The organism is Terrisporobacter petrolearius, from assembly GCF_020748185.1.
GTDB classification, from domain to species: Bacteria; Bacillota; Clostridia; order Peptostreptococcales; family Peptostreptococcaceae; genus Terrisporobacter; species Terrisporobacter petrolearius.
Map to the genome: position 1 here is coordinate 57,672 of NZ_JAHZMO010000011.1, position 57,671 is coordinate 115,342.

Annotated in this window: 56 protein-coding genes and 2 riboswitches (2 of these 58 cut by a window edge); of the genes, 13 read left to right on the forward strand and 43 right to left on the reverse strand. The window is 28.3% G+C overall.

Features of this window, described 5'->3' with window-relative positions; all coding sequences use genetic code 11:
* A riboswitch (cobalamin riboswitch) is annotated at window positions 1-70 on the reverse strand (it extends 108 nt beyond the left edge of the window).
* 281 nt (window positions 71-351) lie between these two features.
* The 11 genes from K0040_RS08790 to K0040_RS08840 form a co-directional block, all read right to left on the reverse strand.
* Window positions 352-1,281: a hypothetical protein gene (locus K0040_RS08790; protein ID WP_228108527.1), complete on the reverse strand. Its 930-nt coding sequence runs from the start codon at window positions 1,279-1,281 to the stop codon at window positions 352-354.
* 338 nt (window positions 1,282-1,619) lie between these two features.
* On the reverse strand, window positions 1,620-2,570 hold the full coding sequence (locus tag K0040_RS08795; RefSeq protein ID WP_228108528.1) for a DUF4097 family beta strand repeat-containing protein: 951 nt from the start codon (window positions 2,568-2,570) through the stop codon (window positions 1,620-1,622).
* Window positions 2,570-3,226 (reverse strand): permease prefix domain 1-containing protein, encoded by a 657-nt coding sequence (locus tag K0040_RS08800; protein WP_228108529.1) that lies wholly within the window; start codon window positions 3,224-3,226, stop codon window positions 2,570-2,572. Before K0040_RS08800 ends, K0040_RS08795 begins: the two co-directional genes overlap by 1 nt.
* Before the next feature lie 15 nt (window positions 3,227-3,241).
* The gene (locus tag K0040_RS08805) at window positions 3,242-3,562 is read right to left on the reverse strand and encodes a PadR family transcriptional regulator (protein ID WP_228108530.1); all 321 of its coding nucleotides are present in this window, start codon (window positions 3,560-3,562) and stop codon (window positions 3,242-3,244) included.
* A gap of 385 nt (window positions 3,563-3,947) precedes the next feature.
* Complete coding sequence (locus K0040_RS08810; RefSeq protein ID WP_228108531.1) at window positions 3,948-4,334, reverse strand: desulfoferrodoxin family protein; 387 nt, start codon at window positions 4,332-4,334, stop codon at window positions 3,948-3,950.
* Between the two features lie 379 nt (window positions 4,335-4,713).
* Window positions 4,714-5,292 (reverse strand): HD domain-containing protein, encoded by a 579-nt coding sequence (locus K0040_RS08815; RefSeq protein ID WP_228108532.1) that lies wholly within the window; start codon window positions 5,290-5,292, stop codon window positions 4,714-4,716.
* A gap of 200 nt (window positions 5,293-5,492) precedes the next feature.
* On the reverse strand, window positions 5,493-5,777 hold the full coding sequence (locus K0040_RS08820; protein WP_228108533.1) for a MerR family transcriptional regulator: 285 nt from the start codon (window positions 5,775-5,777) through the stop codon (window positions 5,493-5,495).
* Window positions 5,778-5,948: 171 nt separating this feature from the next.
* Complete coding sequence (locus K0040_RS08825) at window positions 5,949-7,367, reverse strand: carbon starvation CstA family protein (protein WP_228108534.1); 1,419 nt, start codon at window positions 7,365-7,367, stop codon at window positions 5,949-5,951.
* Between the two features lie 140 nt (window positions 7,368-7,507).
* A complete protein-coding gene (locus K0040_RS08830; protein ID WP_228108535.1) occupies window positions 7,508-8,236 on the reverse strand; it encodes a LytR/AlgR family response regulator transcription factor in 729 nt (242 codons plus the stop codon).
* Between the two features lie 3 nt (window positions 8,237-8,239).
* Window positions 8,240-9,436 carry a sensor histidine kinase gene (locus K0040_RS08835; RefSeq protein ID WP_228108536.1) on the reverse strand — a complete coding sequence of 399 codons (1,197 nt, stop codon included), beginning with the start codon at window positions 9,434-9,436 and terminating at the stop codon, window positions 8,240-8,242.
* A 140-nt stretch (window positions 9,437-9,576) separates the two neighbouring features.
* Window positions 9,577-10,086 carry a transcription repressor NadR gene (locus tag K0040_RS08840; RefSeq protein ID WP_228108537.1) on the reverse strand — a complete coding sequence of 170 codons (510 nt, stop codon included), beginning with the start codon at window positions 10,084-10,086 and terminating at the stop codon, window positions 9,577-9,579.
* Window positions 10,087-10,310: 224 nt separating this feature from the next.
* Between K0040_RS08840 and nadA the strand changes: the two genes are divergently transcribed.
* The 5 genes from nadA (at window position 10,311) to K0040_RS08865 (ending at window position 14,404) form a co-directional block, all read left to right on the forward strand.
* Window positions 10,311-11,237, forward strand: a complete 927-nt coding sequence (gene nadA, locus K0040_RS08845; RefSeq protein ID WP_228108538.1) for a quinolinate synthase NadA — start codon at window positions 10,311-10,313, stop codon at window positions 11,235-11,237.
* Window positions 11,227-12,519 (forward strand): L-aspartate oxidase, encoded by a 1,293-nt coding sequence (locus tag K0040_RS08850; RefSeq protein WP_228108539.1) that lies wholly within the window; start codon window positions 11,227-11,229, stop codon window positions 12,517-12,519. Before nadA ends, K0040_RS08850 begins: the two co-directional genes overlap by 11 nt.
* Entirely contained in the window at window positions 12,512-13,351 is an 840-nt protein-coding gene (gene nadC / locus K0040_RS08855) for a carboxylating nicotinate-nucleotide diphosphorylase (RefSeq protein WP_228108540.1), read from the forward strand. The genes K0040_RS08850 and nadC overlap by 8 nt, the downstream gene beginning before the upstream one ends.
* A 185-nt stretch (window positions 13,352-13,536) precedes the next feature.
* Window positions 13,537-13,752: a helix-turn-helix transcriptional regulator gene (locus K0040_RS08860; protein ID WP_228108541.1), complete on the forward strand. Its 216-nt coding sequence runs from the start codon at window positions 13,537-13,539 to the stop codon at window positions 13,750-13,752.
* Window positions 13,742-14,404 (forward strand): YdcF family protein, encoded by a 663-nt coding sequence (locus tag K0040_RS08865; RefSeq protein ID WP_228108542.1) that lies wholly within the window; start codon window positions 13,742-13,744, stop codon window positions 14,402-14,404. Before K0040_RS08860 ends, K0040_RS08865 begins: the two co-directional genes overlap by 11 nt.
* A 44-nt stretch (window positions 14,405-14,448) precedes the next feature.
* Here the strand turns inward: K0040_RS08865 and K0040_RS20690 are convergent, their stop codons facing one another.
* The 8 genes from K0040_RS20690 to K0040_RS08900 all read right to left on the reverse strand — a co-directional run bounded on the left by K0040_RS20690 (window position 14,449) and on the right by K0040_RS08900 (window position 22,827).
* Window positions 14,449-14,580: a hypothetical protein gene (locus K0040_RS20690; protein ID WP_265588841.1), complete on the reverse strand. Its 132-nt coding sequence runs from the start codon at window positions 14,578-14,580 to the stop codon at window positions 14,449-14,451.
* Between the two features lie 181 nt (window positions 14,581-14,761).
* Entirely contained in the window at window positions 14,762-15,475 is a 714-nt protein-coding gene (locus K0040_RS08870; protein WP_228108543.1) for an MIP/aquaporin family protein, read from the reverse strand.
* Window positions 15,476-15,505: 30 nt separating this feature from the next.
* Window positions 15,506-17,035 carry a glycerol kinase GlpK gene (glpK, locus tag K0040_RS08875; protein ID WP_228108544.1) on the reverse strand — a complete coding sequence of 510 codons (1,530 nt, stop codon included), beginning with the start codon at window positions 17,033-17,035 and terminating at the stop codon, window positions 15,506-15,508.
* A 344-nt stretch (window positions 17,036-17,379) separates the two neighbouring features.
* Window positions 17,380-19,221, reverse strand: coding sequence for an asparagine synthase (glutamine-hydrolyzing) (gene asnB, locus K0040_RS08880; RefSeq protein ID WP_228108545.1), 1,842 nt, complete (start codon window positions 19,219-19,221; stop codon window positions 17,380-17,382).
* Between the two features lie 154 nt (window positions 19,222-19,375).
* Complete coding sequence (locus K0040_RS08885; RefSeq protein ID WP_228108546.1) at window positions 19,376-20,290, reverse strand: sensor histidine kinase; 915 nt, start codon at window positions 20,288-20,290, stop codon at window positions 19,376-19,378.
* Window positions 20,291-20,312: 22 nt separating this feature from the next.
* Window positions 20,313-21,092 (reverse strand): ABC transporter permease, encoded by a 780-nt coding sequence (locus tag K0040_RS08890; protein ID WP_228108547.1) that lies wholly within the window; start codon window positions 21,090-21,092, stop codon window positions 20,313-20,315.
* Window positions 21,085-22,005, reverse strand: coding sequence for an ABC transporter ATP-binding protein (locus K0040_RS08895; protein ID WP_228108548.1), 921 nt, complete (start codon window positions 22,003-22,005; stop codon window positions 21,085-21,087). The genes K0040_RS08890 and K0040_RS08895 overlap by 8 nt, the downstream gene beginning before the upstream one ends.
* A gap of 114 nt (window positions 22,006-22,119) precedes the next feature.
* Window positions 22,120-22,827 carry a response regulator transcription factor gene (locus K0040_RS08900; RefSeq protein ID WP_228108549.1) on the reverse strand — a complete coding sequence of 236 codons (708 nt, stop codon included), beginning with the start codon at window positions 22,825-22,827 and terminating at the stop codon, window positions 22,120-22,122.
* A gap of 439 nt (window positions 22,828-23,266) precedes the next feature.
* Between K0040_RS08900 and K0040_RS08905 the strand changes: the two genes are divergently transcribed.
* On the forward strand, window positions 23,267-24,214 hold the full coding sequence (locus K0040_RS08905) for a calcium/sodium antiporter (RefSeq protein WP_228108550.1): 948 nt from the start codon (window positions 23,267-23,269) through the stop codon (window positions 24,212-24,214).
* Window positions 24,215-24,428: 214 nt separating this feature from the next.
* On the opposite strand, the gene gcvPB is transcribed toward K0040_RS08905, so the two are convergent.
* The 8 genes from gcvPB to K0040_RS08950 all read right to left on the reverse strand — a co-directional run bounded on the left by gcvPB (window position 24,429) and on the right by K0040_RS08950 (window position 34,980).
* Window positions 24,429-25,877: an aminomethyl-transferring glycine dehydrogenase subunit GcvPB gene (gcvPB, locus tag K0040_RS08910; protein ID WP_228108551.1), complete on the reverse strand. Its 1,449-nt coding sequence runs from the start codon at window positions 25,875-25,877 to the stop codon at window positions 24,429-24,431.
* 1 nt (window position 25,878) lies between these two features.
* Window positions 25,879-28,362: an aminomethyl-transferring glycine dehydrogenase subunit GcvPA gene (gene gcvPA / locus K0040_RS21070; RefSeq protein ID WP_331476291.1), complete on the reverse strand. Its 2,484-nt coding sequence runs from the start codon at window positions 28,360-28,362 to the stop codon at window positions 25,879-25,881.
* A 171-nt stretch (window positions 28,363-28,533) separates the two neighbouring features.
* A riboswitch (glycine riboswitch) is annotated at window positions 28,534-28,644 on the reverse strand.
* Window positions 28,645-28,938: 294 nt separating this feature from the next.
* Window positions 28,939-29,457: a folate family ECF transporter S component gene (locus K0040_RS08925; RefSeq protein ID WP_083399399.1), complete on the reverse strand. Its 519-nt coding sequence runs from the start codon at window positions 29,455-29,457 to the stop codon at window positions 28,939-28,941.
* A gap of 273 nt (window positions 29,458-29,730) precedes the next feature.
* Window positions 29,731-30,408 carry a DUF2628 domain-containing protein gene (locus K0040_RS08930; RefSeq protein WP_228108552.1) on the reverse strand — a complete coding sequence of 226 codons (678 nt, stop codon included), beginning with the start codon at window positions 30,406-30,408 and terminating at the stop codon, window positions 29,731-29,733.
* Between the two features lie 144 nt (window positions 30,409-30,552).
* Window positions 30,553-32,451: an FtsX-like permease family protein gene (locus K0040_RS08935; protein WP_228108553.1), complete on the reverse strand. Its 1,899-nt coding sequence runs from the start codon at window positions 32,449-32,451 to the stop codon at window positions 30,553-30,555.
* A complete protein-coding gene (locus K0040_RS08940; RefSeq protein WP_228108554.1) occupies window positions 32,438-33,193 on the reverse strand; it encodes an ABC transporter ATP-binding protein in 756 nt (251 codons plus the stop codon). The genes K0040_RS08935 and K0040_RS08940 overlap by 14 nt, the downstream gene beginning before the upstream one ends.
* A gap of 102 nt (window positions 33,194-33,295) precedes the next feature.
* Window positions 33,296-34,306 carry a sensor histidine kinase gene (locus K0040_RS08945; protein ID WP_228108555.1) on the reverse strand — a complete coding sequence of 337 codons (1,011 nt, stop codon included), beginning with the start codon at window positions 34,304-34,306 and terminating at the stop codon, window positions 33,296-33,298.
* Window positions 34,303-34,980 (reverse strand): response regulator transcription factor, encoded by a 678-nt coding sequence (locus K0040_RS08950; protein WP_228108556.1) that lies wholly within the window; start codon window positions 34,978-34,980, stop codon window positions 34,303-34,305. Before K0040_RS08950 ends, K0040_RS08945 begins: the two co-directional genes overlap by 4 nt.
* 180 nt (window positions 34,981-35,160) lie before the next feature.
* Between K0040_RS08950 and K0040_RS08955 the strand changes: the two genes are divergently transcribed.
* On the forward strand, window positions 35,161-35,418 hold the full coding sequence (locus tag K0040_RS08955; RefSeq protein WP_228108557.1) for a hypothetical protein: 258 nt from the start codon (window positions 35,161-35,163) through the stop codon (window positions 35,416-35,418).
* A 133-nt stretch (window positions 35,419-35,551) separates the two neighbouring features.
* Here the strand turns inward: K0040_RS08955 and K0040_RS08960 are convergent, their stop codons facing one another.
* The 13 genes from K0040_RS08960 to K0040_RS09020 all read right to left on the reverse strand — a co-directional run bounded on the left by K0040_RS08960 (window position 35,552) and on the right by K0040_RS09020 (window position 49,521).
* Window positions 35,552-36,679, reverse strand: a complete 1,128-nt coding sequence (locus K0040_RS08960) for a DUF3810 domain-containing protein (RefSeq protein WP_331476292.1) — start codon at window positions 36,677-36,679, stop codon at window positions 35,552-35,554.
* 119 nt (window positions 36,680-36,798) lie between these two features.
* Window positions 36,799-38,424: an ABC transporter permease gene (locus tag K0040_RS08965; protein WP_228108558.1), complete on the reverse strand. Its 1,626-nt coding sequence runs from the start codon at window positions 38,422-38,424 to the stop codon at window positions 36,799-36,801.
* A gap of 9 nt (window positions 38,425-38,433) precedes the next feature.
* The gene (locus tag K0040_RS08970; RefSeq protein WP_228108559.1) at window positions 38,434-39,207 is read right to left on the reverse strand and encodes an ABC transporter ATP-binding protein; all 774 of its coding nucleotides are present in this window, start codon (window positions 39,205-39,207) and stop codon (window positions 38,434-38,436) included.
* 185 nt (window positions 39,208-39,392) lie between these two features.
* Complete coding sequence (locus K0040_RS08975) at window positions 39,393-40,559, reverse strand: sodium ion-translocating decarboxylase subunit beta (protein WP_265588844.1); 1,167 nt, start codon at window positions 40,557-40,559, stop codon at window positions 39,393-39,395.
* A 63-nt stretch (window positions 40,560-40,622) separates the two neighbouring features.
* Complete coding sequence (locus K0040_RS08980) at window positions 40,623-41,006, reverse strand: biotin/lipoyl-containing protein (RefSeq protein WP_265588842.1); 384 nt, start codon at window positions 41,004-41,006, stop codon at window positions 40,623-40,625.
* Window positions 41,007-41,024: 18 nt separating this feature from the next.
* Window positions 41,025-41,399, reverse strand: coding sequence for an OadG family transporter subunit (locus K0040_RS08985; protein ID WP_228108561.1), 375 nt, complete (start codon window positions 41,397-41,399; stop codon window positions 41,025-41,027).
* Between the two features lie 14 nt (window positions 41,400-41,413).
* The gene (gene mmdA / locus K0040_RS08990) at window positions 41,414-42,961 is read right to left on the reverse strand and encodes a methylmalonyl-CoA decarboxylase subunit alpha (RefSeq protein WP_228108562.1); all 1,548 of its coding nucleotides are present in this window, start codon (window positions 42,959-42,961) and stop codon (window positions 41,414-41,416) included.
* Between the two features lie 17 nt (window positions 42,962-42,978).
* Window positions 42,979-43,389 carry a methylmalonyl-CoA epimerase gene (gene mce / locus K0040_RS08995; RefSeq protein ID WP_228108563.1) on the reverse strand — a complete coding sequence of 137 codons (411 nt, stop codon included), beginning with the start codon at window positions 43,387-43,389 and terminating at the stop codon, window positions 42,979-42,981.
* 13 nt (window positions 43,390-43,402) lie between these two features.
* Window positions 43,403-44,338, reverse strand: a complete 936-nt coding sequence (gene meaB / locus K0040_RS09000) for a methylmalonyl Co-A mutase-associated GTPase MeaB (RefSeq protein WP_228108564.1) — start codon at window positions 44,336-44,338, stop codon at window positions 43,403-43,405.
* Between the two features lie 11 nt (window positions 44,339-44,349).
* Window positions 44,350-44,760 (reverse strand): cobalamin B12-binding domain-containing protein, encoded by a 411-nt coding sequence (locus K0040_RS09005; RefSeq protein WP_074919361.1) that lies wholly within the window; start codon window positions 44,758-44,760, stop codon window positions 44,350-44,352.
* 42 nt (window positions 44,761-44,802) lie between these two features.
* A complete protein-coding gene (locus K0040_RS09010; protein WP_228108565.1) occupies window positions 44,803-46,467 on the reverse strand; it encodes an acyl-CoA mutase large subunit family protein in 1,665 nt (554 codons plus the stop codon).
* A gap of 131 nt (window positions 46,468-46,598) precedes the next feature.
* Entirely contained in the window at window positions 46,599-48,110 is a 1,512-nt protein-coding gene (scpC, locus tag K0040_RS09015) for a succinyl-CoA:acetate CoA-transferase ScpC (protein ID WP_228108566.1), read from the reverse strand.
* A gap of 34 nt (window positions 48,111-48,144) precedes the next feature.
* A complete protein-coding gene (locus K0040_RS09020) occupies window positions 48,145-49,521 on the reverse strand; it encodes an aspartate-alanine antiporter-like transporter (protein WP_228108567.1) in 1,377 nt (458 codons plus the stop codon).
* A gap of 157 nt (window positions 49,522-49,678) precedes the next feature.
* Between K0040_RS09020 and K0040_RS09025 the strand changes: the two genes are divergently transcribed.
* Both K0040_RS09025 and K0040_RS09035 read left to right on the forward strand, forming a co-directional pair.
* The gene (locus K0040_RS09025) at window positions 49,679-50,557 is read left to right on the forward strand and encodes a LysR family transcriptional regulator (RefSeq protein ID WP_228108568.1); all 879 of its coding nucleotides are present in this window, start codon (window positions 49,679-49,681) and stop codon (window positions 50,555-50,557) included.
* Window positions 50,558-51,439: 882 nt separating this feature from the next.
* Window positions 51,440-52,351 carry a LysR family transcriptional regulator gene (locus tag K0040_RS09035; protein WP_228108569.1) on the forward strand — a complete coding sequence of 304 codons (912 nt, stop codon included), beginning with the start codon at window positions 51,440-51,442 and terminating at the stop codon, window positions 52,349-52,351.
* A 44-nt stretch (window positions 52,352-52,395) separates the two neighbouring features.
* Here K0040_RS09035 and K0040_RS09040 read toward each other — a convergent pair whose 3' ends face one another.
* Window positions 52,396-53,466 (reverse strand): YkvI family membrane protein, encoded by a 1,071-nt coding sequence (locus K0040_RS09040; protein ID WP_228108570.1) that lies wholly within the window; start codon window positions 53,464-53,466, stop codon window positions 52,396-52,398.
* A 256-nt stretch (window positions 53,467-53,722) separates the two neighbouring features.
* Here K0040_RS09040 and K0040_RS09045 point away from each other — a divergent pair, with 256 nt between their 5' ends.
* Complete coding sequence (locus K0040_RS09045; RefSeq protein WP_228108571.1) at window positions 53,723-54,691, forward strand: aromatic acid exporter family protein; 969 nt, start codon at window positions 53,723-53,725, stop codon at window positions 54,689-54,691.
* Between the two features lie 185 nt (window positions 54,692-54,876).
* Window positions 54,877-55,101: a hypothetical protein gene (locus tag K0040_RS09050; protein WP_500301598.1), complete on the forward strand. Its 225-nt coding sequence runs from the start codon at window positions 54,877-54,879 to the stop codon at window positions 55,099-55,101.
* 35 nt (window positions 55,102-55,136) lie between these two features.
* Here K0040_RS09050 and K0040_RS09055 read toward each other — a convergent pair whose 3' ends face one another.
* Window positions 55,137-55,706 carry a hypothetical protein gene (locus K0040_RS09055; protein ID WP_228108572.1) on the reverse strand — a complete coding sequence of 190 codons (570 nt, stop codon included), beginning with the start codon at window positions 55,704-55,706 and terminating at the stop codon, window positions 55,137-55,139.
* 183 nt (window positions 55,707-55,889) lie between these two features.
* On the opposite strand from K0040_RS09055, the gene K0040_RS09060 reads away from it, so the two are divergent.
* Window positions 55,890-56,678: a threonine/serine exporter family protein gene (locus tag K0040_RS09060; protein ID WP_228108573.1), complete on the forward strand. Its 789-nt coding sequence runs from the start codon at window positions 55,890-55,892 to the stop codon at window positions 56,676-56,678.
* Window positions 56,678-57,133: a threonine/serine exporter family protein gene (locus K0040_RS09065; RefSeq protein ID WP_228108574.1), complete on the forward strand. Its 456-nt coding sequence runs from the start codon at window positions 56,678-56,680 to the stop codon at window positions 57,131-57,133. Before K0040_RS09060 ends, K0040_RS09065 begins: the two co-directional genes overlap by 1 nt.
* Window positions 57,134-57,142: 9 nt before the next feature.
* Here the strand turns inward: K0040_RS09065 and K0040_RS09070 are convergent, their stop codons facing one another.
* Window positions 57,143-57,671: the final stretch of a ligand-binding sensor domain-containing protein gene (locus tag K0040_RS09070; RefSeq protein ID WP_228108575.1), read on the reverse strand. The gene runs 2,654 nt beyond the window's last position; the window shows 529 of its 3,183 coding nt (coding positions 2,655-3,183); its start codon lies off the right edge, out of view — the gene reads right to left on this strand; it ends in the stop codon at window positions 57,143-57,145.

A 57,671-nucleotide genomic window follows, 5' to 3' on the forward strand; every position in this document is an offset into this window, starting at 1 on the left:
ACGGGGGCTGTAGAGGCATTTCACCTCTTTCCCTATTAATCGTTAAAGAACCTAAAATATTTTTTATTATTCTTACAATTTAATTCTATACCAAATTATGTATATAATCTATAAAAAAAATTTCTTTTCATAAAAATATGTTAAAAATTTATCTTTAAGATTGTTTTAATGTTACATTATTATACTCATACTATAAAATAAATTGCTAAAGAGGTGATAAATTTTGCTAAAATAATAATACTTATAGCATATATAACATCTATTTTTAATTGGCTATTTTGTATAAATATATTATAAAAGACTGTATGTAATTTAATTTTCATACAGCCTTTCTTCATTGTAAATCTATTCTTACTGTTCTTCGTCTATTTCATATCTTATTAAATAAGTATCCGTTTTTACACTTTCCCATGAACCTTCACTAAGTTGTCTCATAGGCATGTGACTTATATCAACAGCATTACAAATTGGGTATTTTGTATTTAGTTTTTTCGTTGAATAATTACCCAAATCTACGTCATATAAATCTTCATTATCTTCGTAATACTCTTCTTCATTTTTATAAACTACAGTATAATAAGCGCTATTTTTATATTGCTTAAATTTTGTGTTACTTATAACATCTAAAAGTGCCTCAATATCCATATTATAATAACCCACTGAGCCAAACATAAAAGTTTCATTCTCATTTTCATAAGTCTTGCTTGTTTTTATACTATAATTATTTCTGTTAGCTGATATAAAATAAGTCTTATTATTTAAATCTCGTATAGTATATTGTAAACTTCTTATTTTATCATCTTTATTATATTGCAAATCAAGAGATTCTACACTAGCCATATCCTCTATGCCTAGTTCTTTTTTTATAATTTCATAATCATTTTTTAAACCTTTAATATTTATATTTTTTATAGAAATTTCTCTATCTCTATATTCCACTTTATTATATATTATTGAATTTAATATTCCTAAGCAAAGTATAACGAGACCTAGAATACTTGCCTTTTTCTTTATTATACTATTTGCTCTTTCTTTATTTTTCATAAAAGCTAAATATATAGCAAAACCTACAGGAATAGTTAAAGTAAAACTATCAAGATTGAAATCAAATGTAAATACCCCTAATAAATAGAATCCTACTAATTTTAATCCCAGATAATTTTCAGCTTCTTCTTTATTGTTGTATAAGTAAACTAAAAAAAATATTGCAAAAACCAATAAAACAATGCTTAATAAATCGTTTTCATATATATATTCAATGAATTTATATATATACTCCATACCTAATTCCCCCTCAAAATACTGTACTTATATAGATATTATCATATTACTATTTACTTATATAATTACAATATATTACAATGCCTTGCTAGTTTAATATAAGTACAAAAATAAACTCCCTAAATAGTTTATTTAGAAAATCTCTTTTTTAAAACATTCTTTATATATTTTCCATGCTACTATTATTTTCACTATCATCAGCTAAGGCAAATACAGTTTTTTCAGAGTTTTACATTTACTAAATGAGTTGATATAACTTAATTTCAGAGTTTATCAACAGCGTAAATTTAACTATAGTTTCCTAAAATGTAAAAAAGAAGGAACACAGTCCTTCTTTTCTAATCATCTATACTTATATCTCCTGTTTTTACATTTACTACAATCTTATTTACTGGATCATTTCCATATTGTCCAGTGAAAGAATCTGATGATTGTGATACATTGCTAAACTTTAAGCCTGTATCTAAATCCCCGAAACTCTTATTTCCTTCAAAAATAAAACTTAAATTTTTATTTGTATATAACTCCACATCTCCAACTTTTGATTTAATTCTAAAGTCCCCATTCAAATTTTCTATATTACAAGTTATATCTCCAACTTGAGATTCTATGCTACCTTTTCCACTAAATTTGTCTATATCAATATCTCCAGTTTTTCCTTTAATATTTACTTCTTTTCCATATAGGTAATTAAAGTTCACATCTCCAACTTTGTTGTTTATAGTAATTTTATTAGAATTTATTTTTTGATTTCCAGCAATATCCCCAGTTACAACGTCAATTGATAGATTATTCAATTTTAAATCTGAATCAAATGTTATATCTCCTACTCTGTTGTTAATAGTTATATTTTCCCTATAAGATTTTGGAATCTTTATTTCCACTTGTAAAGAATATCCATTAAATATTCCAAATATATTTCTACTTGATTTATTATTGAAATCCTCAATTTTTAATGTATCTGATTTAATGTCCCCATTGATATACTTATTATTTTTTAACGTTTTATTACATTTCACAATTACTTTTATATTATCTTCATTATTTTCAGTAACAATTAAATCACTGGCGTTAAAATCAGTTTTTATATTCTTTATCTTATTTATATCGTCAAATTTTAATTCTTTTACTACTTTCATATTTGAAGCTGTAAAACTTCTATTAAAAATATTACCTGAAAATACATTTCCACCCCATCCTTTTATGCCTACTGCTAATACTAATGCTAATAAAATTGCAACAATAGACCAAAGAATCATTCTAAGTTTAACCCAATTTTTATCATTCATTAATCTATCTCCTTATATTCAAAATAAGCTCTTATTACTTTTTCTATGGCCCCACCTATTACAAACATTATCCATGTTATATGCCATGCACCTGTTGTAAAACTTATTAGTAAATATATTGCTGTAATTATTGCCCACATAGCACTTTCAATAGATTTTCTCACTCTTCTACTTTTATTAGTGGTACTTTTCCATTCTTTAAAATCTTCTACTAAGGTGTCATCCTGCTTCATATATTGTGGCTTTGTCATATTGTTATAAATTAAAAGGCCTGTAGCACCTGCTATTAATAAGAACATTATAACTACCCCTAAAGTTTCAAATCCAAAGCCTTCAAAAACTATTACACTTACAGGGCATAATATATACATCATTACTGATATTGCAGTAATTTTTGCACTTTTCTTCTTATCCCAGCTTTCCTTTGTTATTTCTAAAGGATCCTTTTCAAATAAATTATCAATATTTCCTATACTTGATATAACCTTATTATATGCCATTTCATCATCCATATTATTTTGTAATAAGTCATAATATTTATCTAGTAAATTTGCTAATAATTCTTCTTTAAACTCTTCTGTTCTTCGATTTTTTGGTGCATTTTCAAATAATTCTTGTACATAATCCTTTATTTTTACTTCATTGTTCCCTATCATAATATACCTTCCTCCTTAAATCAAACTATCAATTATATTTTTAGCTTCTTCCCAATCCAACTTATTTTGTTCATAAATTTGTATTCCCATTTTAGTAATTGAATAATATCTTCTTCTAGCTCCACTTCCTTCATTTCCCCAATATGAGGTAATTAGTTCAGCTTTTTCTAGCCTTCTAAATGCTGAGTATAATGTAGCTTCTTTTAGTTCATAAAGATTATTTGTTTTTTCTTTTATTACTTTATTAATGGCGTATCCATAACTATCGCCTTTTATAAGTTCATTTAATATTATGGTGTCTGTGTGTCCCCTTAGTAAATCTGATGTAATTGACAAGAATAGCATCTCCTTTTTCCTTATTTTACTATTATAATAACTTTATATACTTCGCCTGTCAAGGTATATATAAAAATATAATATGTTTTTTCTTAGAATATGTTAACAATAAAAAAATAGTAACTATATTAAATATATATAATATAGTTACTATTAACATCTGTTTATATTACTCTTGTAGTTTGATGTCGTGCTCAAGCGCAAAATTCCTTATATGCCAATTTTTCTTATTTTTTTATATTTAATTAAATGTAAATCCTTATAGAAACAATAAATACACAGTAAGCTTACAACATACTTTCGTGCAAGCAAAAAAGAACTCTAATTGCTAGAGTTCTTCATGTACAATTATCTTATATTTTAGATAACTTACTTAGGTTTTTATCTATAATTCTACTTTCCATAATCCATGAAGATTACAATAAGCATATGCTTCTAATACTTTATCATCTTCAGTTAAAGTAAATTCTATAATTGGATCACTATCTATTTCTAACTGTTTACGTTGCACACCTTGTGTAGTTAGAATATATATCCAACTTATATGATGCTCTTGTATCATAGGATGTAATGTGCTTCCAACTTGTACTTTTACTTTGTTTTCATTTATATTTAATACTGGTATATGTTTTTCTACTGAGGCTTCTGTTGTATTTGCCACTAGCTCATTCATTGTTTTACCACAGCATACTACTTTAGGTCCTTTATGGTCTATCATTTCTATTAAGTTTCCACAAACACTGCATATAAAAAATTTTTTTGAATTGTTCATTCTATAACCTCCTCCATATTAAATCCTCAACTATTAATAATTGTGATTATTTTATAACCTCCAGGTTGTAGCCTCCTAGATAATAATACAAGTATAATTTATCATATACTCTTATACTCTTAATTTTATCTTATATATAATTATAACTACTGTCAATATCAATCATTCTATCTGCCTACTTTCCAAATAATCATTTAAAAGTTTATTGCTTATAGTAAGCATACCAATGCACTGTTTCTATTAAGTTAAAAATCAAATGAAATAAATAAAACCTTTTCATAATACCTGTTGTTATATTTTTTTAATTTTACTCATAAGACTTTACATTACCATAAAAACAAAAAAGTTGCTATGATTATTTAGCAACTTTTAAATAATTTTAATATTTATTTAATATTTTTGACTCCATACTAAGTTTTGTATCTTCATCAATTATATTCCTCATTAATTTAAGCTTCCCATTATCTTCAAAATACTGTGATCCATATTTCAAATTAAATTCATAATCAAAATCATCAGTATTTTTCCCTTGATTGTGTTGAACTATAGTTTCAAGTTTATCCATAGCTTTTACAAGCTTAGCTTCTTTTGTAGAACATTCATTATATTCTTTCCACAAATCATATATTTTTTCACTTAAACTTTCTGGTAATGTTGTTAACATTCTTTTCATAGCCCTCTCTTCCATATGGGATTTATTATCATCTGCACCTTGTAGTTTTGCTGATATATCGCCATCATAAAGCTCCCCTAAATCATGAACCAAACTCATCTTTATGGCTTTATTAATATCAACATCTTTAAAGTCCTCTTCTAAGACCATTAACAACATTGCCAGCCTCCAAGAATGCTCTGCTGTAGATTCTCTTCGACCAGTTTTTGTCCAAGCAGTTCTTGTAACTGATTTTAAATTTTCTATTTCTTTTATAAATTCAATAACTTGATTAGTATTATTCATAGCAACTCTCCTGTACATATATGTTAACTATACTTTATCATAGACATATTATTAATTTACATGACATATGTCATTTGTAATTTCTAAAAAGAAGTAGCTTTCTCTTTCATCTTTTACTAGCTCTACTTTTTAGAGTCATAAATACACTCTTCTACAGATATTTTCATCATTTCTAGTCTTCGTTGAACCTTCTTTAATTTTTAGATTTCTTTATGTATGTATATTTCTTTATCTTTAATAAGACTTAAAATTTGTTCTAGAGAAGAGTCTTTCATTACCTCATCAATATCATTTAAAGAAAGATTTAATGTTTTATAAAAAATTATATCTGTTAAGCAATTTAAATCTTCAATTTTATAATATCTATATCCATTATTTTCATCTTTATTAGGTCCTAATAAACCTATATTATCATATTGCACCAAGGTGTACTGGGAAATATTAAACAGCTTACTTACCTCTCCAATTAAATATTTATCTTTCATATATACTATCCTTTTTTAATCTCATTTCTATACTTATATATTAAAAAAGTGTTTGATATAATGCAATAAATAAGCAAATTCATAATTTTTCAACATAAAAATAAACTACTTAGCACAGGCCAAGTAGTTTATTTTTTTAATGGGGTTTTTATATATTAATGTTATCATCTATTAAGCTATATTTTGTTTATTACCCTCAGCTTTTACTTTTCTTACTTTATTAAAGAATATAACTGTGAAAATTAAACCTGCAGCTAAACCTACTCCATTACCTATTGCTGGTGATAATCTAAACCCTTCTGGAGCTTGCATTATATAACTAAATGTTACTACTGTCATAAATATTGCTGGTATAACAGTTATAAAATAGTTTTTATTAGACTTAAGTAAGAACATTGTTCCTGTCCATAACATTATCATAGCTAATGTTTGGTTTGACCATGCAAAGTATCTCCATATTACGTTGAAATCTATAAATGTTAAAGCTACACCTACTGCAAATAAAGGTATTGCTATCATAAATCTATTTTTAATTGCATCTTGCTTTATATTAAATGTGTCAGCTATTGTAAGTCTAGCACTTCTAAATGCTGTATCACCTGAAGTTATTGGACATGCTACAACTCCTAGTATTGCTAATCCTGCTCCTACTGTTCCAAGTAAAGCAACTGACATTTCTTGAACACCTACTGCTGGATTTGTTCCATAAAGTGCTTGTAATTGTGGTTCACCATGGAAGAACGCCATTGCTGCTGCTGCCCATATTAAAGCTATAATTCCTTCTGCTACCATTGATCCATAAAATACTGGTCTTATTTCTCTTTCATGCTCAACACATCTAGCCATTAAAGGTGATTGCGTAGCATGGAATCCTGATATGGCACCACAAGCTATTGTTATAAATAAATATGGGAAAATTGATTTTCCTCCTGGATGTAAGTTAGTTAATGATAATTCTGGTATATTGTAACCTTTTACTATTAGCCCACCTGCTATACCAAGAGCCATTATTATAAGTGCCGCCCCAAATAGAGGATATATTTTTCCTATAACTTTGTCTATTGGAAGTATAGTTGCTAATATATAATAAGCAAATATTACTACTACCCATATTGATGTATCGATTTTAGTTAAATTGTTTAAAAGTCCTGCTGGTCCAGTTACAAATACTACACCTACTAAAACTAACAATACTACACTGAATACCACCATTACTTTTCTTGCACTTTCTCCTAAGTAAATACCAACAAGTTCTGATGCTGATACTCCTTTGTTTTTAAGTGATAAATAACCTGATAAAAAGTCATGTACACCACCTGCAAATATTGTTCCAAACACTATCCATAAAAATGCTGATGGCCCAAATAATGCCCCTTGAATTGCCCCAAATATTGGTCCAAGTCCTGCGATGTTTAAAAATTGGATAAGGAATATTTTCTTCCAATCCATTGGTACATAGTCAACTCCATCTTCTAAAGTTATTGCTGGAGTCTTTAATGAATCATCAATTCCAAATGTTCTTTCTACAAATCGTCCGTATATGAAATAACCTAAAATTAAAATAACAATTGCACTAAAAAAAGTAATCATAATTTCTACTCCCTCTATAGTTTTTTATAGAGACTTGTATTTCTTATCATTTTTCCATCTCTATACCAATATAGTACTCCTTATATTTAGGAAAACTATTTCTTATGTACGAATTGTCATAAATTATACATGAATTGCATTTATATATTCATAAGTTGCCTAAATAACTTCACCCTACCCCTACTTACTGTTATTTCATATTTACCTTTGTTCAGTTTTAAAATATAGGTATTATTAAACCAAGGTATAATTTCTTCTATTTTTTCTAGATTTACTAAGTAAGATCTATGAGTCCTAAAAAAGCTATCATTATTAATTGTTTTTTCTACTTCTGATATACATTCTCTTATTTCATATTCTTCATCTTTAGTAAAAATATGTGTATATCTTTCTCTTGCTTCACAGTAGTAAATATCATTTACATCAACTATGTGAATTTTATCATTTTTCCAAAGGCTTATTTTATTACTAACCTTTTGATACTCAACTTTATCTTTACAATTATCATCAAGGATAGCAGTTTTCAACTTATCTAACATGGAAATTATTCTTTCATCTGAATATGGTTTTAAAATATAATCAAAAATATCTAAATTGAATGCTTCCACTGCATAATTATCATAAGCAGTTATAAAAACTATTTTTGGTTTTCTCTCAAATTTATTTATAGTTTTGGCTAAAAGCATTCCATCTAACTTTGGAATATTAATGTCTAGAAATATGGCATTTAATGTATTTTCTTGTATAAAATTAAGTACGTCTAATCCGTTATCAAACTCATCCACAATTTCCATTTTTGTATATTTCTCAATAAAATACCTTAACTCTTTTCTTGCTGGAAATTCATCATCCACTATAATAACTTTCATTTTTTACCTCCCAACGTAAAACTCTATTAAAGTTCCACTATCTAGTTTTTTTATGTCTAATCCTCTATGATAATATAATTTTAGCCTTAAATGTACATTATAAAGACCTATTTTATTTTCAGGCATATTACCTGAATATAAATTTTCTATAACTTTATCGTCTATTCCCACTCCATCATCCTCAACAGATACTTTAACCTTTTCTCCTAAATCCTTAACTGAAACAATCACTTGTCCACTTTTATTTTTCTCCTTGCTTAAAATTCCATGAATAATTGCATTTTCAACTAGTGGCTGAATAATTAAACTTGGTATTTTGACATCCACGTCATCTATGTCATAAATAACTTTTAGTTTTTCACCAAATCTTGCTTTTTCTATTTCTACAAATGACTTTACTTGATCTATTTCTTTTTTTATACTTATGGGTTTATCATTAAACTCTAAATTGTGTCTAAGGTAAGTAGATAAATTTATTATAAGCTCTCTTGCTTTTTGAGGGTCAAAGCGTATAAATGATGCTATTGTATTCAAAGCATTGAATATAAAATGTGGATTAATTTGTCTTTGAAGAGATGTTATTTCTGCTTTTTTCCTTTCTTCTATCTCTTTTTTATCTTTTTCTATTACTTGTACAATAGACACCATAAATCCTATCCCCAATTGTCCAACAATAAGAGGTAAATATATGGACCTTATAATATCAATAGCTAAATTTGTAGGTTTTGAAATAAAATATATTAAAAATATTGTTATATTTTCTGAAATCATACCAATTAAAATTCCCCAAATAGCCCTTGATGATTTTGGTATCTTTTTGTGTGCGATACCAGATAATATTCCAGCAATAACACTAGATATAAAACAAGGTATAGATGTCATTCCCCCTGGATCAATAAAATATCTATGCGCTCCTGCAATAAATCCTGCCGGAATACTAACAACAGGTCCAAATAATACACCACCAGACACTATAGAAATTATTCTAGTATTTACAATAGATCCTTTGTAATGGATTCCGTTATATGTTGCCATTATTGCCAAAGAAGTAAATATTATAGATATAACAGCTAAATCTTTTTTACTGTATTTTTCTTTTTCAAAAATTTTTTTAAATGTATTTAATCTACTAATTAATAAAAATAGCATCACTAACAAACTTGTCTTTTCCATCAATGCTATTAAATAATCTGTCTTCATATGACTCCTCCTTTGCCCTTCACATTAAGTATATATTACCACTTTATTTTATTTCAAATAAACAATCAATTAATATATATAGTTTATTTCATCAAAAAAGGGCGTATCAAAAATGATACTACCCTTAATAAACTTAAATTTTATAATAATATATTTACTTCTTTTAGTTCCTTTTTTATCTCTTCCAAAGTATTTTCATCTGGTACTTCTATTGTATGAACATGATAATCTTGTGTTAAACTAGATAATTGTTTAAATCCATTCTTTTTACTATTTTTCATAAATATTTTAAGATCTCTATTTGATGCAAGGTTTAATTCAGCTTTTATTGTTCCATAAGTCGGATGATCTACTATAACATCCTTTACTTTGCCACCTAAATCAATAATTGTTTGCAATTCTAATAGAATCTGATCCTCATTATAATGATTTTTACATTTTATTTTAAATTCTTGATTCCTTATAGCATATATAATATATCCAGTAGATGTAGCTAATATATCAATTCCAGAAGCTCTTAATAGTGCAATATCCTTTACAACAATCTGTCTTGTTACATTAAGTTCTTTTGCTAAGTCTACACCTTTAACTGGTTTATTAGATGTTTTTAATATATGTAATAATTTTTCTCTTCTTTCATTGCTATTCATAACACACCTTCTTTTCAAATAATTAGTTTATCTATCTTTTTACTATTCTATATAGATTTTTACCATAAATCAATAGGTCATTTATTATACTTAATTGCAACATTATATATTATTAAGTTTTTAACTATCCTATTTTTTGTTGTGTAGTAATAACTACGGTGTTATAATGTTTTTACAAGTGTATATACACTTGTAAAAACATTATAACAGAAAAGGGTGTAAATATGAGGAATATTTTAAAAGAAAATATTTTACAGTTAAAAAAAGAAAAAAACGCTATAATACTTGCTCATCTATATGAGCCTGATGAAATACAAGAAATTGCTGATTATGTTGGAGATTCATATTATTTAAGCAAAATTGCTCGTGATTGTGAGGAAGAATTAATTATATTCTGTGGAGTAAAATTTATGGGGGAAAGTGCTAAAATTTTATCTCCACACAAAAAAATCATCTTGCCAGCTACTAATGCGGGATGTCCAATGGCTGATATGGCTAATGCCTCTGATTTAGAAGAAATAATAGCAAAATATCCAAATGCTTTTAAGGTATGTTATATAAATTCATCTTATGAAGTTAAAGCCCTTTGTGATGTTTCTGTTACTTCATCTAGCGCTTTAGACATTTTAAAAAATGTTCCTAATAAAGAAATTTTATTTTTACCAGATAGAAATTTAGGTAGTTACATATCTGAATTTTTCCCTGAGAAAGAATTTATTCTATGGGAGGGCTTCTGTCCTACTCATGAAAGACTTACTTCTGAGGAAGTATTAAGAGCTAAGAAAGATCATCCAAATGCAAAAATTTTAGCTCACCCAGAATGTAACAAACCAGTTAGAGACTTAGCTGATTATATAGGAAGCACAAGTGGAATCATAAACTATGCTACAAAATGTGAAGATGAAGAATTTATAATTTGTACAGAGGAGGGTATTTTGTATGAATTAAATAAAAGAAACCCTAATAAGAAGTTTTATTTCCCAGAAAAAATGATTTGTCCTAATATGAAAAAAACTTCTTTAGAGAAAGTTTATGACGCTTTATGCGGAAAAGTAGATGAAGTTGTTCTAGATAAAGATATATCAGAAAAAGCTTTAACATCTCTAGAAAACATGCATAAATTAGGGGAGATGGTTCTTTGTGGAAAATAAATATGTAGATGTTTTAGTAGTTGGATCTGGTGTAGCTGGACTATATTGCGCACTAAATCTTCGTCAAGATTTAGATGTAATTGTGGTTTCAAAGGACAAAATAGATTGTACTAATACATCTTTAGCTCAGGGTGGTATATCTGTGGCTAGGGATTTAGATGATGTTCCATTTTTTACTGAAGATACTTTAAAAGCTGGTAAATATAAAAATAATATTCAAGCTGTAAATGTTCTAACAAAAGAATCTATTGAAAACGTAGATTACCTAGTTTCTTTGGGACTTGATGTTGATAAAGATGAGGATGGTAATTGGGATTATACAAAAGAAGGTGCTCACTGTGTAAATAGAATTATACACACGCAAGATAATACTGGAGAAAATGTTGAAAAAATTCTTGTAAAAAATTCTTTTCAACATAAAAATATAAGAATCTCAGAGGATACATTCCTTGTTGATATAATTGAAAGAAACAACAAATGTATTGGCGCTATATTATTAAAAGATAAAGAACAAATTAATGTATTTGCTAAATTTGTAGTTCTTGCTTGTGGCGGAATTGGTGGTTTGTATAAAAATTCTACTAGCCAAAGAATTTTAAGAGGAGATGGTTTAGCTGTAGCTCTTAGACATGAAATAGAACTTAAAGATATTAATTATATTCAAATCCACCCTACTGCTTTTTATGATGAGTCTGGTGATGAAAGAAGATTTTTAATATCTGAATCTGTAAGAGGTGAAGGTGGAAAACTTTACAATATCAATGGAGAAAGATTTGTGGACGAACTTCAGCCTAGAGACGTAGTATCTGATGCAATCTTCAATGAAATGAAAAAAACTAATACACCTTATGTACATCTTGATATTAGTTTCTTAAATGAAGAATATCTTAAAAACCGTTTTTCTACTATTTATAATAAATGTTTAGAAAAAGGTACTGATATTACAAAAGGTCCTATAAAAGTTTCTCCTGCTCAACATTATTTTATGGGTGGTATCAAGGTGGATTTAAATAGTAAAACCTCCATGAAAAACCTATATGCCGTTGGTGAAACTGCTTGCACAGGAATTCATGGTGCCAATAGACTGGCTAGTAACTCTTTACTTGAAGGCCTTGTTTTCTCTAAAAGAGCTGCCAAAGATATTAATGAAAACATAGATCAATTTAATCTAACAAAAGTGTATATTGATGAAATGTATACTAGCAGAGAAGAAATTGAAGAAGAAAATAAACGTATAGTAGTAAATGCTATTAAAGATAAGGGTGGAGTTATAGATGATTAACTTTTTAGTAGTAGATAAAATAATTAAAAATGCTCTTGTGGAAGATATCCCTGGAGAAGATATAAGTACAAATTCTGTAATTAGTGAAGATAGTAATTCTACTGTAGATTTAATTTGCAAAGAAGAAGGAATCGTGGCTGGACTTAAAGTTTTTGAAAGAGTTTTTAAAATTCTTGGCCATGTGGAAGTTACTTTTTTTAAAAATGATGGGGATAAAATTTATCCTGGCGATAAAATAGCTCTTATAAAAGGAAATACTAGATTCATTCTTCAAGGTGAGCGTGTTGCTCTAAATTTATTACAAAGAATGAGTGGTATAGCTACACTTACTAATAAATATGTTAGAGAAATTGAACATACAAACGCTAAATTATTGGACACAAGAAAAACCACACCTAACTTAAAAATACTTGAAAAATATGCAGTTAAAGTTGGCGGTGGTCATAATCATAGATTCAATTTATCTGATGGTGTTATGCTAAAAGACAATCATATTTCAGCCGCTGGCGGCATTGCTAATGCTGTTAAGCTATGTAGAGAAAATTCTTCTTTTGTTAGAAAAATTGAAGTTGAAACTGAAACATTAGATATGGTTAAAGACGCTCTACAAGCTAGTGCTGACATTATTATGCTAGATAACATGAATTTAGAAGTAGCAAAAGAAGCCATAAATATGATTGGTGACAAAGCAATTATAGAGTTTTCTGGTAATGTGGGATTGGAAAATATTAAACATATTGCTGAGATTGGTGTTGATTGTATATCCGTTGGTGCTCTTACTCATTCTGTAAAAAATCTTGATCTTAGTATGAAAAACTTAAAAAATATATAACTTATGAAAATAAAGAGTAATAATTTTAGATGATTTTAGTCTAAAACTATTACTCTTTTTATTTATGAAATAATTTTATATATTAAATTAAATTTCTTCTTTGACAATCATAGTTGTCAAAGCTAATATGTAATTATGACAATTATAGTTGTCATTTTTACAATGTGATTAGTTAGGAGAATTATATGCCATTAAATAATCGTTTAAAAGAATATCGAACTAAGATTAATGTAAATCAAACGCAGATGGGAAACCTAGTTGGAGTATCTAGGCAGACAATTAGTCAAATTGAGCGTGGAGATTATTCTCCTTCAGTTACTTTAGCATTAAAAATAGCAAAGATTTTCAATGTAAGCGTGGAAAATCTTTTTAGTTATGAGGAGGATGAAGTTGTCAAATAATATAGATTATTACGGAAAAATATTATGGGATTATCATAAATTAAATCAAAAAACTGAAAAGGTTGAAATTATTTTAGGACTTGGAAGTCATGACTTATTTGTTGCTAGAAGATGTGCTGAACTTTTCCTAAAAGGATATGGCGATAATATAATTTTTACTGGTGGTTTTGGCAGAATTACTAAAAATATCTGGAATATGACTGAAGGGGAAAAATTCACAGAAGTGGCTATAGATATGGGTGTTCCCAAAAACAAAATTATTATTGAAAATAAAGCTTCAAATACTGGCGAAAATATAAGTAAAACAAAAAAAATGTTGAAAAACTTAGACTTATACCCTTCATCTTTTTTAATTGTAGATAAGCCTTATAGGGAAAGAAGGACTTTTGCCACCATAAAAAAACAGTGGCCTGAAATTAATTTTCTTATTACATCTCCTCAACATAGCTATGAGGAGTACTGTTCTTTTTATTCTGATGGTGAAATTTCTAAAGATGAATTTATAAGCATTATGGTTGGTGATTTACAGCGAATTGATTTATATGGGAAAAATGGATTTCAAATTAAACAAGATATCCCTGTTGAAGTTATTGATGCTTATGACAAGTTAATTAGTTTCGGATACGTTAAACAATTATTATTAACAAAATAACAAGGAGAACCCTCTTAAGGAGTTCTCTTCATCTTAAACTTATATTATTGTGTCCGATTGTAGTAAAATCCTTTAATACAATCTAAATCTTTATTTATTGGTGTAAGTTTTTGATCTAATGATTTATTTATGTTATTAAATAATTCTTTATCTATAGCTATACCTCCAAAGTTCATTCTATAAATACTATTAGCTTTTTTTAGTTTATAATAATAAAAAATGTCAACATTATGCTGACATTTTTATATTTGAATACTTCTATACTCTTTTATACTTTACTTATATTACAAGTAACTGTTCTTTATTCAATAGTACCTCTTCCATATCTATATTAATATATTTTTTATGATAAGTTCACTACCATGGTATAATCATAAATAGCCACGCTGCTAGAGCACCACCTATAATTGGTCCTACAATTGGTACTATAGCATAATCCCATCTAGAACTTCCTTTTCCTTTAATTGGTAGTATTGCATGAGCTATTCTTGGTCCTAAGTCTCTAGCTGGGTTTATAGCATATCCAGTTAATCCACCTAAAGACATACCTATTGATACTATTATTCCAAATACAAATAGATAATTTAATCCCATGTCTCCAACACCTGCAACATTGCCAATTCCTTTTATTGCAAATACCAAAACAAAAGTTCCTATTATTTCACTTAAAAAATTATATGGTTTATTTTCTATTGATGGAGCAGTACAAAATACACCTTTTAATGTATTTGGATCATCTGTTTCATCAAATTGACATTTAAATAAAATATATACTAAACATGCACCTACAAATCCGCCCAACATTTGTGCCATTATATACCCTGGTACCATTGACCAAGCAAATGATCCATCAATTGCTAATGCTATAGTTAAAGCTGGATTAAAATGAGCTCCTGATGCTGCTCCAAATATAAATGCTGGTAATAATACTGCAAGACCCCAAGCTATTGTAATCTGTATTGATCCTGCACCTTTCATTCCAGATTTATTTAGATTTACATTAGCAACTACACCGTCTCCCAATAAAATTAGAATCATCGTACCTAAAAATTCACTTATGTATGGTAACATTTAGATTCACTCCCTTATTTAATTTAATTATTAGCTTAAGCTAGTTGCCTCTTTTACATCTTCTTTATCTTCTTTTGCCCATCCATATGAACGTTTTACTGCCTTGTTCCATCCTTCAATTTTTTCTTTTCTTTCTTCACATGATATAGCTGGTTCAAATATTTCGTCTATGCCCCAGTTTCTGATTACATCTTCTTTACTTTTCCAATATCCAACAGCAAGTCCTGCTAAGTATGCTGCCCCCATTGCTGTAGTTTCTACACAAACTGGGCGTTTAACTGGTGCGTCAATCATATCACTTTGCATTTGCATTAATAAATTATTAGCACTTGCTCCACCATCAACTTTTAATGCTTCTAGCTCTATTCCTGAATCAGCTTTCATAGCTTGTAATACATCATTTACTTGGAATGCTAGTGATTCTAATGTAGCTCTTATTATGTGGTATTTATTTACACCACGTGTAAGACCTACTATTGTACCTCTTGCATATTGATCCCAGTGTGGAGCCCCAAGTCCTGTAAATGCAGGTACCACATAACATCCATTAGTATCATCTACCTTTTTAGCCATATATTCAGAATCAGCTGCTGAATCTAATATTCTGAGTTCATCTCTTAGCCATTGTATAGATGCCCCAGCAACAAATATAGACCCTTCAAGTGCATAATTTACTTTTCCATCAAGTCCCCAAGCTATAGTAGTAACTAACCCATTTTTAGAATATACTGGAGTTTCTCCTGTATTCATCAACATAAAGCACCCTGTACCATATGTATTTTTTGCTTCTCCAGCCGTAAAACAAGTTTGACCAAATAAAGCAGCTTGTTGATCACCTGCAGCTCCTGATATTGCTATTTCTTTACCAAAATATGATGAATCTGTATATCCATATACAGCACTCGACGGCATAGCCTTAGGTAACATAGATTCTGGAATATTCAATTCTTCTAATATTTCTTTGTCCCAAGTTAAATCTTTTATGTTAAATAATAATGTGCGAGATGCATTTGAATAGTCTGTCACATGAACTTTACCCTTAGTTAATTTCCATATTAGCCAAGTTTCTACTGTACCAAATAACAGTTCTCCTTTTTCAGCTCTTTCTCTTACTCCTTCTACGTTATCTAATATCCATTTTAATTTTGTCCCGGAGAAATACGCATCTATTATAAGACCAGTTTTTTCTCTAAACTTATCTGTAAGGCCTTTTTCTTTTAGTGTATCGCAATACTCTGATGTTCTTCTACATTGCCAAACTATAGCATTATGTACTGGTTCTCCAGTGTTTTTGTCCCATACAATAGTTGTTTCTCTTTGATTAGTAATACCTATTGCAGCTACATCTTCTGCACCTATTCCTAATTTTGCCATAGCTTCAACTGCAACACCTAACTGAGATGACCAGATTTCATTTGCATCATGCTCAACCCATCCTGGTTTAGGAAAATATTGTGTAAATTCTTTTTGTGCTACACTACACATTTCTCCTTTCTCATTGAACAATATACATCTGTTACTAGTAGTTCCTGCATCAAGCGCCATTACATATTTTGGCATATACCTTTCCTCCTTATTTTATAATTAAATTTTAATTAATAGGCTTAAATAATTTACTTGTGTATATAACCGTCTTTAAATCGTTTTCCTGGGTTATATAATTATTTTTTAAAATGAATTTACATAAAAAAAGTAATATTAAATAAAGGCTTACGCCAATTTAATATTACTCTCCAATTCTCATGTATTTTTATTCAATTTTATATTTAATATGTTAACATACTATTTTTTCAGTAGCAACTATTGATATTTTATTAACAGAATAATTTTTATTTACAAAAAATTCACCCTAAAGTAATTTTTAAAAGCCATTAATAAACTCTATATTAATGGCTTTTTCATATCTATATATCTAATTTAACATCATAAAACTTCATCCAATTATTAAACTGAATTAAATAAGCAATAACTTGTGGACCAGTCATCAATTGGCCATACCAGGGTTGCTCAAAAGATGCACCTCCAGTATCAATCAATCTAGAAACAAAATCATAATCCATAATTTGATGAATTGGAGAGGTTTTGTCTTCTAAAATCAATCTTAACATTTGGCTAACTTCTTTAGTATACTCAGGATTGTGAGTTTTTGGATAAGGACTTTTCTTTCTGTCTATAATATCATCTGGTACTAAACCTCTTACAGCTTCACGGAGTAGTCCTTTTTCTCTGCCATGTAGTAACTTTATATCTTTTGGTAAATTAAAAGCATATTGCACTAATCTCTTGTCACCAAAAGGCACTCTTCCTTCCAGGCTATTAGACATTGTCATTCTATCTTTTCTATTAATTAAAGTAAGCATAAAATGCTTAATGTTGATATAAGATAATTCTCTTATTATTCTATCCTCATGACTTTCCCCTGGTAATTTTTCTACTCTATTTATACTATCTCTACAAGTTTGTTTTGCATAATCTTCAATAGGAAGTGATTTTAAATCATCTTTTAAAATGTTTTTTCTGTAACCTATGGAGTTTGACCAAGGAAATATTTCAATAGAATTGTACTCTTTTGTAAACCAAGGATATCCTCCAAATACTTCGTCAGCACATTCTCCTGACAAAGCTACTGTAGCATATTTTCTTACTTCTTTTGCAAATAAATATAGTGATGAGTCTATATCTGCCATACCTGGCAAATCAGCAGCTATAGTTGCATCATCTAAAGCATGTGCTAAGTCAACATTATCTAAAACAATGCTATGATGATTGCTTCCTAAGAAATCTACCATTCTCTTTGCAAATTTTGAGTCAGAATTTGGTTGATATAGACTTTTCTTAAAGTATTTATCATTATCTTCATAATCTATAGAAAAAGTATTTAGGGTACCAAATCCCTCTTCTTTAAATTTATCAAAGGCTACCTTTGAAATTATACTTGAGTCAAGTCCTCCAGATAAAAAAGTGCATACAGGAACATCACTGACAAGTTGATTTTCTATAACTTCTACTAACAAATCTCTAACAGTATTTTTTGTTTTTTCTAAATCATCCTCATGTTCTCGTACTTCTAGTTTCCAGTACTCATTTAAAGTTATACCTTTCTCATTAAATATTAAATAAAATGCTGGTGGAACTTCTTTTATATCTTTAAATATTCCACTACCTATGTTTCGGCCTGGCCCTAAAGATATAAGTTCAAGTAAACCATCTTTATCTACTACTGAATCTACATTTGGATGTCGTAATAAAGTTTTTATTTCCGATGCAAAAACTAAATTACCATCTTTATAAGAGTAAAAAAGTGGTTTAATTCCAAGTGGATCTCTACACAAAAATAGCTCTTGATTATATTCGTCCCAAATTCCAAATGCAAAAATACCATTAAGATGTTCTACACAGTTTTTACCGTATTCAATATATGATGTTAAAATAACCTCTGTATCACCATAGGAATCAAAAGAGTATCCTTTTGCAAGCAAATCAGACCTTACCTCTTCTGTGTTATAAAGTTCGCCATTGTAACAAATAGTGTATTCTTTATCACCTATTTTTTTTGTCATAGGTTGAAGACCACCAGTTGGATCAACTATAGCAAGTCTTCTATGACCAATTAATGCATGATCATAAACTTTTAATCCTCCTGAATCAGGTCCTCTATGCTTTAGCGTATTAATCATTTTGTCCATTATATTGGAGTAATCCCTTATATTATTTTTAAGATTAGACCATCCTACAATTCCACACATAATATAGCCTCCATTTGTTCAATATATATCACTATATGTTGAATACATAATTTTTGATACATCCAAGATTTATTCTTTTTCGTTAAAATTTCAATACGGTTAATTTTATTTAAATATATAATATATAATTAGGTATTTCCCTTATTTTTTAAATTTATTCATTTTTTAAATCATGCATAAAAGTAATTTTAAAGTGTATAAAATTATCATTTATTTCTGCTTTTATACTACCATTCATCTTTTCAACTAAGAGCTTAGTTATAGTAAGTCCTAATCCAGAACTTTGATTATTTCTTGATTCATCTTTCATATAAAAGCGGTTAAATAGTTTTTCTACAGGAATTTCTTCTAAATTTTTCACATTATTACTAAAAATTATATCAATATTATCCCTTGATTCTTTTATACATGCTTTAAAAGTATCCTTTGTATACTTAATTGCATTTTGAATCAGGTTGATGAAAATCCTTTCTATAATTTTTAAATCGCCTTGAATTATTATTGCCTCATCACCAAGGTTCAATTCTACATCTATATTTTTTTTATCAAAATCATTGTAAAAAATCAACAATTGCTCCATTAACTCTTTATGTATGTCTATATTTTTTATTTCTATCTTATATTCATCAGTTTCTAGCCTAGATAAATCATAAAAATCTTGAATCAAATTTTTTAATGCTCTAGATTTTTTCTCTACTATTGAAATATATTCATATTTTTCTTCATTACTTATTTCCTCATCCTTCATCAAATCTATATAACCTAATATGGATGTTAATGGAGTTCTTAAGTCATGAGATATATTTTCTATTTCTTTTCTTAATTCTTTTTCTCTTAGGCTACTTTTAATTTTTTCCATTTGGGTTATTTCTAAATAATTATTCATTTCTTCTAATAAATTTTCCATATCCTTATGTGGAGAGAACAAAGTAAGTCTTCTATTTTTTTCTATATCTTTGCTGATTTCTTTTAAATTATCCTTTGCTTCTCTAATATTTTTAGAAAGTAAAAAAAAGCGTGCAGAAAAATACACACTTGTAAAAAATAAAACTATAACCATAAATATCATAATCTGCACACCCCATTTAATATTATTTTATTTCAACTTTTTCAAATAATTTCATTCCCAATAAATAAAATACTATTGTTCCAACAATTCCTACTATAAAGCAATTTATTAATCCTTGTTGACTACTCCAAAAGAATATAAATTTATGATCTCCACTTCCTTGTGTAATATCTTTGACTATATTCCATGGCATAAACTGTGCTACTTTTCTTAATATTTCAATTCTAGCTCCCAATAACTCTAATATTTTTGGTATTATGACCATAATAGAAACCCACCACATTCCAACTGCTGTTTCATTTTCAAATATAAAATAAAAACAATGAGCAACAGTAGCACTAATTAATAATAATGGTGCACAAGCTATTAAAGCTCTTATTAGCTCATTTAAATAAGCATCTCCACTATTATCAAGTAATATTAAACCACTTACAATGTAAACAGAACTAATAAAAACCAAATTAATTAAAGCTATAACTAACAAAACTATAAATTTACCAAAATAAATTTCACTTCTTGGTATACCATAAGAAATAGAATTTTTTAAAGTATGACTTTTGTGCTCTTGTCCAAATACTACCCCTACCATGGGTAGACATAAAACTAGTGGTATCCCCATACTTGAATATAATGATGAAAAAGAAAACCAAGTACCTGCATAAGGAAAGTTTGGTGTATTATTGGCAAAAACTGCAAGGACACCATTTAAAAATATAACAAATGACATACACCCAAATAAATATATATAATTTCCCTTAGAATGCAAATTACGATAAAATTCACTTTTAATATAATTAAGCATGTTGAACACCTACAATTAAAGACATATAATAATTTTCAAGATTTAAAGATTTTTCTTCCATAGCTAATAGACCTATGCTATTAGAAACAGCTAAACTACTTATTTTTCCCGGATTATCAATCCCTTCAAATATCTGTATTCTATCTTCTGGCAATACTTTATAATTCTTATACCCTAGCTTTTCTTCTAGCAATGCTGACATTTTTTTAGGATTACTCACCTTAATTTCTAAGTAAGTTTTGCATTTTTCCTCAAGTTCTTTTGCTGATAATTCTTCTACTAAATGTCCTTTATTTAAAAATCCATAACAAGTTGCAACATTTGATAATTCAGATAATATATGGCTTGATATTAAAATTGTTATGTTCTTTTCTTTATTAAGTTTTAAAAGTAAATTTCTTATTTCTATAATTCCTGATGGATCTAGTCCATTTATCGGTTCATCCAACAACAATAATTCTGGTTCTTTCATCATTGCCAATGCTAATCCTAGTCTTTGTTTCATACCAAGTGATAGATCTTTAAATTTCTTTTTCTTAGCATCTAATAAATTTACTTCGTCTAAAACTTTATCTATTTTGTCCTTACCAGGTATTCCCCTTTGAATCCTATAGTACTCCATATTTTGCTCTACTGTTAATTTTTCATAAAAACTTGGCGATTCTATTATTGTTCCTGTTCTACATCTAGCATTATTTAATTCTTCTTTTGATGATTTTTCAAATAATTCAAATTGACCGCTACTGGCTACTCCTTGACCTGTTAAAATTCTAAGCAATGTAGTTTTGCCAGCGCCATTATTCCCTACTAAACCATAAATATCTCCTTGATTTACAGTAATATTTATATTTGATAATGCAAAATCTTTACCATATTTTTTACACAATTTATGTGTTCTTATAACTGATTTCATCCTTAATCTCCTCAACTTTTTAACCTTTTAAGTTTTAATTAACCTTATATTTATAATAATACAAAAATATTTTTAATAAATATTCAAGAAAGTTTAAAGAAAGTTTAAAGATTATTAATTATTATTTAATTTAAATCCTATACCCCAAACTGTTTTTATGTATTCATCTTCTTTTTCTATTTCTTTTATTTTCTTTCTTATATTACTCACATGCATATTTACAGAATTGTCTTCCCCATAATAACCATTTTTCCATACTAATTCGTATAAGGCTTCTCTTGAATAAACCTTGTCTGGATTTTTTATTAAAATATATAAAATATCAAACTCATGATTAGTCAAAGAAATATTTTCATTTCTAATCTTAACTGTTCTAGACTGTTCATTTAATATCAGTTCTTTAAATTTATATTCATCTTCATTTTCCAAGTTATGATTAAACGTATTACCAAATTTTCTATATCTTCTTAGCTGAGAATTTACTCGAGCTAATATTTCTTCTAGTTCAAATGGCTTCGTCAAGTAATCATCATCACCTAAATCCAATATGTTAACTTTGTCTTCCAATGAAGTTTTTGCTGAAATAACTATAATAGGCATGTCTTGCTTTTCTCTAGTTATTTTTATTAATTCTTCTCCTGTAATCCCTGGTAACATTAAATCTAACATTACTAAATGAAACTTATCCATCGACAAACGAAGATGAGCTTCACTTCCAGAGAAGGCTTGAGTAACTCTATATTGTTGTTTTTGAAGTGTTTTAGAAATGAGATTATTTATATCAGCATCGTCTTCAACTACTAAAATATGTTCTTTCTCCATAATTCTTCTCCTTACAATAAATTATAATAAAAATATTTTTTCATATACTATTATATTAGTTAATTTATTCCATTTTTACAAATATGTTTGAGTTATTATAATTTGTAGGAATAATTTTTTACAGAAATGTATAATATATACTTAATCCTAAAGGGATGAATAAAGTTCACAGAATACACTTTCATAATTCAATTATTTGTAATCCTAAAAGTGAAAAATTAAGAATAAGATAAGCTATTTATTTTCATAGATAGCTTGTTTTATTATTTTTAATAAAAACTAAAATTTATTGGTCGGTTTTAAAGATTAAGCAAATTCATGCAATACATATACATATTATCATTAGTATGATTGTCTCAAGATTGTTTGTAAATATTTGGTTTTCGTGCTATCCTATAATATCGTCAAAAATATTTTAATAAAACTCGGAGGAATTAAAATGTCATTTTTACTTTTAATTATAGGTTTCTTTTTCCTTATAAAAGGAGCTGATTTATTCGTGGAAGGGTCATCATCTATTGCAAAAAAATTTAATGTTCCTTCTATGGTTATAGGACTTACAATTGTTGCCATGGGAACAAGTGCTCCTGAAGCAGCTGTAAGTATTACTTCATCACTAGCTGGGCAAAATGATATGAGTGTAGCTAATGTTGTTGGATCAAACTTTTTTAACATCCTTGTAGTCCTTGGTGTTTCATCAATAATCACTAAACTACCTGTTCTAAAGGGTACAATAAAAAAAGATGCACCTTTTTTATTATTAGTTAATGCTTTGCTATTACTATTTGGATTAAATTTAAATATTAGTAGAATAGAAGGATTAATACTGCTAGCAGTATTTATATATTTCTTAATTGATACAGTAAAATCTGCTAAGAGAAGTAGCCAGGAAACTGCCAAGGAAGCTGCAACAACTGTGGATGTGGAAGTTACTAAAGAATCATCTATACCAAAAACTATTTTATTAAGTATAATTGGAGTAGTTGGTATAGTATTAGGTGGAGATATGGTTGTCAATTCTGCTACTGAAATAGCAACATCTTTCGGAATGAGTGCTAACCTAGTTGGATTAACCATAGTTGCTATAGGTACATCTTTGCCGGAATTTGTAACATCAGTAGTTGCAATAAAAAAAGGCGAAACAGAAATAGCAATAGGAAATATTATAGGGTCTAACATATTTAATATACTATTTGTTTTAGGGTTGGCTACTACTATAAGTCCTATAACTATAAGTATGTTTGCCTTTATAGATATAATATTTATGGTTGTTACAACTGTTCTCTTATACTACTTTATGAAAAAAGACGATTCGCTTGTAAAATCAGAGGGGATTATATTCCTTATAATATACGTAGCTTATATGTCTTATACTATTATGAGATAAGTAATAGCTAATAAAAAGTAGCTCTTGCACAAGTAAAATTGTTGTGTAAGAGCTACTTTTTTATTGTATTTCTTTTATCATAGCTAATGATAGTATGTCATTTAAACATTCTTACCCTCCAATATTTTTTCATTTTTTACTATACATAATAAAAAACACCTAAGAAATATATAATTATATAACTACTTAGGCATTTTTTAGGTATATTAATTTTTTATCTGTTCTTCCAAGTTAATATAGGTTTTTTCACTGCTCTTGCATCATCAACTCTACCAATAATAGTGTTATGAGGAGCTGAAGTCAATAGTTCTGGTCTTTCTCTTCCTTCTTTTGCTATGGATTTCATAGCTTCTATAAATTTATCTAAAGTCTCCAAGCTTTCTGTTTCAGTTGGTTCTATCATCATTGCTTCTCTAATTATTAATGGAAAGTAAACTGTTGGTGGATGATAGCCATAATCTAACATTCTTTTTGCAATGTCCATTGTATTGTATTGCCCATGAGGTCCTCTTAGTACAAATTCATGTTTACAAACTTCATCTATTGGCAAATCATAGTCCTCTTTTAACTTTTCTTTTAGATAATTAGCATTTAAAACAGCCATTTGACTTGCTTTTTTAAGTCCATCTTTACCCATAGTTAAAATGTATGCAAAAGATCTAACCATTACTGCAAAGTTTCCATAGTAGTTTTTAATTTTTCCTATAGAGTCCTTTTTATCATAATTTAATATATATTTATCATCTACTTTTTCTATTGTTGGCACTGGTAAATAAGGAATTAAATCCTTTTTTACTCCTACTGGACCGCTTCCTGGTCCTCCACCACCATGAGGTGCAGCAAATGTTTTGTGTAGATTCAAGTGAACTACATCAAATCCCATGTCTCCTGCTCTAGTTATTCCCATAATTGCGTTGGTATTTGCTCCATCGTAATATAAAAGTCCCCCAGCTTCATGAACTAGATCTGCTATTTCTTCTATATTTCTTTCAAACAATCCTAAAGTACTTGGATTAGTTAACATTAATGCTGCTACTTCATCATTTAATACTTCTTTTAGTTTATTTACATCGACTGCTCCATTTTTAGTTGATTCAACTTCAATGATATCAAATCCAGCCATATTTGCACTAGCAGGATTTGTTCCATGAGCAGAGTCTGGTACTATAACCTTTGTTCTTTTTAAATCGCCTCTGCTTTCATGATATTTTCTTATTATCATAAGTCCTGTATATTCTCCATGTGCTCCTGCAGAAGGCTGTAAAGTTACCTCATCCATTCCTGTTATTTCACATAACATTTCTGCTAAATTGTACATTAATTCTAAGGATCCTTGTGACGTTTCAATTGATTGATAAGGGTGCATATTGGTAAATTTACTAAGTGAAGCCATGTCTTCGTTTATTTTGGGATTATATTTCATAGTACAAGATCCTAGAGGGTAAAATCCTGTATCTACACCAAAATTCTTATTTGATAATAAAGTGTAATGTCTTACTACATCTAATTCACTTAATTCAGGTAATTCTAAATCAGTTTTCTTTATCATATTATGATCTAGCATTTCATCTAGTTTTGCAAATTCTACGTCTAGTTTTGGAAGAGAGTAAGATTTTCTTCCTTCTTTAGAAATTTCAATTAATAAGCTATTATATTCTTTCATTTTACATCCCCTCCATAATTCTCATTAATTTATCTATTTCGTCCACACTTCTTTTTTCTGTTACACAAATCATTGTACAACCTGCTAATTCTGGATAATCTTTGCCTAAATCATATCCTCCAAGTATGTTATTTTCTAATAATTTTTTATTTAGCTCATCTACTTCAATTGGTGATTTAACCACAAATTCATTAAAAAATTTTCCTTTAAATAATGGTTGGAATTTCCCACCTTCACTTATTTTCTTAGCCGCATAATGTGATTTTTGCATATTTTGTATTGCCACTTCCTCGCAACCATTTTTCCCCATAGTTGCCATATAAATTGCTGAATTTAAAGCGCATAAACCTTGGTTCGAGCATATATTTGAAGTTGCTTTTTCTCGTCTAACATGCTGTTCTCTAGTTTGAAGAGTTAAACAGTAAGATCTGTGTCCATCTCTATCTACTGTTTGACCCACTACCCTGCCAGGCATTTTTCTGATTAAACCTGACTTTATAGCTAAAAATCCCACATATGGTCCACCATAGTTCAATGCATTTCCTAAAGGTTGAGCATCTCCAACAGCCACATCTGCCCCCACCTCTCCTGGAGATTTTAATACACTTAAAGTTATTGGATTTACACTTAATACATACATTGCTTTTTTGTCATGAGCTATTTGCCCTACTTCATCCACGTCTTCTATAACACCAAAGAAGTTAGGGTTTTGAATTAGTACACAAGCAGTGTCCTCGTCTACTACTTCTTTCAATCTATTTAAATCCGTCATACCTAACTCCCTATCATAATCAACTTCCACAACTTCACAATTATTAAATTGTAAATAAGTTTTTAATACTTTTCTTGTTTCTGGATGAACAGTTTTTCCTACTACTACTTTTTTACGTCTAGTTTTGGAAACTGCTAATAAACACCCTTCCACTGCCGATGTAGCACCATCATACATAGATGCATTTGCTATATCCATTTTTGTTATTTCTGATATCATTGATTGGAACTCAAATATGCTTTGTAATGTTCCTTGACTTATTTCTGCTTGGTAAGGTGTATATGCTGTGTAAAATTCACTTCTTGATGTAATATGTTTTATGATTGAAGGTATATAATGATCATAAGCACCTGCTCCTAAAAAACAAGTTAATTCTTCTGTGCTTATATTTTTATTTGCTATTCTTTTTACTATTTGACTAACTTCTAATTCTGATTTTGATTCTTCTAACTGTAAATCTCTTTTTAATTTTAAACTGTCTGGTATATCTGAGAATAAATCGTCTATTGAATTTACTTTGCATCCTTTAAGCATTTTTTCTTCATCTTCATGAGTTGCTGGTATATATGAATATTGCTTATATTCTTCTTTTACTATTTCTGATTTTTTATATTGTTTTTTATAAAAAGGTCTTTTTACTATTACTGCACTTACAAGTTTTTTTCTTACTCGTACTCCTATTTCACTTCCAATTTTGGAATAATTGCTGTCTATTATTGCCATTCCTATAAATTTATCTAAAGTTGGTGATTTAAGCCCTGTAGTAACAAATCCTATAACACTACCATCTACTTCTATTTCATAACCACTTCTTATCATTCCTTTTCCTTGCATTTCAAACGCAACTAATTTTCTTTGTATTTTTTGTGATTTTAAGCTAATTAATGCTTCTTTGCCTATAAAATTTTCTTTATTTAGTTTAACAAATATGCCTAAACCGGCTTCTATTGGAGATATTTTTTCACTTAACTCATTACCATAAAGAGGTAAGTTTACTTCTGCTCTTAAAGTATCCCTAGCTCCAAGGCCTACTGGTGTTATATTCTCTTTTCCTTCTTCCAGAATATCATTCCATATTTTATTTACTACATTTTCGTCACAGTATATTTCAAATCCATCTTCGCCAGTATAACCCGTTCTTGAAACTATACATTTTTCTCCACAAACCTCTACATTATTTTTAAATCTGTAAAACTCTATATCACTTAAATTTATATTTACTAGCTTAGATAATATATCTTCAGCTTTTGGACCTTGTATTGCCAATTGAGAAATATTACTAGATATGTTATTTATACTTACGTCAAATTTTTCACTTTGTTTTTTAATCCATTCATAGTCTTTATCTATATTACCAGCATTGATTACTAGTAAATAGTTTTCTTCACTTACCATGTACACTAACATATCATCTACTGTCATTCCATTTTCGTAGCACATTGGTGAGTATATAATTTCTTCTGCTTTTAGGTTTGTAATGTCATTTGTAATTAAATACTGTATAAAATTAAATGCGTCTTTACCCTTGACTTCAACTTCTCCCATATGAGATACATCAAATAGCCCAGCACTCCTTCTTACATAGTCATGTTCTTTAGTTGCACCTGTGTACTCTAATGGCATTTCCCATCCTGAAAATTCAAACATTTTTGCATTTAATTTTTCATGTGTAGAAAATAATTTAGTTCTTTTTAACTCCATACATTCTATCATTCTCCTACTCCCCCATCACGTTTTATATATATACGTAAAAAAGAGGATATGCAGACACTATAAATAGTAGCCACATATCCTCTGTTCATTTACCTGAAAGTTTTAGTGAGATAATCTCATTTTCTTCTTCGGTGACTTTCACTCTTAATGAGCAAAGTCTTTCCAGAGTTCCATCAATTTACGATATTCTTGCCTGAAAGTTTCTCTGAAAATTTAATGGCGATTTTCAGATTGCTTCTTCGGCCTTTTTACCTAGGTAAAAATGTCTCTCGTAAATCTCACTTGGATTTATTTAATTCTAAAATTATTGTATGTGAGTTCATAATATTTTTCAACTGTTTTTGTTCATTTTCTTATATGTTTTTTCCGATTTTTTCGACAATTTAAAATTGTGTGATAAATATACAAAAGTGCTTATAAAAGTTATAAGCACTTTTATCGTACATTAAAGTTACTTAGTAAAAATCAATAGACTTTCCCCAACTTTAGCCCTTATAGTTTTAGTATGAATTGCTGAACAACCATTATTTTTTTTCTAAATTCGCAGTGGTTAAATCTGCTACATATAAGTTTTTCTTATATAGCTTGTGAAAATTTAGGTAATTTAACTATGAATTTTTTCCATACAACTCCTATTGTTATAATTTTTAACGGTATCATAATAGCTTCTTTAAGTAAACGTGTTGGCAATAATCCTATAAATCCTTTACCCATTAAAATAGACAGCCAATAAGTATCTAGACCTAAATTTAAAATTATGTCTATAACTAAAACAGCTCCTATTATTCTTGTCCATGTAACTGGCTTATTATGTAAAAATACTCCATATACTACCCCTGCCAATATTGCAGTAAGTGTGAATCCTGGGAAAAATGCTCCTGTTGGAAATAGTACAACTCCTATAATATCAGCGATCCCATTTGCAACACCTGCCCATATTGGCCCATACATAGTAGCAATTATAGCCACTGGTACAAAACCAAATCCTATTCTAACTATAGGTGTTTGTATAGAGCAGAATCTAGTTAATATAATTTGTAATGCAACTAATAAACTAGTCTGAACTAGTCTTTTAACATTAATTTTTTTATTCATAAATTTCCTCCTAAATTGGGCTCGCACATAAATATGTGATTTATGTGTGGAGTTATCAAAAAATAATAAATATTATATATATTTCTATTATTATTTATTGATTAGTCTATCTATGAAATTTAAATAACTTAATTAAATTGTAACACAAGGTTTCAATAATGATTAGATTATTAACCTTTTTCGTTCCAAATACAATAAATAATACTATATAAATAAAAAAAGACACATAAATATAATATTTATGTATCTTAATTATTGTTGAATTTTATAATTCTAATAATAGTATGGAGAAGAGAACATAAATAAAAATGTTCCTAATGTACCTATCAATAATAAAAAAACTAGAGTTATTATGGCTAGTATTATTGGTATTGCTATATTAACTCCACCTTTATTTAATATTAATCTTAGTTTTATTTCTTCTCCCATGTTTATGAAAGAGTTTAATTGTTTTTGTATGTGCTTTAAGTAAGCTATATTTCCGTATAACCCTGAGATAACTGCTATTGCTATACTTATAATTAATGATACAGATGGCATTAATGATCCAATTAATATATCTGCTATAATAAGTCCAAAACCTATAGTGTACATTTTTCTATATAAAAACCACCATGAATTAAAGAAAAATGCGGCCCAGTTCCAACTAGTAGATCTATAGAATTCTTGGATTTCCTTAAATTTAGGTATATAGTATTCTTCTTTCTTTTGTATAAAGTTAACCATATCTATATTATCAAAATCTGCTTTATAATTTTCATCATAATTATTATCTGTAAAACTTCTATATGTTTCATTATTTTTTATAGTGTCTTTAATATTTTCAGTAGCATTTTTTATATTATCCTCTATTGTTATTAATTTATTTCCACAGTTTGTACAAAACTTAGCATTTTTTGAACTTTTTTTCCCACATTTTGAGCAATATATGAACTTATTTTCTTCAGACATAACTTCTCTCCTTAAATTTTTTAATAAGTATTTTTATTTTACTATTATTAATATATTCTTACAATAGAGTCTAATATGATAATACACTAGTAGGTTACTTTATATACAATAAAAGCCAGAAGATTTCTCTTCTGACTTAATTTATTATTTGGTTAAAGATATATATTTTTTTGAAGTTAATAAGTAGTAAATTAGATAAATTACTGAGAAAACAATAGTTGTTATTATAGTAGAAAACCTTCCATCTTGGTTAAACAAATTTGTTACTGCATAACTAGCTACTGTGCTATGGATAATAGCTACTATAGCTGGGAATAAGAAAAATATTCCAACCTGTTTATAAATAGATTTATTAATATATTCTTGATTTGTTCCTATTTTTCTCAATGTATCAAATCTAGGCTTATCTTTACTTGCATCCGAAATACATTTAAAATACATAATACTTCCTACAGATATTATAAATACCAGTGACATAAATAGGCCTATAAAGTAAATTGCGTTTATAAAGTTATAACTATCTTCATTAAAATTATCTACACTATAAGGTTTTATATTACTATTTTTCTTTATATCTTTAGCTATATTGGCACTATTTTCAAAATGTTTTAAGGTGATACAAGATATATTATCTGTATCTTTATTTAAGTCTTTTTTTAAGGAATTGAATGTACTATCATTTACAACAACCGAAGGAAGATTTCCTCTAAAAAATCCAAATAAATTCATTGCATAGTAGTCAACTATTTTAATATTTCTATTTGCTAAATCAAAATCCACTTTAAAGTCGAAAGCATTTATTAAATTTTTAGGAATTATTAATATGGCTTCATTGTCATTTAACTGTGTCTTTAAAAATTTATTCTCATTATCCATATCTCTATACTCACACATTTTTTTTATATCTGAATATTTTATAAAATCCATATTACCTGCAAACATAAACGGTGATTCTTTTTTACCGTTTTCAGTAATATCTATATGCATAATCTCAGTTTGTAGTTTAAAATCAACATTCTCATCACTTTTGTTTAAAGCTTCTGAAACAACATTATTATCTAAATTTCCTTCATACATTATGCTATATGGATATTCAGATTCTTTACCTTCAGTAAAAACAGTTCTAGTAGCAATAGATACTATTACACAAGTCAAGCAACAAGTTATTAATATTGCAATTTGACCTAAAACTTTATTATTATCTCTTATTCTAAAAATTATATTATTGTAACTTAAAATATTAGTTTTTTTATATAAGAAATTTTTATTATTAATTAATTTTGACACTAAAAAAGTAAAAAATCCTTTAAACAATAGCATTGTTCCTATTATAACCATAATTACTGTAAGAAATATGGCAATTGGGAATGGTATGTTATATTTGTTATAATACAAAATCACAACATAAGCTAAAACTATTACCATTAAACCTAAGATGCCTTGTAATGTTTTATTTTTACTATTATCAGTTTGATATATATTTGTTGCATTAATAAGTTTTGTTATATCTGTTTTTACTAAAACTATATATTCTTTAATAAATACACAGACCAATATACATAAGAAAATTAAACTAGTTATTAAAATTGCCTCTTTTGAAATTTCAAACTTCATCACTGTGTTTACTTTAGAAATTTTAGCTAATGCCATTAAAAATAATTTATTAGTTAAAATTCCCCCAATAATACCGCAAACTAAAGCTATTATACCTATTAGCAATCCTTCTCCAGCAAATAACAAAGCTATTTTATTATTCTCCACACCCATAAAAGTATAAATTCCAAATTCTTTTTTCCTTTGCTCTATAAAAAAACTACTAGAGTAAGATATAAAAAATATAAAAAACAAACACAACACCAATGCACAAACACCTGCTAAAGATGATACTACATTTAAATCTTGTATCTGTCTAAATTGTTCACTAAACATCAATGTTATAAAGTTATAAAATACTACAATGGAAAATATCATAGAAAATATGTACATTCCATAGTTTTTCAAATTCTGTTTTAAGTTCATAAAAGAAAGTTTAAAGAAGTTCATTTACTTCACCTCCCATGGAAGTAAGTAAATTCATTATACTATTGTAGAATTCTTTTCTATTTCCTGAACTATCTATTCTAGCGTTTAACTTTCCATCTTTCATGAAGACAACTTTTTTAGAATAACTTGCACTAAATGGATCATGTGTAACCATAATAACTGTCACATTAAATTTTTCATTCATGTCTCTTAAACAGTTTAATAACTCTGATGATGATTTTGAATCTAGTGCTCCTGTTGGCTCATCAGCAAAAATTATTTTTGGTGATGTTATAAGTGCTCTAGCTGCTGCTGCTCTTTGTTTTTGTCCTCCAGATAATTCATAAGGATATTTTTTTAGATGAGCTTCTATTCCAAAAAATTTAGCAAGTCTCATAACTTCTTCTTTTGTTTTATTTTGTTTTTCATTACCAATTACAAGAGGTAGGGCTATATTATCCTCCACACTCATGCTATCTAATAAATTATAATCCTGAAAAATAAAGCCAATATTATCTCTTCTAAATTTAGATAGCTCTTTATTATTCATTTTACTTATATCTTTATTTTCATAATATACATTTCCTGATGTAGGTTTATCTACTGTTGATAAAATATTTAGCAAAGTAGTTTTTCCTGCTCCAGAAGGTCCCATTATAGATAAAAATTCGCCTTCTTTAACGTCTAAATTAATATCTTTTAAAATCTTAAATGTATTTTTATTATTTTTAATATCTTTTTTCAAATTAATAGTTTTTAACATATTACCCTCCAAATTTCTAATATTTATTATACTTATATTTTATAAGTTTCAGATATTTGCTTCCATCTCTTAACCTAACACTTTGGAGATAATATGTGTCATTTATGTCACATTGAAGTAATCTGATAAGTTATAGAAAGTAATATATACATCACAAAATTCATTTGGCGTTGATATTACGTTTATGTGGTGACTTAATTTATTTAAGATTTTCTTTGAAATATAAAGTCCCATACCCGTTGATTTTGTTTTCTTTCTTCCATTTTCTCCAGTAAATCCTTTGTCAAATATTCTTTCTATATCTTGAGGTACAATTCCCATACCATAGTCTTTTATATGAAGTTCACATCCTTTTTTATTTTCCTTCAAATAAATTTCTATTTTTCCTCCTATATGGCTATACTTGATTGCATTATCAATTATTAGCTCAATTATATGAGTAATCCACTTTTTATCAGTAAGAACATTTTTATTTAACTGATTAACTTGCAAATCTATTTTATTATATATAAATTGATATTTATTTTTCTTTATTACTTCTTTTACTACTTGTTCCAAGTTCACTTCATTTATTATAAAGTCTGAATTATAGTTTCCTGCTCGACTTGAATACATTGCTTGTTCCACTAATTTATCTATACGGCTGACTTCACTATTAATTTGCTTAGATAATTCCCTACTATCATCAATTTCATTTACTCTTTTTCCTATTATTTGAAGAACTGAAATTGGAATCTTCACTTCATGAATCCAGTTTGTCATGTAATCGTTTATATCCTCTAATTCATTTCTTAAACTATCTACTTCTTCCTCATTCTCTTCAATTAGATGTTTTACATTCTTATAAATATAATCCCTTTCCAAATCATCATATTCTTCTCTTAAATTATGTATTGAATTTATGATTTTTTTTGTTTTTTTCTTATAATTTCCATAACCAATAAAAGTGAAAATTACCACAGCTAAAATTGATAAAATATTAATATAAATTAAAGTATCAATACTATTACTTAAATTAGGATCTAGTATCATAGTAACATCAACTATTAACATTATTAAAATTATTAAAATTAAAAATACTTTTACTTCTCTTAAATAATTTCGTAAACTCATTTTATTATATATCCTTGTCCTTTTTTAGTTTCTATAAAATCATTTAGTCCTATGGAGTCTAACTTCTTTCGCAATCTATTAACATTTACTGTTAAAGTATTTTCACTTATAAATTCATCTGTATCCCAAAGTTCTTCTATTATTTCATCTCTACTTACGATTTTTTCTTGATTTTCCATTAATATTTTCATTATTTTCAACTCATTTTTAGTCAGTTCGGCATTTTCATCTTTAAAGTATATCTTTCCATCAACTATATTCAGTGTTATATCTTTAAATTTTATTATCTCGCTTTTTAAATCATTATTATAAGAGTAAGTTCTTCTAAGTATGGCTTGAATTTTGGCAACTAAAATTTGTGGCGAAAAAGGTTTAGTAATATAGTCATCTCCTCCCATATTTATAGACATGATTATATCCATATCATTATCTCTAGAAGAAATAAATATTATTGGTACTTTCATAAAGTTTCTAATTTGTAAACACCAATAAAATCCATCATAACAAGGTAAATTAACATCCATTAAAATTAATTTTGGATTACATTGTAATACCTCATCTGTTATATTTTCAAAATCATTTACCTCACAAGCACTGTATCCCCACTTACCCAAAGTTAAGCTAATTTCTCTACTTAGAGCCTTATCATCTTCTATTATAAAAATATCCATCATTATATCCCCCTTTTTTTCATCTTCAAATCAATATTATTATATATTAATTATAATCCATTCTATTATTTTTCTTTCAATTTGTATATTCTTAAGATTTGATTTTAGATAATATTTAGCTTATTTTATTGTTTTTATGTAAATAATAAATAAAACTATTTAAAATAATTGGAGGTGTATTTCTTGAATTATAAAAATACCATAAATCATAATTGTAATATTAAGTGTCCTAAATGCAATCATACATATTCATATGACTTTAAGCTTGAAGATTTGAAAAAAAACGATAATAAAAGCAGATCTCTTGAGAATTCCTATGAATTTTTAATTTATTTAATTTGTAAAAATCCACTATGCAATTACGATATTGAAATTAAAGGAGAGGCTATTGTAAGTTCTTCAAATTCTCTAGATTCCATAAAAATTAATTCTATTAAATAATATAAAGAGCTCATATTTTATGAGCTCTTTATATTATTTAATTACTTTGTTTATTAACCTGTTTTAAAACATAATCAAATATAACATATGATGGTGAAATATTAATTTTTTATTAACTAATCTATATCTATTTTTAATCAAATCCATATAAACTGTAGTATATTAAAAATAAATTTACTACTTTACCATAACTATCTGTTCCTTCTTTTACTCCATTAGCTTTTAAATAATTATTATTCATTTTGTCTGATACTTCATTTACTTTTCCTTCATATTTACTCCAAAATTCACTACTATTATTTAGGTCATTTTTTACTGATTTAGATAAATTTCTACTTAACTCTTTAAATTTATCATAATCTACTTTTGCAAGAGCTGATGCCGTGTATTTGAGAGCTAATATATATCCTGAATATTGAAAATCAAACTCCTCATTATTTATACAGGCTATATAAGCTAAAAAGTTGCACTCATCTTCACTTCCATATCCCCTTTGATGAGCCATTTCATGTAATGTGGTAAAGGGGATATAAATATCTGGTGCAGCAATATTTACATTTGCTTCTCCTGTAAAAGGTGAGTAAATTCCTGTTATTCCCGTATAACATAATAAATTTGAGTTCATTATTGGTTTTGCATGGGCATAACTTCCCCTTTTATTTAAATTTAAGATATTAACATTTTCATATCCATTATTAGCTCTTTTCAAAACTTCTTTGCGATTTGTATTACATTTCATTACATTTTTATTATCTTCAAAAACTTTCTGTCTAGTATAATTACATTTTTCAACTAAAAAGCTATATAGACTTACTAAATCATCTTCATCATAATTAACATCTTTAATATTTTCATTGTGACTTATATTATAATCCGCAATTAAAGAATCTTTCAAATCCATACGATTGTAATTTATTCCCCACAATACAAGGAAAAGAAAATAAACTATACCTACTATGGATATTATATTTAATATTGAATTTTTTAAGTAAACAAAAGTACTTTTAGGATTTTTAAGTATAAAATAAATTGAGTAAATCAAAAATATTAGAATAAATAATACTACAATATAAATTAGAATTTCAAATAACGAAAAAGGAAAAATACTAAAAATTTTACTCATGAATTTTGCAGAGTACATGTTAATTCCATTAGAATAATATTTGTCCACTAAATTGGGCATCTTTTTTGTAATTACATTAAGTAATATTCCTAGTATTAACAGAGAAATAGATATAATTCTGAACTTTTTTATTACCATCACCACCTTTATTCCTAATAACTATATTATAAGTTTATTTTTCATGTTTTTGTAAAAAAATAAAGAAGCAATAGAAAGTAGTAAAATACTAATTCCTTACTTCTTTATTTATACAAATTCTAAGCTTTAATACATTTACTCCACAGAATAAATGCAACAACCATTAAAATTGTGCTATATGCTACTAAGGCATATACATTAGATAATGTCAAATAATTTATTCCTGCTCCTACACATAAAATAACCATTCCTAATAAAGTATTGAGTAAGTTTTGACTTTTATTTACGTCTCCAAATTTTAGTGTAAAAGGTAAAGTATTTTTTCCTAACATGTGTTCAATAACTATGAAAACTAATAAAAACACAAAGGCAGTAATTAAAATTGGCAATACTTTAATCCCAAAAATAACTATGAAAATAATGCTTTCGAATAAATATAATGGCAATAATATATTGGCTAATAACGCTTTATATGCACCTTTATATACATTTGACTTATCACTTATATAAGCTGTTTCATAAATCCACGCTGCTTTATAATCATTAGAATATTGTAATGTCATTAATAAGGTTGGAACCATAAAAATAAACCAATAAATATTTAATGACATATGTAAAGATATATTTTTTATTTCATTTATGGAGTCCATTGAATACATAAATATAAATAATAATGGAAATACAATATTAAAACCTAAGCTAGGATATGTCATAAGTTTAAATTCCCTTTCTCTTTTTATTATAGAAGAAGAAAGATCATAAACTGCTTTTTCTTCATTATTTCTGCATGTCCATTTTCCAATTCTATAAAATAGTCCGTGTTTCTTTTCTTTTTCACTATCTTTTACAATATTTAATTTTGAAAGAGAATCTTCAAATTTAGATGTATTTTTTATATATAAACTAATAGCTATAACCGGTACAATTAAAGCTAATACAATTAAAATAATTATTATTTCGTTAATTTTCCCACCATCAATTGCATGTAAAGGTGATGCAAACCACATTGGCGGTAAAATCAAATTCCATATGTTACTTTTGTATACTATATTTATATCTACTATATCAAACATTCTACCTAAAAATTGATAACTTATGGTCATTATTATTGTTAATCCTATTTGAACAAAGTTTATTATGTCTTTAACTTTTTCCCCGTCAAAAAATTTTAAAATCAGAAGATATAATAGGGCTGTTATTACAACCATAAATATATCTATTACAATTAATTCTAATATGAAAATAACGCCTATTAAAATACCTGATTTAAATGAACCTATAATCGCAAGCCAAGACAATGCTAATGAAGTCAGAAAAATATAATAGCATATATGAGTTAACTTAGCTGCGTTAATTGTCTTATTGTCGACACCTTTAGTCCCTATTATATTCTTGTCTCTTACATCCAAGAGAACACTTGAAAAATCTGATATGAAAATTGTTAATATAAAAAACATAAACATACCAAAAACTATAGTATACGTATACATAATATTAAACGTAAACATTGTTATTATTCCAATGAAAATTCCCATAATTGCATACATGATTAACGCTTTATTAAATGAGTTTTTGTCCTCTTTATCACCACCACTATTAGAGTTTTGCATTACTGTAGATGTTCTTCTACTATCAAGAGTCAATTTCATACTTAAAATTAGTCTCATGCTTTCATAATCTACACCCATTTTAGTATATATGCCTTTAAACTTATCTAAAATATTTAAAAATTTATATTCTTTCATATTATTCACCTACTTAATTGCCATTGCAATTTTATCTGCAATTTCTTTGTGATTGTTAAATCCAGTCATTTCATTAAATATTTCTTCCAATGATCCTTCATGAGAGTTTTCTTTAAGTTCTTTAAAACTTCCATCAGCAACTATTTTTCCATTATTAAGAAGAACAATTCTATGACTTATTTTCTCTACCACATCCATAATATGAGATGAATAAAAAATAGTTTTTCCTTCCTTTGCGAAGATTTCAAGAAGTTCCTTAACAATCATTACAGAATTAGCATCTAGCCCACTTAATGGTTCATCTAAAAATAATATCTCTGGATTATGAATAATACTAGAAATAAGTATTAATTTTTGTCTCATACCTTTGGAAAATGTTGAAATCCTTGTGTTCAAATAATCTTCTATTCCAAATAAACTCATAAGTTCTTTTGCTTTTATTGTTGATGTATCCAGGCCTAAATCATACAATTGACCTATAAAATTTAAATATTCCATTGCAGTTAAACTTTCGTATACATCTGATACTTCTGGTACATATCCTATCTTCTTTTTATACTCGCCTTTTGTGTTTTTAATATTTTTATCAAATATTATTACATCTCCTTCATATCCATCTACAATTCCCAGCATAATTTTCACAGTTGTACTCTTACCTGCACCATTAGCCCCTATATATCCAATAATTTCTCCTCTCTTTACTTGAAGGTCAACACCTTTTAATACTTCTTTTCCTCCAAATTGCTTCTTTAAATTTCTTAGTTCTAATATTATTTCATACATATCTCAATCCCCTTTTTTATGTATAGATTCAAAATTTTTATAAAATTATAAAAATTATAAACTAATAAATATCCATGTTTTGTAATTACTAATTATTTTATAAGACTTATTAAACCTAGTCTATAATATATAAAAATTAAAAAAGTATCTTACGTAATTGTAAGATACTTTTTTAATCTTTATTCTTATCCAAACAGACTAAGTAAAATACCTGCTGCTACTGCTGAACCTATAACTCCTGCAACATTTGGTCCCATAGCATGCATTAATATAAAGTTTCCTGGGCATTCTTCTTGAGCAACTTTTTGAGATACTCTAGCTGCCATTGGCACCGCTGATACGCCTGCTGAACCAATTAATGGATTTACTTTTTCCTTACATATTAAGTTCATTAATTTAGCAAATAATACACCTGTTGCTGTTCCTATACCAAATGCCAATACACCAAGTCCAAATATCATAAGGGTTTGAGTACTTAAGAAGATACTTGCTTCTGCAGATGCTCCCACTGATACTCCTAAGAATATTGTAACTATATTCATTAATGCATTTGATGCTGTATCAGATAATCTATCTGTAGCACCAGATTCTTTAAGTAAATTACCAAACATAAGCATACCTATTAATGTGGCAGCTGATGGTAGCAATAATGATACAACAATTGTAACTGCTATTGGAAATATTATTTTTGCTTTTTTCGAAACTTGTTTAGATTGAGTCATAACTATACATCTTTCTTCTTTAGTAGTTAAAGCTCTCATTATTGGAGGTTGAATTATTGGAACTAACGCCATATAAGAGTATGCTGCAACAGCTATTGGTGCTAATAAGTGTGGAGCTAATTTAGTAGTTAAATATATTGCAGTTGGTCCATCTGCCCCCCCTATTATACCTATTGATGCTGCCGCTTGTGCTCCAAATCCTAATACTAAAGCACCTAAAAAAGTTGTAAATATACCAAATTGTGCAGCCGCGCCTAATAATATACTCTTAGGATTTGCAATTAGTGGAGCAAAATCTGTCATTGCTCCTACTCCTAAGAAAATTAATGGTGGAAATATCCCTAGTTCATCACCTAAAAATAGATATTTTAATAATCCACCTGTTGTTTCTGTATTTATATATGCCGATGTACCTTCCTTTAATGCGTCTACTCCTTGTGGTGATATAAGCTGTATTTTAGAAACTGCTTCATTCATAACTCCTGATAATGGAAGGTTTGATAGTAACATCCCAAATGCTATTGGAATTAATAATAACGGTTCAAATCCTTTAGCTATGGCTAAGTATAGTAATATACAGGATACCACTATCATTACTATTTGTTGCCAAGTTATATTGACAATCCCCATTGTTTGTATAAAATCTATTATAACCTCTCCCACGGGTTTTTCCCCCTTCTATATATATTTAAATTATCCTATTGTAACTAATAGATCTCCTGAGTTAACAGAAGAACCTTTGCTAGCTTTTACTTCTTTTACTGTACCATCAGATGGTGCCAGTATTTCATTTTCCATCTTCATAGCTTCTAGTATTAATAAAATATCACCTTTAGAAACGCTTTGACCTTCACTTACATTAACTTTACTTATTGTTCCTGGCATTGGTGCCAATACACTACCACTTCCTACTGCAGAAGCTGATGCAACTTTCTTTGGAGTTGCCGCTTTTTTTGTAGCTGGTTGAGGAGCCACTTGCGATTGTGGTCTTGCAACACTCTCCCCACTTGTCCCTAATTCCTCAACTTGAACTTCATAAGCATTTCCATTTACCACTATATTGTAATTTTTTATCATTATAAGTACCCCCCTATTTTATACCTCAATATTATGTGTTTTTTCCCAGTTACTTTGAATGTTATTTGTTCTATTTATTCTTTTTACAACTATATTTTTATTCCCAGAAGCAACAATTGCCGCAGTTATTATGGCAATTAAATCATCATTATTTTCTGTAATTGACTCTTCTAGTTCTTCTTGATTTTCATTAAATTTTATTTCTGCCAATTTATCTTTTTTATCATTTGGCGCTACATTTACTACTCTTATAATTAACGCTATTAAAACCAATACTATAAATACTACTACCATAGATAATAATGCTGTTACACACCCGCCTAAAAGGCGTTCACCCATTGGCATTGAAGCAGCATCTACTTTCAATGCCTCTAGTAATTGACTTATATTCATTATTTATCACCTTCCTATAGAGGTATATTTCCATGTTTCTTAAATGGTCTGCTTTCTCTCTTTGATGCCAACATATCTAGGGCATCAGCTATTCTGATTCTACTAACTTCTGGCTCTATAACATCATCTATATAACCTCTCTCAGCAGCTTTATATGGTGTTGCAAATTCATTTGTGTATTCTTCAATTTTTTGTGCTCTAATTTTTGCTGGATCTTGTGCATCTTTTATCTCTTTTTTAAATACTATATTGGCTGCACCACTTGGTCCCATAACTGCAACTTCTGCAGTTGGCCATGCTAATACTATGTCTGCTCCTAAGTCCTTAGAGCACATTGCTAAATAAGATCCTCCATAAGCTTTTCTTGTTATCAATGTAATTTTTGGAACTGTTGCTTCACTATATGCATAAAGCATCTTAGCTCCATGTCTAATTATTCCTCCGTATTCTTGTTCGCTACCCGGTAAAAAGCCTGGTACATCTACTAAACTAATGATTGGAATATTAAAAGCGTCACAAGTTCTTATGAATCTTGCTGCTTTGTCTGATGCATTTATATCTAAGCTCCCAGCCATAATATTTGGCTGATTTGCAATTATACCTATACTTTCACCATTTATTCTTGCAAATCCAGTTATTATATTTCTTGCAAAAAAAGGTTGAACTTCGTAAAAATAGCCTTCATCAATTATTTCATATATAATATCTTTCATATCGTAAGCTTTGTTTGAACCGTCAGGAATTATAGTATTTAATTTATCTAGTATTACATTTGGCGAGTCATTTGTTTCAACTAAAGGTGTCTTTTCAGTATTATTAGACGGCAAGAAACTTAATAAGGTTTTGATTTGATTTATACAATCTTCATCATTTTGAGCTATAAAATGAGCAACACCTGAAGTTGTATTATGAGTTGACGCTCCACCTAATTCTTCTGCACTTACTTCTTCTCCTGTAACTGTTTTTATAACTTGTGGGCCTGTTATAAACATTTGACTTGTTTGATCTACCATATATATAAAATCTGTAAGAGCTGGTGAATAAACTGCTCCACCCGCACAAGGTCCCATTATTGCAGATATCTGAGGAATAACTCCTGAGGCAATTGTATTTTTAAGGAATATTCCACCATATCCTGCAAGGGCATCTACTGCTTCTTGTATTCTTGCTCCACCTGAATCATTAAGACCTATTACTGGAGCTCCCATTTTTATTGCTAATTCCATTACTTTTACTATTTTTTTAGCATGCATTTCTCCTAATGAACCACCAAGAACTGTAAAATCTTGAGCATATGCATAAACTAATCTTCCATTAACTTTTCCATAGCCACATACTACGCCTTCACCAGGTGCACTTTGTTTTTCCATTCCAAAATTTGTACATCTATGTTTTACAAAAGCATCAACTTCAACAAAAGTATTTTCATCGAATAATAAATTTAATCTTTCTCTTGCTGTTAATTTACCTGATTTATGTTGTTTTTCGATTCTTTTTTCTCCACCACCAAGTTCTATAGTTTCTCTAGTTTTCTTAAGCAAGTTTAATTTTTCAGCAGACATCTGTATCCCTCCAAGACTTATTTTCTTTCACTTAGTTCTAATAACATTCCACTTGTACTTTTCGGATGGCAAAATGCTATACTAGCATTTCCTGCACCATATCTTGGCTTTTCATCAATCATTCGATATCCTTTTTCCTTAATTTCTGCTATAGCTTCTTCTATATTATCCACTCTTAAAGCCACATGCTGTATTCCGCCTCTTCCACCATTTTTTTGAATAAATTTAGCTATAGGACCATCGTCAGTTGTAGATTCTAAGAACTCTAACTCTGCTTCACCTATTGGTAAAAATCCAACTTTTACTTGTTGATCTTCAACAATCTCAGTTCCTTGACACTCTAACCCAAGTACATCTTCAAAGAATTTCAAAGCTTCCTCTAAATTAACTACAGCTATACCAATATGGTCAACATTTTTTACATTCATTTTTTAATCCCCCTTATTTTATAATACTTTCAAAAATTTTCTCCCCAATTGTATATGGATCTGCTTCTTTTGTTATTGTCTTAGCTAACAATGTATCTACGTCTTTAGTTGACTCCATTTCATTAACTTTTTTCTCAATTCTTCTATGAACAATTTCTTTAACTTCTAATTTATTTCGAATCAACCTTCTATTATATATTTCTTTGCTATCATAAAGATATTTTCTATGTTTAATTATATTTTCAAATGCAGTTTCTACACCTTCTCCATTTTCTGATATAACTAAGCTTACTGGAGGCCTAAAATCCCAATCATGTTTAAAATCAAGCATCATTTCAATTTCTATGGATGTTTTTTTTGCTCCATCTTTGTCAGCTTTATTAACTATAAATACATCTGCAATTTCCATTACCCCAGCTTTTATAGCTTGTATATCATCACCAAGACCTGGAACCATAACCATTATAGTAGTATCTGCCGTTTTGACTATATCAACTTCAGACTGACCAACACCTACAGTTTCTATAAATATATAATCACATCCATATGCATCAAGTACTTTTATAGCTGCTTGAGTTGCATTTGATAACCCTCCTAAACTTCCTCTTGTCCCCATTGAACGTATAAATACTCCTTTATCAGTATTTAAGTCATTCATTCTGATTCTGTCCCCAAGTATGGCACCTTTAGTAAATGGACTTGTTGGATCTATGGCAATTACACCAACTTTTTTATCTTTTTCTCTTAGTAGTTTAACTATCTTATCAGTAAATGTAGATTTCCCTGCACCGGGAGGACCTGTTACACCAATAACATAAGCCTTCCCAGTATGTTTATATATTTGTTTTAGGAAATCTTCATATCCATCAACTTCATTTTCAATCATAGTAATAAGCCTTGCACATGCTCTTTTATTGCCTTTAAGAAGTTCCTCTATAAGATTTTCCATAACATTCTCTCCTAATCATTTAGTGCTAATTTCTTTAAGTTTTCTTTTATAAAATTAATAGTTACAGATGTTGGAGTTCCAGGAGTAAATATTTCCTCTACTCCTTTTTCTTTTAAATATGGTATATCTTCTTCTGGTATAACACCTCCGCCTATAACCAGTATTTCATCATAAGCGCCTTCGTCTTTTAATAAATCAACAACTTTTGGTAGCAAATGATTGTGAGCTCCAGATAATATACTCATAGCTACTACATCAACATCTTCTTGTATTGCCGCCTGGACTATTTGTTCTGGCGTTTGTCTAAGACCTGTATATATAACTTCCATTCCTGCATCTCTAAGTGCTCTAGCTATAACTTTGGCACCTCTATCATGACCATCAAGTCCTGGCTTTGCAACTAATACTCTAATAGGTTTCATTATATTTCCCCCTCAAAACATCTATTTTAATTTCTTTAATTTTTATATCATTACAGTTTGTTTATATTCACCAAATTCGTCTCTCATAACCCCACATATTTCTCCCAATGTAGCATAACTTTCTACTGCATCTAATATAAATGGCATTACATTTCCATTTCCATCGCATGCTTTTCTTAATTTTTCTAAACTTTCTTTTACTTTTTTATTGTCTCTTTTTTCTTTAAGAGCTTCTATTTTTCCTTTTTGTCTTACACCTACTTTAGGATCAACTCTCAATAGACCTTTTGGAGGTTCTTCTTCTACTTGAAATTTATTTACTCCTACTATTATCTTTTCATTTTTTTCTATTTCTTTTTGATATTTATAAGCACTATCCATTATTTCCTGTTGTATAAATCCCTTTTCTATTGCTGATGGTGCTCCACCTAATTCATCTATTTTTTCTATTAACTCTATTGCTTCTTCTTCTATCTTATTTGTCAAACTTTCAACGTAATATGATCCTGCAAGGGGATCTATAGTATCAGCTGCTCCACTTTCATATCCAACTATTTGTTGAGTTCTAAGAGCTACTCTAACAGAGTCTTCTGTAGGTAGTGCTAAAGCTTCATCTTTAGAATTAGTATGAAGAGATTGTGTTCCACCAAGTACAGCTGCTAAAGTTTGTATTGCAACTCTTACTATATTATTTTCTGGTTGTTGAGCTGTTAAAGTACAACCAGCTGTTTGAGTATGGAATTTAAGTGCCCAAGATTTTGGATTTTCAGCCTTGAATCTATTTTTCATTATATTAGCCCATATTCTTCTTGCTGCTCTAAACTTGGCAACTTCTTCAAATAGGTTGTTATGTGAATTAAAGAAGAAGGATAACCTTGGTGCAAAATCATCAATATGAAGTCCTGATTCAAGGGCTGCATTTACATATGCAATACCATCAGCCAAAGTAAATGCCACTTCTTCTACTGCATTAGCTCCAGCTTCTCTTATGTGATAGCCTGAAATACTTATTGTATTCCATTTTGGTACATTTTTTGAACAGTAATCAAATATGTCTGTTATAAGTCTCATTGATGGTTTAACTGGAAATATATATGTTCCCCTAGCTACATATTCTTTTAATATGTCATTTTGAATTGTTCCTCTTAATTTATCTGGTGATACACCTTGTTTTTTAGCAACTGCTATATACATAGCCAATAAAACAGAAGCTGGTGCATTTATAGTCATAGATGTTGATACTTTATCTAGTGGTATCCCATCAAATAATATTTCCATATCTGCCAAAGAATCTATAGCAACTCCAACTTTTCCCACTTCTCCTTCTGCTATTGCATCATCTGAGTCATATCCCATTTGAGTTGGTAAATCAAATGCAACAGATAATCCCATAGATCCTTGATCTATTAAAAATTTATATCTTTTATTAGATTCTTCCGCTGTTGCAAAGCCTGCATACATTCTCATTGTCCATAACTTTCCTCTATACATAGTTGGTTGAACACCTCTTGTATATGGAAATTGTCCTGGATATCCTAAATCTTTTTCATAATCTACTTCCACATCAATAGGAGAATATAATCTTTGTACTGCTTCTCCTGTATCAAATTTAAATTCTTCTTTTCTTTCCGGGAATCTAGCTAAACTTTTTTTGACTTTCCCTTCTTCCCATTTTGCAAAGGATTCCTTAATATTTTTATTTTCCATAGAACTTCCCCCTATTTCCTAATCTTCATTTATTTGATATAGTTTAATATTTCTATCTAAGTTATCTTTCAATTATCATTATTATAAGATAAAGAGTTTTATTCTCATTTATACTATAATATCCTTCTGTTTTAATCTGCTTCCTCCAAGGCAACTTTTTTCATAGTGCCTGTTTTTAAAAATCTTTCATGCCAAGAAAGTGCTTCTTCTAATATATGAGGTGTGTGTTTGAATTTACCTTCTTGGGCTTTATTAAAGTAATCCCATAAAGCATCTTTATAATCTGGATGTGCACAATTTTCAATTATACATTTTGCTCTTTCTTTTGGTGATAGGCCTCTTAAATCAGCTACTCCTTGCTCTGTAACTATAACCATCACATCATGTTCTGTATGATCATGATGACTTACCATTGGAACTATACTTGAAATATCTCCTCCTTTTGCTATGGATTCAGTAGTAAATATAGTTAAATATCCATTTCTAGCAAAGTCACCAGAACCTCCTATACCATTCATCATTCTACTTCCCATAATATTTGTAGAATTTACATTTCCATATATATCAACTTCTATAGCTGTATTTATAGCTATAATTCCTAATCTTCTTGCCACTTCTGGACTATTGCTTATTTCTTGAGGTCTAAGAATTATTTGATTTTTATATTCATTAAAGTGTTCATAAAAGTTATCTAATCTATCTGGTGATATTGTAAGTGATGTTCCTGAGGCAAATTTGACCTTTCCTGATTTAATTAAGTCAATTACTGAGTCTTGTATTACTTCTGAATAAACTACTAAGTCTTTAAAATTAGAATTTTCTAATCCAGCCAAAACAGCATTAGCAACACTTCCAACCCCAGATTGCAAAGGAAGTAAATTCTTTGGTAATCTATTTTCTTTTACTTCATTTTCTAAAAAAGCAATCATATTTTGAGCCATTTTATTTGAAGTTTCGTCAACAGGCGATACTACCCTAGTTTTATCTTTCAAATCAGTAAAAACTATTGCTGCAATTTTATCTAAATCGCATTTTATATAAGGTTTACCAATTCTATCTTCTGGATGAATCAAAGGTATTGGTTCTCTTTCTGGAGGATTTTTCAAATCATAAACATCGTGTATTCCTTCCAATTCAATTGGTTGAGAAATATTAATCTCTATTATTACTTTATCTGCTACTTCAGCAAACACATTTGAATTTCCAATCGATGTAGATGGTATTATATAACCTTCCTCAGTAATACTAACGGCCTCTATTAAAGCTATATCCATTTTTCCTAAAAATCCATACTTAACATATTGTGGTGTATGACTTAAATGCATATCACAATATTGAACGCTGTCATCATTTATTGCATTTCTCATTGCTCCAGTAGTTTGGTATGGATATCTTCTTTTTACTACTTTTGATTTTGTTAAAGCTTCATCCAGTTCTGGTCCAACTGATGCTCCAGTTATTATTGTTAAACCTATTTTTTCTCCCTCATCTGCTCTTTTTGCAATTTCAAGTGGAATTGCCTTTGGATATCCAGCAGGAGTAAATCCACTAGTTCCAACAATCATATTATCTTTAAATAACATTGCCGCTTCTTTTTGAGTCATTACTTTATCTTTTAATTTTTCACATCTTAATCTTTCCATAAGTCCCCCCCTAAATATTATTTATATATAAATACTACATAGGCAGTTTGTGCAGTATTATTGTAAATATAACCATTCCTAATAAAGCAAATGGGTAAGTTGCACCATACCCTGCTGCTGGTTCATCACTTCCCGCTGCTTCTATTGCAGCACCAAGACCTGGTGTGGAAGTCATACCACCACATATTGCTCCAGATAACATTAACCAATTAATTTTAAATACATATCTTCCAAGTAAAAATCCTATCATCATACCTACTATTCCAATTACTAAAGATATTATGGCTAAAAATGCTCCAGATCCAACTAAGGCATCTATGGCTTTGTATCCATATCTAAGTCCTACTATGGCAAGGAAAAAAACTAAAGATACATCTCTAATTACACCTAATATTTTTCCATCCATTCTAAAACTAATTTTGCCAAGCTTACCTATATAACCTACTATTAATGATCCAATTAAAACTCCTCCTGTGGAACCAAGACTAAAATATCCTACAAATGGTAAATAAATATTTATATTTCCTAATAAATATCCAAATATACATGCTATAGTAAAACCTAACATATCAAATTTTGTCTCTGGAATTTCTTTACCTTTAGAAGTTTTCCTAGCATCTTCTAATTCTTTTCTATATTGCAATCTTTCTTTTTCAACATCAATTTTAAATATAGATGGTAAGAAGTTGACAGCTAGTATTACTATAAAGACACCAAATGGATATCCTATGGCATGGCCTGCGCCTATACTTGCTTCTGCATTTGTAATAAACTGTTGTTTTATTTCATCTGTTAATTTAAAATCATTTACATCTTTAGGTATATCTTTTTCATCTACACCAGCCATTTCTAAAAACTTAACTTTTTCTTTATCTGTCATAGTTTCATAATTTAAAGTTTTTTCAGTTGCATGACCTTTTGCTGTTTCTATTGCCGCTGCAAGCCCTGGAGAACTTGTTAATGCACCAGTATAAACTCCTGATACTTCATAAGTATTTGAATCTTTACTAAACCAAGTTGCCATATAAGTTGCTGCCGCGCTAGAAAACGTTATTACAAGTCCTAAAATAACAAACTTTGCTCCATACTTTCTTAATACAACCCCCATATCTTTAGCTGCAAGTAAACCTACTGCAGCAACAAATAGAATTAAAAATATGTCAAAGAATTCGCTAGGTATAACTCCAGAATTTAATAAACTCTGTGCTGCTTCATATGCTCCACCATTTTCTGGTATACCTGATGCATATTTAAATGCTACCCATCCAATAAACAACCCTGTGAATAAAGCTCCTGATATCCCAAAACTAAACTTTCCAAACTTTATTTTCCCAAAAAAAAGCCCCGTAATAACAGCTAAGAACATCAGTATATATGGGCTAAAAAAAACACTAGCAAAATCAAATCTCATACATTTCCCCCTTAACAATATTTTTTTATTAATTTCTTGATTTATATAAATCATTTTTTTTAATTATATTGTAGGTTTTTTATCAAGCCTTGTATAATATATATATATATATATACTTATATACTTTTGGGTATAAGGGTTTGAGGGAGTTGATTTGATGGAGTTATTGCACTTGAAATATTTTTTAACAGTTGCAAAAACTGAACATATGACTAAGGCTGCTCATGAACTTCGAATTGCACAACCAGCTCTTAGTAAAATCATTCGTAATTTGGAGAAAGAATTGGAAGTAAAACTCTTTGATAGAAGAGGAAAATCTATTATTTTAAATGATGCTGGAAAGTATTTTTGTGAAAAAGTGGAAGAAGCATTAGTAATTCTTGATGATACAGTAAATGATGTAAAAGAATTTGATTTAATTGAGAAAAACAAAAAAGTAAGGTTTTTATCCCTATGTGCTTCATCAATTGTTGCAGACATACTAATAGCTTTTAAATCTGCTTATCCAGATATTCAGTTAGAAGTAACTCAATCGCTGAGTAACTTAGATAATAATTTTGATAGTTATGATTTATGCTTGTACTGTACTAATAAACCTAATCCTTATAAAAATTCCTTCTGTTTACTTGAAGAAGAAATTTTGCTAGGAGTATCAACTAAACATCCTTTATCAAATAAAGGTACTATCAGCTTATGCGAAGCTAAAAATGAGAATTTTATAGCACTGGGACAGGGTCATCTAAGAAATTTAATTTATGATTTTTGTAAAACAGCTGGATTTAAGCCGAATATAACTTTTGAAAGCACTAATAATTCACTTATAAGAGATTTAATTGTTTTTGGTCAAGGAGTTGCATTTATTCCAGAAATTTCATGGAAACTTGATAATTATAATGGAATTAAATTCTTGCATATAAAAAAACCTTTTTGTAATCGCTCAATATATCTCTACACTAAATATACTGATAACTCACCACTAAATGTTCAAATATTCAAAGATTTTATCATTAATCATTTTAAAAATATACAAATATAGCACTTTATATTTTCCACTTAACTATTTCTGTTATTTACTTAATTATAAAAAAATACGTCTAACTTTTCTTTATCGTTGCTATTTCCCTACAAGTTCAATAAACTTAATGATTTTTATTTGCAATATGAATCAAATTTATAAATATTAAGCTATTTTATTAGTATTTAATATTTTTTAATTGCATTATTACATTTTTATAAAAAAAGAGTTGTCTAATTATAATGATACAAAATCATTTTAAGACAACTCTTTTTATTTCTGTTATATTAGCATGTAGCTCCTCCAACTACATGAATATCTACATTTATTATTTATTTTTTCTCTCAAGCAAATCATTTGATAATAATTGTTTTTCTACATTTTCAAAACCTAAACGTTCTATTTAGGTCCCATATTCTATTGAATCAAATAGACACTTGTCTATACAATGGCCGCAGTGATTACATATATCTTCATCTATTTCTAATCTATCATCAACAACTTTAAAAGCACTTATTGTACATACTCCTACGGCTATTTTAAATTTATGATGTAATTTTACTTTCGCATAACATTTATAAAATCTTTCATGAATTTCTTCGAATAATTCAAATGTATCTATTAATCCATATTGACAAGTAGTTCCTTACATGATACAACTGGTCGTCTTTTGAACCTATTCCTCCTGCTTCAACACCTCTAATAATAAGCACTTTCACACTTATCAACCCATTCTATATTGTATATCAAATAGAAAATTCATATTTTTTTCCTATAACTTAGTTTTATTTTAACACTTGTGATATGCTATTAAAAGTGATATTATCTTATGAAAAACATAGGTATAACCTATAGATAATCAGTATCATTTAACCATATTTATTAATAGAAAGGGGGTATTTTATGACTATCAGACACTTGAGAATTTTTATTGAAGTAGCAAGAACAGGTAAAATGAGCTTAGCCGCACAAAGATTATTCATTTCTCAGCCTACAGTAAGCCAAGCTATTCGTGAATTAGAAGATCACTACGGTCAAAAGCTTTTCGAAAGATTATCAAAGAAGTTATATATAACATCTTTTGGTAAAGAACTATTCTCCTATGCAACTAAAGTAGTTGAACAATTTGATAATTTAGAAAAAACAATGAATGACAATCTTCATATAGAAAATTTACGCATAGGTGCTTCTGTAACTGTTGGAACTTGTCTTTTATCTAAAATATTAAAAGAATTTCATAACCTTGCCCCTAGGGTAAACACTTATGCTTATGTTAATAACACTACTATGGTTGAAAAAAAATTATTAGAATCTGACTTAGATATTGCTATTGTAGAAGGTGAAATTCATTCTCAAGATTTAGTTACTACTCCTGTAATAGATGATTATCTTGTTCTTTTATGTAACAATAATCATCCTCTTTCAAAAAAAGAAAAAGTAACATTGTATGATTTAGAAAACCAAAGATTTGCTATGAGAGAAGACGGCAGCGGTACAAGAGAATTTTTCGAACAAATTTTACATAAGTATAAAATTCAGATACAATTAGCATATGAAGCTAGTTCAACTGATACAATTAGAAGGGCTATTTTAGATGACGATTGTTTGTCACTTCTATCTATACATACTTTTGAAGAAGATATCATATGTGGCAAAATCCATATTATAAAAACTGATTTGAATCCATTGAAAAGATCCTTTAAACTTGTTCATCATAAGGATAAAATCATGACTCCTTCAATAATAACATTAAAAGAAATTTCGAAAAAATATAAAACATCCGATTTTATGAAAGATTTATTAATAAAAAAATAAGTATAACTTATTAACTGAAGTTATACTTATTTTTTATGTATGAGTTATATAATTCTTTTGCTAATCTGTTTTAGACATATGCATATAAATAATACAACGCCCAATATACCTGTAAATGGATATACGTTTCCCACTAATTTTTCAAAGGGAAATAATCCAAATAAAAATGCCAACATCGAAATAATAAGGGCGATAATATTTGCATTGTATTTTCCTTCCTTTGAAACTTTATCACATACTGTCCAAAAATTTGGTGCAGCTGTTGAGAAAATACCACATAATAAAACAACAGAAAAAATTCTACCAAATATAGGTGATATGGATTTTGCAAAATATAAAGTTGGTATAGATAATTTATAAATATCCTTTATTTTTGATAGTAAAGCAAAATTCATAACTAAAATAACTATCATCAATAATAAACTTCCAACAATAGCTCCATACTTAGCTTCCCTTCTAGTATCTGCGCTATTTCCAAGAGAAGTAAAGAAAAACAATCCACTTACCATGTTATATGATGCATATAATATACCACTTTTAACACAGTTTCCTCCTGCTTTTTTAAGGTTGATATCCACCATTATTTGTGAAATATTGTTTAATCCCTCTAAGTTTTGAATCAAAATGGTAAACCCTACAATCAAAGAAAAAATAACTATGATAGGACCAATAAAACCAATTATATTAATAAGGCTATCTAAACCACAAATAAAAGCAATAAGCACTAATATGGTCATCATAGCGCAACCAACATAATAATTTAATCCGTAATATTCTTGTAGTGTTGCTCCAGCCCCTGAAATCATAACGATAACACTTATAAACAATAACACTGGTACAAAATATTCATAAAATAGTCCTACCCTATTCCCACAAAAATATTTGTATGGTCTGTATTTTTTATAACTTCCGTAATCGTATCCAGCTTCCATAACAGTACTTCCGAAATATGTAAATAAAATCAAACTTATAACTATTGATACTAAACTACTTAAACCATTAGAAGTAAAAAACTGCATAATCTCCTGTCCTGTTGCAAATCCAGACCCAATAATAAAAGCTATAAAAGCACCTGCAAATTTCATCACATTTAATTTGTTGATTTTTTGCATCATATATAATCCCTCCCTAATGATAAATATTTAAGGGCTAGTACTAAATATATGTATCTATAAACTTTGTATGACTCATTATACGGTGAATAAACCGTTTTAAAATATCATATTATTAATTGTTTATTGTCTCTTTTTTGAAATAATTATAGAAATATATCATAAGTATATATCTTTTAAATATACAATATAATTTCTTCATAAAGGACTATATTTATGCTAAAATATGAATTATACAATTTCATAAGGAGGTTTTTATTTGAACAAAACAGATGCACTTAAAGTAATAAAATTATCATTTGGAAGCATATTGGCTATTATTATTGCATCTTTATTTAATCTGCAATATTCAATTGTAGCTGGAGTAATTACTCTTTTAGTCGTAAAAGATACTAAAAAAGAAACTTTAGCAGGGGCTTTGAGCAAACTATTTGGATTTATACTATGTACAATTTATTCTTACATTTGTTTTTGTTTGCTAGGATATAATTTGTTTGCTTTTTCATTATACATATTTATTACAATAGGTACTTGCTTTGCACTGAAAATTAGCAATGTTATTGCAATGTGTGTAGTTATTTCCTCTCATTATTTACTTCAAGGTTCCATGAGTACTTATTGGATATTGAATGAAACAGGACTTTTTATAATTGGAGCTGGTATAGGTATAATAATCAATATGTTTATGCCTTCTAATTTTCACAAAATCTATATTGGCCAACAAAAACTCCAAGAACAAGTTAGCTTAATTCTAATAGACATTGCCAACATGATAAGAGATCCAGACAAAGACATTTCCTTTCAACACAACTTAGATAAGCTAAATAAATTAATAAATAATAGCACAAAAGATGCTTATGAAAATATTAATAACAATCTGCTAAGTGACACTCAATATTTTTTAGAACATATGGAAATAATCAAAAGTCAAAGAGATGTTCTAAGCACTCTCTATGATTTAGTTTCCCAACTAAACTGCGTTCCTTATCAAGGATATGTACTTGCCATATTTATTAACAAAGTTGGTAATACTTCTTTTGAATCAGACACTATTACTAATTTATTAAATGATTTAGATATGATTTATAAAGATATGAAAATTCAACCTCTTCCTAAAAATAGAGACGAGTTTGAAAATCGAGCTATTTTATTTTTATGTTTAACTGAACTAAAAAAATATTTAGTTAATAGAAAGAATGCTCAACTCTTAAGAGATAATTATTTTTAAAATAATATGCACATTTATTCTATTTAATATAATTAAGCTTTCAAAAAAATCTGTAACTTTATCTACTATAAGCGACAACTATAATAGATATTGATAATCCTTGGGCATATATTTCAAATGAATCCTATGTTGATTTTGATTACAAAGAAAATAATGATTTAAATTTCCGTTCATATCCTTTCCCATTGGTGAAGGATGAACAATTTAATGATTTAACAATAACTGTTCCAAATAGTGTAGATTCTGAAGATTTAAATAATTTAGCTGAAATAATTTCTTATTTAGGTAGAGATGTTGATTATAACAATGGTGATATTAATATAATTAAAGAAAGTGAAGTAAAAAACAGTGCTAAAAACTTTTATTCTTCTTCTGAAAGTATCGATGTTATCTTCAATTGGTATGAGTAAATCAAACACTAAACTAAACAAAATTAAATTTTTGTTCAGCTTAGTGTTTTTTTATAAAATCTATCATTATTACTAATTAAATCACCTATTGTACACGGTTCAAAATTATTAATTTCTACACATGCATTAAATAAATTTTTTTCTTTTTTAATAATATGAAATTCCTTTGTAAAAGAATCATCATGCATATGACCAAAAACATGATATGCTCCTTTATTCTTTCTATACCATAAAAGGATTGGATAATGACAAAGCTGAACCCATTTATTATTATCTCTTATTAACTTACTTTCTTCCACAGTTTCAAAACAATTTAAAAATACAGGATTATTACGAAACTTATAATCATGATTTCCAAGAATAAGATGTAAATGTCCCTTAAGTCTTCCTACTGTCATCTTAAGTTTTTCTTCTAAATCTTGTTCTTCACATACTATAATATCCCCTAATATGTAAACATGATCATCAACTTTAACTTTATCATTATGTTTTTTTATAATTTCTTCATTCATTTCATCAATATTATTAAAATATTTACTTCTGCTTCTTTTTAATGCTAGTTCATGAAAAAAATGATAATCAGATACATAATATATTTGCGACATAATTTTTACCCCTTTCTTTTAAACATCCTTATATCTTATAAGTATATAAGCTTTCAAATTTTTATTCTTCATATATTTTACTTTTTTATTATTAACTTTTACATGTTTAGAATATTCCCCTTTTACATAATATAGATATAACTAACTTTATTAATTACCATGACATCTTAAGGAGGTAATTTCATGGAAAATGAGTTTAAACCTGACAACAAAAAAAATGTACTACGATTAGCACTATTTATTGGTGAACTTATGCTTACAAATGGTGCAGAAACATATCGTGTAGAAGATACTATAATTAGAATATGTAAATCTAGAAACTATAATCATGTAAATGTATTTACCTCTCCAACTGCTATAATTATATCTGATTATAGATTTGATGGATATTCATTTATGAGAACAATAAAGTCTAGATCTATAGATTTAAATAAAATTTCCATGTTAAATAATTTTTCAAGAAAATACGTTACTAACACTGAGCTGACTGTACAAGATGCTATGAAAGAGTTAAAAGAAATTATAAATACTACATCTTATACCTCATGGATTTTAAGTTTTTCTACTGGAATAGGTTCTGCTTTCTTTGCAACTCTATTACAAGGAAACAATATCCCTACTTTTATTTCAACTTTCATTACATCTATATTGGCAGTCATGATTTATAAAAAAACTATGAAAGTAAGTACTATACCTGCCTTTTCTTCTCTAATATCCTCAACTTTTATAGCTTTTGTTGGAGTTGTTTTGTCTCAAATAAACATTCTCCCTACACCTGCTTTGTTGATAGTCGGCTCTATTATGCCTCTACTTCCAGGAGTGTCTTTTATAAAAGGAATTAGAGATTTGATTGCTGGTGACCTGATTTCTGGAGTTGCTCGTGCTTTTGATGCTGGCGTTACAGCTGTAAGTATAGCATGTGGTGTTGGTATTATTTTAGATATTTGGCTTAGATTAGGAGGAAGTTTATAATGACAGATATGCCCTTATATTTGCATTTTATCTATTCATTTTTTGCTACTGTTGGTTTTGCTATTTTTCTAAATGCTCCTAAATCTACACTTATATCTAGCGGATTTGTGGGTGGACTTGGATGGTCTGTATTTTATTATTTGGTTAAATTAAGTGGAAATGACATATTAGCAAACTTTATAGCTGCTTTGCTAGTTTCTTATTTTAGTGAGATTTTAGCCAGAAAATTAAGACAGCCAGCAATAATTTTTATAATACCTGGCATTATTCCTTTAGTTCCAGGACTTGGAATGTATAATACTATGCTTTATTTAGTTCAACATGATTATAACAATGCAATTTCAAAAGGAGCTGATGTTTTATTTGTTGGTGGTGCCATTTCTTTGGGAATTTTAGTTGTAACATCTCTAGTTAAAACCCTACATATGTTATCTATAAAAAAAGCCGCTAAATAGCAGCTTTTTTTATTTTACAGGCAAAATTATTATGAATTTTGTACCTTTATTTTTTTCACTTTCCACTTTTATTCTACCCTCATGTAAATCAATTATATGTTTTGTAATTGTAAGTCCCAGTCCACTTCCACCTTTATTCTCACCATGTTCATCTACAATTTGATTAAACCTATCAAAGATTATATTATGATATTTTTCTTCTATCCCAATTCCTGTATCCTCCACAGTAATTTTAACAAAATCTTTTAAATCTTCTATATTAACTCTTATACTTCCACCTTTTGGTGTGAATTTTTGAGCATTACTTACTAAATTCACTATACATCTTTCTATATCATATTTATCACAGTTAATTATTTTTTCTTCAACCTCAGTATCAAATATTAGATCTATACCACTAGACTCTATACTTTCTTTTAAACTTAAAGTTGCTTCTTCCACAATATAAACTATATTCTTTTTTTCTTTATTAAGCTTGTATTTTCCATTTTCAATTTTAGATGTATCTATAATGTTATTTATTAAATTTAGTAATCTA

Coding starts and splice junctions, on each gene's coding strand:
- K0040_RS08885 (WP_228108546.1), bottom strand. CDS start 20,290: ATGATATTTATGGTTATAGTTTTATTTTTTACAAGTGTGTATTTTTCT.
- K0040_RS08935 (WP_228108553.1), bottom strand. CDS start 32,451: ATGAACTTCTTTAAACTTTCTTTTATGAACTTAAAACAGAATTTGAAA.
- gcvPB (WP_228108551.1), bottom strand. CDS start 25,877: ATGAAAGAATATAATAGCTTATTAATTGAAATTTCTAAAGAAGGAAGA.
- K0040_RS08870 (WP_228108543.1), bottom strand. CDS start 15,475: ATGTTACCATACATAAGTGAATTTTTAGGTACGATGATTCTAATTTTA.
- K0040_RS20690 (WP_265588841.1), bottom strand. CDS start 14,580: ATGAACTTTGGAGGTATAGCTATAGATAAAGAATTATTTAATAACATA.
- gcvPA (WP_331476291.1), bottom strand. CDS start 28,362: ATGATAGAATGTATGGAGTTAAAAAGAACTAAATTATTTTCTACACAT.
- K0040_RS09055 (WP_228108572.1), bottom strand. CDS start 55,706: ATGTCGCAAATATATTATGTATCTGATTATCATTTTTTTCATGAACTA.
- K0040_RS09005 (WP_074919361.1), bottom strand. CDS start 44,760: ATGAAACCTATTAGAGTATTAGTTGCAAAGCCAGGACTTGATGGTCAT.
- nadA (WP_228108538.1), top strand. CDS start 10,311: ATGAGGAATATTTTAAAAGAAAATATTTTACAGTTAAAAAAAGAAAAA.
- K0040_RS08835 (WP_228108536.1), bottom strand. CDS start 9,436: ATGAAGACAGATTATTTAATAGCATTGATGGAAAAGACAAGTTTGTTA.
- K0040_RS08950 (WP_228108556.1), bottom strand. CDS start 34,980: ATGATGGATATTTTTATAATAGAAGATGATAAGGCTCTAAGTAGAGAA.
- K0040_RS08815 (WP_228108532.1), bottom strand. CDS start 5,292: ATGAATAATACTAATCAAGTTATTGAATTTATAAAAGAAATAGAAAAT.
- glpK (WP_228108544.1), bottom strand. CDS start 17,035: ATGCCAAAATATGTAATGGCGCTTGATGCAGGAACTACTAGTAACAGA.
- K0040_RS09025 (WP_228108568.1), top strand. CDS start 49,679: ATGGAGTTATTGCACTTGAAATATTTTTTAACAGTTGCAAAAACTGAA.
- K0040_RS09065 (WP_228108574.1), top strand. CDS start 56,678: ATGACAGATATGCCCTTATATTTGCATTTTATCTATTCATTTTTTGCT.
- K0040_RS08940 (WP_228108554.1), bottom strand. CDS start 33,193: ATGTTAAAAACTATTAATTTGAAAAAAGATATTAAAAATAATAAAAAT.
- K0040_RS08930 (WP_228108552.1), bottom strand. CDS start 30,408: ATGTCTGAAGAAAATAAGTTCATATATTGCTCAAAATGTGGGAAAAAA.
- K0040_RS08975 (WP_265588844.1), bottom strand. CDS start 40,559: ATGGGGATTGTCAATATAACTTGGCAACAAATAGTAATGATAGTGGTA.
- K0040_RS08790 (WP_228108527.1), bottom strand. CDS start 1,281: ATGGAGTATATATATAAATTCATTGAATATATATATGAAAACGATTTA.
- K0040_RS08985 (WP_228108561.1), bottom strand. CDS start 41,399: ATGAATATAAGTCAATTACTAGAGGCATTGAAAGTAGATGCTGCTTCA.
- K0040_RS09060 (WP_228108573.1), top strand. CDS start 55,890: ATGGAAAATGAGTTTAAACCTGACAACAAAAAAAATGTACTACGATTA.
- K0040_RS08945 (WP_228108555.1), bottom strand. CDS start 34,306: ATGAGTTTACGAAATTATTTAAGAGAAGTAAAAGTATTTTTAATTTTA.
- K0040_RS08820 (WP_228108533.1), bottom strand. CDS start 5,777: ATGAAAGATAAATATTTAATTGGAGAGGTAAGTAAGCTGTTTAATATT.
- K0040_RS08900 (WP_228108549.1), bottom strand. CDS start 22,827: ATGGAGAAAGAACATATTTTAGTAGTTGAAGACGATGCTGATATAAAT.
- K0040_RS08905 (WP_228108550.1), top strand. CDS start 23,267: ATGTCATTTTTACTTTTAATTATAGGTTTCTTTTTCCTTATAAAAGGA.
- K0040_RS08925 (WP_083399399.1), bottom strand. CDS start 29,457: ATGAATAAAAAAATTAATGTTAAAAGACTAGTTCAGACTAGTTTATTA.
- K0040_RS08980 (WP_265588842.1), bottom strand. CDS start 41,006: ATGATAAAAAATTACAATATAGTGGTAAATGGAAATGCTTATGAAGTT.
- K0040_RS08890 (WP_228108547.1), bottom strand. CDS start 21,092: ATGCTTAATTATATTAAAAGTGAATTTTATCGTAATTTGCATTCTAAG.
- mmdA (WP_228108562.1), bottom strand. CDS start 42,961: ATGTCTGCTGAAAAATTAAACTTGCTTAAGAAAACTAGAGAAACTATA.
- K0040_RS09010 (WP_228108565.1), bottom strand. CDS start 46,467: ATGGAAAATAAAAATATTAAGGAATCCTTTGCAAAATGGGAAGAAGGG.
- meaB (WP_228108564.1), bottom strand. CDS start 44,338: ATGGAAAATCTTATAGAGGAACTTCTTAAAGGCAATAAAAGAGCATGT.
- K0040_RS08795 (WP_228108528.1), bottom strand. CDS start 2,570: ATGAATGATAAAAATTGGGTTAAACTTAGAATGATTCTTTGGTCTATT.
- K0040_RS08810 (WP_228108531.1), bottom strand. CDS start 4,334: ATGAACAATTCAAAAAAATTTTTTATATGCAGTGTTTGTGGAAACTTA.
- K0040_RS09035 (WP_228108569.1), top strand. CDS start 51,440: ATGACTATCAGACACTTGAGAATTTTTATTGAAGTAGCAAGAACAGGT.
- scpC (WP_228108566.1), bottom strand. CDS start 48,110: ATGGAAAGATTAAGATGTGAAAAATTAAAAGATAAAGTAATGACTCAA.
- K0040_RS08960 (WP_331476292.1), bottom strand. CDS start 36,679: ATGGTAATAAAAAAGTTCAGAATTATATCTATTTCTCTGTTAATACTA.
- nadC (WP_228108540.1), top strand. CDS start 12,512: ATGATTAACTTTTTAGTAGTAGATAAAATAATTAAAAATGCTCTTGTG.
- K0040_RS09040 (WP_228108570.1), bottom strand. CDS start 53,466: ATGATGCAAAAAATCAACAAATTAAATGTGATGAAATTTGCAGGTGCT.
- K0040_RS08840 (WP_228108537.1), bottom strand. CDS start 10,086: ATGAATAGCAATGAAAGAAGAGAAAAATTATTACATATATTAAAAACA.
- K0040_RS08860 (WP_228108541.1), top strand. CDS start 13,537: ATGCCATTAAATAATCGTTTAAAAGAATATCGAACTAAGATTAATGTA.
- asnB (WP_228108545.1), bottom strand. CDS start 19,221: ATGTGTGGAATTGTAGGATGGTCTAATCTTAAAAATAATATAAGGGAT.
- K0040_RS09020 (WP_228108567.1), bottom strand. CDS start 49,521: ATGAGATTTGATTTTGCTAGTGTTTTTTTTAGCCCATATATACTGATG.
- K0040_RS08895 (WP_228108548.1), bottom strand. CDS start 22,005: ATGAAATCAGTTATAAGAACACATAAATTGTGTAAAAAATATGGTAAA.
- K0040_RS08800 (WP_228108529.1), bottom strand. CDS start 3,226: ATGATAGGGAACAATGAAGTAAAAATAAAGGATTATGTACAAGAATTA.
- K0040_RS08965 (WP_228108558.1), bottom strand. CDS start 38,424: ATGAAAGAATATAAATTTTTAAATATTTTAGATAAGTTTAAAGGCATA.
- K0040_RS08830 (WP_228108535.1), bottom strand. CDS start 8,236: ATGAAAGTTATTATAGTGGATGATGAATTTCCAGCAAGAAAAGAGTTA.
- mce (WP_228108563.1), bottom strand. CDS start 43,389: ATGAATGTAAAAAATGTTGACCATATTGGTATAGCTGTAGTTAATTTA.
- K0040_RS08825 (WP_228108534.1), bottom strand. CDS start 7,367: ATGATTACTTTTTTTAGTGCAATTGTTATTTTAATTTTAGGTTATTTC.
- K0040_RS08970 (WP_228108559.1), bottom strand. CDS start 39,207: ATGTATGAAATAATATTAGAACTAAGAAATTTAAAGAAGCAATTTGGA.